Here is a 57,458-nt window from a genome sequence, read left to right on the forward strand (position 1 = left end):
CCTGCTGATGCACTTCACCCATGCCGATGCGTACCGCGAGAACGCGCTGACCGTGTTCGACCGCGGCGAAGGCTGCTGGCTCGTCGATCGCAACGGCAAGCGCTATTTCGACGGGCTGGCCGGGCTGTACTGCGTGCAGGTCGGCTACAGCCACGGCGCGGAGATCGGCGATGCGATCCGCGAGCAGATGGTGCGGCTGCCGTTCGCGACCAATTGGGGCTACGGCCACGAGCCGGCGATCCGGCTCGCGCACAAGCTCGCGGCGCTTGCACCGGAGGGCCTGAACCGCGTGTTCTTCACGTCGAGCGGCTCGGAGTCGAACGAGTCGGCGATCAAGCTCGTGCGCCAGTATCACCAGTCGCGCGGCGAGCCGCAGCGGCGCAAGTTCATCGCGCGGCGCGTCGCGTATCACGGCACGTCGTTCGGCGCGCTCGCGCTGAACGGGATGACGAACTTCCGCAAGCATTTCGAGCCGCTGATGTCGGGCGTGCGGCATGTGGGCAATACGAAGCGCTACGGCCGACCGGTGGGCGAGACGGACGCGCAGTTCACGCGCCACCTGCTCGACGAGATCGAGTCGCTGATCGTTCAGGAAGGGCCGGATACGGTGGCCGCGATCGTCGTCGAGCCGCTGCAGAACGCGGGCGGCAGCCTGACGCCGCCGGCCGGCTACGCGGCCGGGCTGCGCGACATCTGCGACCGGCACGGCGTGCTGCTCGTCGCGGACGAGGTGATCTGCGGATTCGGCCGGCTCGGCGAATATTTCGGCTCGGCGCGCTACGGGCTGAAGCCGGACATCATCACGTTCGCGAAGGGCATCGCGTCGGGCTATGTGCCGCTCGGCGGCGTGATCGCGAGCGATGCGGTGGTCGACACCGTGCTCGACGGGCCGCAGCAGATGTTCCTGCACGGCGCGACATACGGCGGCCACCCGGTCGCGTGTACGGCCGCGCTCGCGAACCTCGCGATCATGGAGCGCGAAGGGGTGCTCGAGAACGTCCGCGCCAACGAAGCGGTGTTCCGCCAGACGCTCGACGGGCTGCTTGAGCTGCCGTGCGTTGGCGACGTGCGCGGCGACGGCTACCACTACTCGCTCGAACTCGTGACCGACAAGGCCGCGCGGCGGTGGGCGGCCGGCATCGGCGCGCAGGCGTTCGTGTCGACGATGCTCGCGCCCGCGATCTTCGACGCGGGGCTGCTGTGCCGCGCGGGCGTCGATCACGAAGGCACGCCGATCGTGCAGTTCTCGCCGCCGCTCGTGATGTCGCGCGACGAGATCGTGTGGTTCGTCGCGCAGATCCGCGACATCCTCGTCGACACCTACGCGCGTGCGACGCGCTGAGCGCGGCGCCCTTTCATTCAGGAGCATTCGATGCGAACGTCACAACAGTCCTATCTCGGCGGCCAGTGGCTCGACCCGGCCGATGCGCGGTCGATCGATGTGATCGACCCGTCCACCGCGCGGCCGTACGCGCAGCTTCGGATCGGCGGCACGGCCGACGTCGACCGTGCGGTCGGCGCGGCGAAGCGGGCTTTCGACACGTATTCGTGCTGGTCCGTGGACGAGCGCGTCGCGTTGCTGAAGCGCGTCCTCGAGATCTACCAGCGCCGCTACGAAGAAGTCGCGCAGACGATCAGCCAGGAGATGGGCGCGCCGATCGCCTTTGCGCGCGCGATGCAGGCCGCGGTCGGCACCGCGCATCTCGAACAGACGATCCGCGCGCTGCAGTCGTTCCGCTTCAGCACGCAGACCGATTCGCTGCTGGTGTCGCACGAACCGATCGGCGTGTGCGCGCTGATCACGCCGTGGAACTGGCCGATCAACCAGATCGTGTGCAAGGTCGCGCCGGCGCTGGCGGCCGGCTGCACGATGGTGCTCAAGCCGAGCGAGATCGCGCCGTTCAGCGCGATCCTGTTCGCGGAGATCCTGCACGAAGCGGGCGTGCCGCCCGGCGTGTTCAACCTCGTGCACGGCTACGGGCACGAAGTGGGCGATGCGCTGTCGCGGCATCCGGATGTCGACATGGTGTCGTTTACCGGCTCGACCCGCGCGGGCGTCGAGGTCGCGAAGGCGGCTGCCGATACCGTGAAGCGCGTGCACCAGGAGCTCGGCAGCAAGAGCCCGAACCTGATCCTGCCCGACGCCGACATCGAGGACGCGGTCACGCGCGGCGCGCGCAGCTGCTTCAGCAACAGCGGCCAGTCGTGCAATGCGCCGACGCGCATGCTCGTGCACGTGGATCATCTGGCGCTGGCCGAGCAGGCGGCGCGGCGCGAGGCGGAGCGCACCGTCGTCGGCGATCCGCGCTCGACGGAAACCGGCATCGGGCCGGTGGTCAGCCGCACGCAGTTCGATCGTATCCAGCACTTCATCCGGCTCGGGATCGAAGAAGGCGCGACGCTCGTCGCGGGCGGCCCCGGCCGGCCGGAAGGGCTCGGCGACGGGTTCTACGTGCGGCCGACGGTGTTCTCGAACGTCACGCCGGCGATGACGATCGCGACCGAGGAAATCTTCGGGCCGGTGCTGTCGATCATGACCTACCGGACCGAGGAGGAAGCTGTCGCGCTCGCGAACGATTCGGTGTACGGGCTCGCGGCCTACGTGCAGTCGAAGGATCTCGAGCGCGCCCGTCGGGTCGCGGCGCGGTTGCGCGCCGGCAACGTCCACATCAACTACCCGGCGTGGAACCCGGCCGCGCCGTTCGGCGGCTACAAGCGTTCGGGCAACGGACGCGAGTACGCGGAGTTCGGCCTCGTCGAGTATCTGGAAACGAAGGGCACGACGGGGTACGCTTGAGCGACATGCGGATGGGCTGGCCGGGCGGCGGCGTCCTGCGGGGCGCCGCGCCCCGATATCGATTGCGGGGAGTTCGACGATGCGGAGGGTGCAGATGAACGAAGTCATGCGCGGTGCGGCCGCGCTCGCGGAGGGCCGCGCGCGATGAAGATCCTGATCGCCCGGATGAACCACGAGACCAACACGTTCTCGCCGGTGCCGACGCCGCTCGCCGCGTTCGGCCGCAACGGCCCCGACTGGGGCGACGACGCGTATCGCGCGAATCGCGGCATGCGCACCGCGATGGCCGCGTTCATCGATGCGGCCGAGCGCGAAGGCGCCGACATCGTGACGCCCGTATCGGCAGCCGCGAACCCGAGCGGGCCTGTCGCGGCCGATGCGTATGCGGCGATTTGCGATGCAATCGTCGCCGCCGCGCCCGGTTGCGACGCGGTGATGCTCGACCTGCACGGCGCGATGGTCGCCGAGCAGAGCGCGGACGGCGAGGGCGACCTGCTCGCGCGCGTGCGCGCGGCGCTGCCCGATGCGCCGATCGCGGTCGCGCTCGACCTGCACGCGAACGTCACGCAGCAGATGATCGATCACGCGGACGTGATCGTCAGTTTCAAGACTTACCCGCACGTCGATATGGCTGAGACGGGCGAGCACGCGGCGCGCGTGCTGTTCGACCGGCTTCACGGCCGCGCCCGGCCCGTGCTCGCATGGCGGCAGCCGCCGCTGATGACGTCGACGCTGCGCAGCGCGAGCGCAGAAGGCGCGATGCGGCGCGCGGTGGAGGCCGCACGCGCGGCCGAGGCGGACGGGATGCTCGCGGTATCGGTGCTGCCCGGGTTCTCGCTCGCGGATATTCCCGCGCCATGCATCAGCGTGGTCGTGGTGGCCGACGGCGACCGCGCCGCGGCCGACGCGGTCGCCGAGCGCATCGCGCGGCAGATCTGGGACGCGCGCGACGATTTCGTGTATCGCAGCGCGCCGCTCGACGAATCGGTCGCGCAGGCCGCGGCGCTCGCGCATGGCGCGGATCGCCCGGTGCTGATGCTCGATCACGGCGACAACTGCATGTCGGGCGGCCCGTGCGACACGATGGACCTGCTCGAGGCCGCGCTCGCGCACGGGCTCGACGGGATCGTCAGCGGGCCGTTGTGCGACCCGGCAGCGGTCGCGGCGCTGATCGACGCGGGCGTGGGCGCGACCGTCACGGTGCCGGTCGGTAACCGGCTGCCGTCGCACGGCGGCGTGCGGCGCGAGCCGTTTCGCGCGACGGGCATCGTGCGCGCGATCACCGACGGCGAATACGTGATCACCGGCCCGACGTATACCGGCCAGCGCGCGTACATGGGCCGCGCGGCCGTGCTCGACATCGGCACGGCCACGCTCGTCGTCACCGAGCGCACGCAGGAGCCGTGGGATCTCGGCGTGTTCGAGAGCGTCGGCGTCGATCCGCGCCGCGCGCGCTTCCTGCTGCTGAAGTCGCGGATGTACTGCCGGCCGGTGTTCGTGCCGATCGCGGCGGCGCTGGTCGAGTGCGACAGCCGCGGCGTGACGGGCTCGGACTACGGGCTGTTCAGCTATGAACGGCTTGCCCGGCCGGTGTATCCGCTCGACGACCTCGACCGGTGGGAGCAGGGCGCTCGATCGACGGGCTGACGGAAGCGGGCGCGAGGCGCCGGGTCGGCGCGCTTTCGGGCATCATGCGGTGGCACCGGCCCGTCGAGCAGCAGGGCCGGGCAATCCATTGCGTCCGCAACCGATCCGGAGAACCGACCGCCATGCATTCGAATCCTTTCCGCCTGCGCAGCGCGCGCCTGCTCGCCGCGCTGACCCTCGCCACGACGGCCGTTGCCGTGCACGCCGCCGACTGGATTGTGTCCGGCAACGACGGCAAGTACCAGCGCGTCGAGGGCCGCGACACCTATCTGCCTTCACCGCCCGCCGACACGCTGACGCTGCTCGACGCCAGCACGTTCCCGCCGAAGGTCGCGCTGCAGGTCGACGTCGAGAACGGCATCCAGGGGCCGCCGCAGGCCGTCGCGATCACGCCCGACGCGAAGCTCGCGCTCGTCGGCGCGCCGACCCGCTACGACACGGCCGCGAAGCAGCTCGTGTACGACACGTTCCTGCAGGTCGTGAATCTCGACAGCGCGCCGCCCGCGATCACGCGCATCGAGCTCGGCACGCATCCGCAGGGGATCGCGATCGACCGCTCGGGCCGGCTCGCGCTCGTCGCCAATGTCGACGGCAGCGTGTCGATCCTGCGCATCGACGGCCCGCACGTGACGCTCGACGGCAACCTGAAGATCGGCAAGAAGCGGCTGGCCGGGATCAGTTTCACGCACGACGGCAAGCATGCGCTCGTGTCGCTGCGCGACGAGCAGGGCGTCGCGGTGCTGAACGTCGACGACGGCAAGGTGACCGACAGCGGCACGCGCCTGAGCACGGGCGTCGCGCCCTACACGATCGACGTGTCGAGCGACAACCGCTGGGCCGTGGTCAGCAACGTCGGGCTGGCCGGGCTGCCGGGCTATACGGGCACGCTCGCGGGCGATGCCGATTCGATCGCGCTGATCGACGTGTCGCACGCGCCATTCCGCACGGTCCAGTACCTGACGGTGCCGTCGCTGCCGGAAGGCGTCGCGATCTCGCCGGACGGGAAGTGGATCGCCGTGCAGGCGATGGACGGCTCGAACCTGACGCCCGACAACCCGGGCCGCCACAAGCTCGGCAAGGTGCTGCTGTTCGCGATCCGCGACGGGCAGGCCGTGAAGGTGAGCGAGTTGCCCGGCGGCGAAGCCGCGCAGGGCATCGTGTTTACCGCCGACAGCCGGCACGTGATCGTGCAGTTCAACGTCGAACGGCAGCTTGCGCTGTATGCGGTCGAAGCCGGCAAGCTGCGCGATACGGGCAAGCGGATCGCGCTGACAGGCGGGCCTTCTTCGCTGAGGACACTGCCGCGCTGACGCCGGCTTCGCCGATTCGTTCGCATCCCTGAGTGCACGTGGCGCCCGGATTCGCCGGGCGTCCGTCGCCGCACGCCCTTGTTCCGCCGCGTTGCAACGCAACAAACACCGGCAATTTGTACCCATAGCCACTTAACGCCCGATTGTTTAGTTAAACAAACTGAAAATTCGGGAAACTTCTTGTGGTGAATAAACAGTCGTTACGGCACTGTAAGCCCCTGGGAAGGTAGCGCAAAACAATCCCGAAACAGGAGGCCTACGTTGACGAACAGTGCACGCTGGATAGTGGCGGCCATCACGGTCGCAATAGGGAGCGCCGGATGCGGCGGCGATTCGATCGACGGCACGCCGGCACCGGCCGTCGCAAGCGTGGCACCGACGACGCAACCGGGCACGCCGGGTACGCCGGCCGCGACGCCGGACGCACCGGCTTCCGCCGCCGTGGTCGCGGACCTGAAGCTGACGCAATACGTCGATCCGATGATCGGCACCGACCAGGTGCCGCCGCTCGTTCCCGAGATCGCGAAGACGGCGCCTGAAGATTTGCTCGGCGGGTTCACGACGCCGGCCGCGACGCTGCCGTCCGGGATGGTCCAGTGGGGGCCGGACACGCCGTCCGTGCCGAACACGTGGAGCCCGCCCGGCTATCACTACAGCCAGACGAGCATCACCGGCTTCAGTCTCACGCACCTGAGCGGCGTGGGCTGCAGCGCGGGCGGCGCGCTGCCGGTGTTCCCGACCGTCGCGGGGCAAGCCGGCCCGGCCGTGTTCAAGCATGCGAACGAAACGGCGCGGCCCGGCTACTACGGCGTGACTTTCGACAACGGCATCCGCACCGAGCTGAGCGCCACGCTGCGTTCCGGCGCGGCGCGCTTCGTGTGGCCGGCCGGCAAGCGCGGGCAGCTCAATCTCGCGGCGAAGACCAACTCGGCGTCGTGGGGCGGCACGATCGCGCAGGATCCGGGCGATCCGCAAGCGCTGTCGGGGTCGATGACGGGCGGAAGCTTCTGCAGCAGCGGGCAGACCTACAAGATCTACTTCTATGCGCGCGTCGACCGGCCGTTCACCGCGAAGCTCGGCAGCGGTACTGCGCAGCTGACGTTCGCGGCGTCGTCCGGCGCGCCGTCGACGGTGAACATGAAGGTCGGGATCTCGTACGTCAGCGTCCAGAACGCGAAGGCCAACCTCGACGGCGAGAGCGGCACGCAGACCTTCGACCAGATCGCGGCGCAGGCCGACGCGACCTGGAACCAGGCGCTCAATGCGATCCAGGTCACGGGCGGCAGCGCCGCCAACCTGAAGAAGTTCTATACCGCGCTGTATCACGTGCTGCTCGCACCGAGCGTGTTCAGCGACGTGAACGACGACTACCTGACCATGGGCGGGAAGACCGCCAATGCAGGCAAGGACCGCATCCACTACACGACGTTCTCGAGCTGGGACACCTACCGTTCGCTGATGCCGCTGATCGCATGGCTGAAGCCGGCCGCCGCGAGCGACATGATGCAGTCGCTCGTCGACGACGCCGGTACGTGCGGCGGCGCGTTCCCGAAATGGGTCGAAGGCAACACGAGCAGCGACGTGATGCCGGGCGACAACGTGCCGATCCTCGTGGCGCAGAGCTACCTGTACGGCGCGACGGGCTTCGACGCGAAGAAGGCGCTGTCGATCATGCTCGACACGGCGTCGGGCGTCGTCACCGCATGCAAGGGTGTCACGGCGCTGCCGGGGCTCGCCCAGTACCAGCAGACCGGCTACCTGCCCGCCGATGCGTTTATCCGGGTCGACAGCAGCCACAGCGGCGGCACGGCGTCGACGACGCTCGAATATGCGGCGACCGACTATGCGATCTCGCGCTTCGCGCAGGCGCTCGGCGATACCGGCAACGCCGCGAAGCTGCTCGCGCGGTCGGCGAACTGGAAGAACGTGATCAACCCGGCCGCGCCGGGCAGCAACGGCGCGACGCTGCCGCGCCTGTCCGATCGCAATAGCGACGGCAGCTGGGTCGCGAATTCGTTCGACGAGATCGAAGGGAACGTCGAGCAGTACACGTGGATGGTGCCGTTCGACATCCCGGGGCTGATGGGCGTGCTGGGCGGCGACGCGGCGGTCGTGCCGCGCCTCGACACGTTCAACGCGTACCTGAATGCCGGCTCGAAGAGCCCGCACCTGTGGATCGGCAACGAGCCGGCCTTCGCGACGCCGTGGCTCTACAACTGGACGAGCCGCCCCGACAAGACGCAGGCGCTCGTGCGCCGGATCCTCGACGAGCAGTTCACGACCGCGGCGTCCGGCCTGCCGGGCAACGACGACGAAGGGGCGACGTCGGGCTGGTTCGTCTGGGCCGCGCTCGGCCTTTACCCGGAAATCCCGGCCGTGCCCGGTTTCACGCTGACGAGCCCGTTGTTCCCGCACGCGCTGCTTCGGCTCGGCAACGGCAAGACGCTGACGATCGATGCGGACAACCCCGGTTCGGTCTACGTGCAGCGCGCGACGCTGAACGGCGCGCCGTTGACGGGCAGCTGGATCGATTTCGCGCAGGTGAGTAACGGCGGCGCGATCACGTTCGGGCTCGGCGATGCGCCGTCGGCATGGGGCAAACCGCCGGCCGCGCGATAGCGCGCGGCGGCTGAAGGAGGAGGCCGGCGACGGTCGCCGCGGCAGCGGCCGGCGCCGGGTAGTCGCAAGCGAAAGTCTGCGCGACGCCGAGTGGGGGGACCAACCGGCGTCGCGCCGCGCAAGGCCGCAAGCCTGGCGGCGCGTCGGAACATCGTCGATGCCGGATGACTCGTTCAATTAACGGTACCAAGCGAAAAATGACACATCCACGACTCTTGATCGTCGCTGCACTGACCTGTGCAGCGCTTGCCGCGTGTGGCGGCGATGACGTGAACAGTACGCCGACCGCCAGCAATGGCGGCGCAGACGGGCCATCGACATCGACGCCGGCGCAGCCGGGGCAGCCGACACAGCCCGGGCAACCGTCCACGCCCACCCGCACCAACATGCAGCTGACGCAGTTCGTCAACCCGCTCATCGGCACGCAGGTCAACGGCGATTCCGGTTACGCGGGCAACGTGAACCCGGGCGCCACGGTACCGTTCGGCATGGTCGACTTCGGTCCGAACACGCCGCGCTACGACTTCAACGGTTCGGGCGGCTACCTGTCGTCGCGCGGCTCGGGCGGCACGATCGATTTCTTCAGCGTCACGCACCTGAGCGGCGTCGGCTGCCCGGGGCAGGGCACGGTCGCGATGCTGCCGACCGACGGGGCGAACGCGATCACGTCGAATGGCGGTCCGACCGGCGTCGCGTACAACTATGCCGACGAAGTGGCCCAGCCCGGCTACTACAAGGTGCGCCTCGCGAACGGCATCGTGACGGAGCTGAGCGCGACCGCGCGCTCCGGCATCGCGCGCTTCACGTATACGGACAAGGACAAGGGCTTTTTCTCGATCGATGCGAAGCTGAACGGCAACAGCGACTCGGGCAGCACCAGCATCACCGCCAACCACGTCGCGCTGGCGATCTCGAGCGACGGCAAGTCGATGAGCGGGCAGGCCGTCGCGCCGGCCTTCTGCACGCCGTACGGCACCCGCTGGAACGCCCCGGTGTATTTCTATGCGACCTTCGACAAGCCGCTGCGCAGGCAAACGGGCACGTCGCCGGTGAATACCGCCAGCAACGGCGCGGCGACACTGCAGTTCGACCTGACCGACGCGGACAAGACCGTCACCGTGAAGGTCGGGATCTCGTCGGTCAACGTGACGAATGCGCAGGCGAACCTGGCCGCCGAGGGCGACAAGCTGGCGTTCGACGATACGCGCACGAAGGCAGCCGCGCTGTGGAACGACCGGCTGAACACGATACAGATCGACCAGGCCAAAGATCCCGCGTCGTTGAACGCGACGCAGAAGGCGAACCTCACGAAGTTCTACACGGCGCTGTATCACGTGTTCAGCGCGCCGACGCTCTATAGCGATGCCAACGGCGATTTCCGCAGCATGCGCCAGCCCAACGATCCGGGCAGCCCGTTCAACTATTCGACGGGCGTCGACAGGACGGGGGCGTTTCCTTCGCGCGCCGCCGCGAACGTGAGCAGTTATGCGTATCGTCGCGCGGACGGATCGTCCGGCCAGTATCGCAATCACTACACCGGCTTTTCGCTGTGGGACACGTACCGCTCGCAGGCGCAGCTGCTCGCGTTGCTCGCGCCGCAGGAATCGAACGACATGATGCAGTCGCTCGTCGTCGACGGGCTGCAGTGCGGCGCTTTCCCGCACTGGGTCGACGGCAGCGACGATTCGACGCCGATGTCGGGCGACAACGCACTGAACGTGATCGCCGGCGCCTACAAGTTCGGGGCGACCGACTTCGACCTGGTGTCGGCCGCGCGCCTGATGAAGCAGTCCGCGTTCGATCCGTCGAGCGCCTGCAACGACCGCCCGAGCGCGCCGGGGCTGCTCAACTTCCTGACTGCCCACTACCTGTCGCCGGCCGACGACGGCCACTCGTCGTCGGCGACCATCGAGCGCGTGCTGAGCGACCGCTCGGCGGCCGCGTTCCTGCAGGCATTGCCCGCCAGCGTGCGCAACGCACCGTCGGTCGGCGTGACGCCCGACAACATCAGCACGCTGTACACGCGCGCGTCGTGGTGGCGCAACATCTTCGACACCACGAACAAGGTGATCGCCGCCCGCAACGCGCCGCCGGCCGGCGCGGCGCCCGGCACGCTGGGCACGCTCGTGCAGGGCTCGTTTCACGAATCGACGGAGCCGAACTACTTCTGGACCTTCGCGCAGGACTGGAGCGCGCTGATCGACGCGATCGGCGGCAAGCAGGCGGCCGTCGCACGGCTCAACAAGCTGTTCTCGATCACGACGCCGTACTCGACCGTGCCGACCTCGGGCGACCTGAACGGCGGCGAATCGTCCAACGGCCTCTACATCGGCAACGAACCGTCGTTCCAGGCGCCGTGGGGCTACAACTGGGCCGGGCAGCCGAGCGGGACGCAGTACATCCTGCCGATCATCATGGCGCAGACGTTCACGACCGGGCGTGACGGCCTGCCGGGCAACGACGACATGGGTGCGACGTCGAGCTGGTACGTGTGGGCGACGCTCGGCATGTTCCCGGTGATTCCGTCGGAAGCCGGCGTGACGCTGGCCACGCCGCAGTTCAGCGGGATCACCGTCTGGTTCGGCAACGGCAAGACGCTGCGGCTCGAAAGCGACAAGCAGGTCGCGGCGGACGATACCGGCCATGCCGCATTCCCGTACATCCAGTCGCTGAAGGTCAACGGCGCGGACTACGCGGGCTCGTGGCTGCCGCTGGGCAAGATCGCCAACGGCGGGACGATGAGCTATGCATTGGCCGCGGCGCCGACGCAATGGGCGGCCGCCGACAACCTGACGCCGCCGTCCGGCCCGAACGCGGACTACACGCAAATGACGGCCGGCGGCCCGTCGGCCGCAATGCGCATGCAGCACCAGGCCGGCACGCGATAAACGCAACCGCGGCGTACCCGTGACAGCGTCCCGGGTGCGCCGGTCGAGACGACGCAATCAGGGAGGATAACTAAATGCAATCGAGAGAACGCCGGAAGTTCCTGTCCTACAGTGCTGCGCTGGTCGGTACGAGCTGGCTGGCCGGCTGCAATGGAGATATCGATTCGCCTGCGGGTGCATCGGGCACGCCGGGCGCGGACGGCCCGGCGACCGTCTCGCCCACCGTCCCCGGCGTGCCGGCCGACCCGGAGCACGGCCTGCTGGCCACGCAGGAGCTCACGCAGAACTGGACGTTCGCGTCCGCGAGCAGCCTGCCGGGCGCGAGCGGTGCGCAACTGTCGGGCGTGGGCGGCATGACGGGCATGGCGCCCGCGACGGTGCCCGGCACCGTACTGAACAGCATGATCGTCAACGGTAAGTATCCCGATCCGTTCTACGGCCGCATCGTCACGGACACCATTCCCGATACGCTGAAGGACACCGACTACTGGTACCGGACGACGTTCGCGGCGCCGGCCCGGCAGCCGGGGCAGCGGCTGTGGCTCAATTTCGACGGCATCAACTATTGCGCCGAGATCTGGTTGAACGGCGCGCTCGTCGGGCGGCTCGAAGGCGCGTTCAAACAAGGCGCGTTCGACATCTCGCGGCTGGTGCCGCAGGCGGGCGGCGCGGCCAGTCTCGCGGTGCGTGTCGTCAAGCTGGATTTCTCCGAAGGGCCGCTGCTGCCGAACTACGCGAGCGGCGTCACGCGCGGCGGCCGCAACGGCGGCCCGACCGGCGTCACGCTGAAGAACGGCCCGACGTTCTTCTGCTCGGCCGGCTGGGACTGGCTGCCGACGATCCCCGACCGCAATCTCGGCATCTGGCAGCCCGTTTCGTGGTTCACGACCGGTTCCGTACGCATCGCGGCATTCAATGTCGCGCACACGTTGTCCGCCGACCTGTCGCGCGCGGAGCTGCGGCTCGATCTCGAACTCGACAACGGCTCGGGCGCGGACCTCGTCGCGACGCTCGTCGGCCGTATCGGCAACGGCGCGACGTTCAGCCATGACATCGCGATTCCCGCATCGAATACCACGACGAAGGTATCGCTCACGTCGTCGGACATCGCGGCGCTGTCGATCGCGCAGCCGCGCCTGTGGTGGCCGAACGGGTATGGCGAGCCGAATCTCTACGCGGTGACGGTGGGCGTCAAGGCCGGACGCATGCTGTCGGACGAGCGCACGCTGAACGTCGGGCTGCGCCGCATCGACTATTCGCGCGACATCGGCATGGGCAAGCAGCTGAGCATCGCCGTCAACGGCCTGCCGATTCTCGTGATGGGCGGCAACTGGGGGCTCGACGAAGCATTGAAGCGCATTCCGCGCGAACGGCTGTTCAACCAGGTGCGGCTGCATCGCGACGCGAACCTCAACCTGATCCGCAACTGGAACGGGCAGAGCACGAGCGACGATTTCTTCGATGCATGCGACCGCTACGGGATCCTCGTCTGGCAGGACTTCTTCTTCTCGACCGAAGGGGACGGGTCGGGCGCCGCCAACGTGCCGCGCGATCTCGACAACATCCGCGACGTGATCGCACGCAACCGTCATCGCCCGTCGATCCTGCTCTGGTGCGGCGGCAACGAAGGCTCGCCGCCGCCGGCGCTCGTCAAGGGGCTCGACGCGCTCGTCGCCGAGCTGGACCCGCAGCGCCTGTGCCTCACGAGCTCGGCGGGCGATACGGGCGCCGGCGCGGTGAACGGCTACTCGTCCGGCGGGCCGTACAACTGGGCGTCGCCGCAGGCGGCGTTCAGCCGCGGCTACGGCACGACGTCGGTCGCGTTCCACAACGAAGTCGGCTCGCACTCGATCCCGACGCTCGAATGCGTCGAGTCGATGCTGCCGCCCGGCTCGTACGAATGCCCGGACGATTTCTGGGCCGACCGCGACATGAACGGCAACGGCGCCGGCTACTGGCAATACGGGATCTCGGCCAGCGGCGGCGCCGGCTACATCGCCGTGACGGCGCTGCGCTACGGCGCGATCCGGAATCTCGCCGACTTCGTGCGCAAGGCGCAGATGATGAACTACGAGTGCATCCGTTCGATCTACGAGGCGAATGCGGCCGTGATGATCGGGCCGGTGGCCGGCAAGATCACGTCACCGGCCACCGGCGTGATCATGTGGATGACGAACCCCGCGCAACCGAGCTTCGTGTGGCAGATGTACAGCCACGATCTCGAGGAACACGCGTCGTTCTTCGCGGTGCAGCACGGGTGCCGTCGCATCAACGCGATCCTCGATGCGAATACCGCCGACGTGACGATCGCGAATCATACGGGCGCGGCCGCCACCGGCAGTGTCGAGATGCGCGTGTACAACCTGGACGGCACGCTCGGCAGCCGGGCCACGGCCGATGCCGGCGGTGTCGCGAAGGCGTCGTATCGCGTGGTGGCGAACCTGAAGGCCGCGATGGCCGCCGCGAAATCCGATGTGTGCATCGTGTCGCTCGCGCTGACCGATCCGGGCGGCAATATGCTCGCGGAGAACGTCTATTGGCGGCAGCGCGACGGCGGAGACACGTCGTACACGTCGCTCGACACGATGCCGGGCGCGGCCGTCTCCGTCAGCGCAACGTCGGCCGAGGCCGACGACGTGACGACGCGCATCACGGTCAATGTCGCCAACGTCGGTGCGGGCGTCGCGCTGATGACGCACCTGCAGGCGTTCGATCCGTCGACCGGCGCGCGCATCCTGCCGGCGTTCTACAGCGACAACTACCTGAACCTGGTGCCGGGTGCGAAGCGGCAGATCACGATCGACCTTCCGCATGCGAGCGGTGCACCGGTGTCGCGTGTCGCGCTGCGGCTCGACGGGTGGCGGCTCGACCGTCCGAACTGCAGGCTCGGGCTCGGCGGCGTGCCGGTCGTCTTCAACGAGCGCGCGCTGGCGGTCGACCAGGCCGTGGCGACGTTCGCGGCGTGCTGAGCCCCCGGACGCGTGATGGGGGCGCGGTGAACGCCGGGGCGAATTGCCCGGCGTTCATTCGCCGCGCGGCTTCGGGTACCGGGTGGGACAGGGGGATGAACCGTGGAGACATTTCAGGCGCTGCGCATCCGGGCGCTGAAGCAGGCGCTGGATGATGAAGTGCACGGCTTGTGGATCAGTCACGAGATGGCGGCAAACATCATCGCGAAACTCGATGAAGCGATGTCGATCGCGCAAGCCGGCGATGCGGATCGCGACGGTGCGTGTGCGGTGCGTTCGACAGCGGGTGGCGCGCAACCGTTCAAAGGCTGAACGGCCGGGCGAACCTGCGAGGCGCGCGCATGAGGATGCGTGCGGAAAGAAAGGCGCGCCCGGTGCGGTCGCGCGTTTACGGGCGCAGCAGGTCGAACCCGCCGAAGACGACGACACCGCTGAGCACGATCATCGCGACGGAGTGCTGGCCGAAGTAGAGAATCGCGGCGGCAAGCCACGTCGTGATGCAGAAGGCGCCGATGCGGGCCATCGTGTGTTCCTCGAATGCGTGATGGAGTGCGTGTGCGCCGCACGGCGCCGATCGTTCGAACGGGCGAGCGGAGCGCAGGCGGATGGAAGGGGCGACCCGCGATGCCGCGATTGCGGCATCGGCATGCGGTTGCATGCCGCGCCCGGAAGGGCGCGAGTCGAGACCGGCGGCGTGGCTCATGCGGGCCCGAAGGCGGCCGCCGCGCGCATCCTGCCGGCGAAACGGCGATTTTACCCGCGCCGCCGTGCCGCCAATCTGGCCCTTTCGCGATGAAAATGCGGCAATCGTCGGGAAATCCGTCTGACCCTGATACTCAAGTTTCATGTGACGAATGCCGTAAACGAGTTGGAAGGCGGTTCCAGCCGCTCCAGGATTCGTTTACCGACACAGGACGGACACCATGCAGATCGATTTCTCCACGACGACGCGATCCCCGCTGGCGGACAGCAACGTGACCGCCAACGCGAACGCGCCCGCCGCGACGTCGTCCACCGGCGGCGCAACGGATGCCACGAGCGCCACGAGCGCCACGGGTGCGACCGGCACCACCGGGACGACGGGCACCACCGGTACGAAGGATTCGACGGGCGCCACCGGCGAAACGCTCGGCGCAGGGGGCGCATCGTCGGACAACCCGGCGGTCTCGCAGCTGAAGGCGCTGATCGAGCGGCTGCAGAAGCAGCTCGCGACGCTGGAGCGCCAGATGGCGGCCGCCGCCCAGCGCGCGAAGGACGACCCGGCCGCCGCCATCGAGCAACAGTCGCTGAGCGCGGAAGCCAGCGCGATTTCGGGGGCGCTCTCGACGGCGATCTCGCAACTCGCGGCGGCGCTCGAGAAATCGGGCGGCTCGTCGTCGGGCGGGCTCGTGTCGACGCAGGCCTGAGCGGTCGCGGCCGCCCGGGCCGCACGCATTACAATCGCAAGCTGGTCTCCCTCGACAGGACGGCTGAACGATGAATGCGGAATTCGACGACGAACTCGTCCGCTTCGATGCGGAAGGCGGCACGCCGCTGCCGGCGGCCGATACGCAAGGATGGCTCGAACACGACGGCGCGCGCATCCGGCACGCGTCGTTTGGCCACGGGCCGCCGGTCGTGCTGCTGCACGGCGGCCTCGGCCACGGCGGCAACTGGGGCAACCAGGTGCCGGCGCTGGTCGCGGCCGGCTATCGCGCGATCGTGATCGACAGCCGCGGCCACGGCCGCAGCACGCGTGACGATCAACCCTATTCATACGAACGCATGGCATCGGACGTGCTCGCGGTGCTCGATGCGCTGCACGTCGGCCGCGCACGCTTCGTCGGCTGGAGCGACGGCGCGTGCATCGCGCTCGTGCTGGCCGCCCGCGCGCCGGAGCGCGCGGCCGGCGTGTTCTTCTTCGCGTGCAACATGGATCCGGGCGGCACGAAGGAGATGGTGCCGAGCCCGCTGATCGACCGCTGCTTCGCGCGGCACCGCAAGGACTATGCGCGACTGTCGGCGACGCCGGACCAGTTCGACGCGTTCGTTGCGGCCGTCAGCGAAATGATGCGCACGCAACCGAATTACACCGCGCAGGATCTCGCGGCGATCGAGGTGCCGGTCGCGATCGTGCAGGGCGAGCACGACGAATTCATCCGGCCCGAGCATGCGGCGTACCTGGCGCGGACGATACCGGGTGCGACGCTGACGATCCTGCCCGGCGTGAGCCATTTCGCGCCGCTGCAGCGGCCCGCGCGGTTCAACGCGGCGATGCTCGCGTTTCTCGACCGGTTGCCGGGGTGACACGCGGGCGGCCTGCGCGGCCCGCTGCCGGGCCCGCGCGCGTCGTTCGCGCTCAGACCATCGCGTTGTCGGCGCCGGGGATCTCGTGCGCCTTGATCTGCTTGCGCTGCATCTTGTAGCGCAGCTTCGCGAGCATGCCGTCCTCGTAGCTGATGCGCGTGATGGTGCGCACGAACGCGTTGTCCGGTGCGATGGCCTGGGCGCCCATGATCCAGCGTACGCCTTCGCGATAGTCGTAGAGCGACTTGTCGCTGATGTCGGCGAGGAAGAACGACAGGGTGGCCATGGCCGCCGGATGCCCGCCGTCTGCATAGCGGCGCAGTTCGTCGAGATAGCGATGGCGCGACGGATGATCCTCGATGTCGCTGATGAGCGACAGCATCGCGTCGAGGCCGTCGGGGTTGTCCATCTCGTGCGCCTTGCGCGCGGCTTCGACGGATTCGATCCGCATGCGCGTGCGCTCGGCCGCGTCGGTGCTTTCCTGCGCGATGAGCGAGTAGGCGAACGCAAGCCGATAGGCGCCCATGTTGCCGCCACCCTCCATCGACTCGCGCAGGAAGTGCGCGGCGCGGTACAGGTCGCGTTCGACGTACATGCCGTCCTTGTAGAAGCATCCGAGCAGATAGCCGCACGAATTGCCGCCGGCCTCGTAGCCGAGCTGGCAGATCGCGACCGCGTCGGCCGGGCGGCGCGTCTCCAGCGTGGCTGCCAGCTCGTTCCACGCGAGCGAGCCCGGCTCGTTCACGCGCGCGGCCTCGAGCCACGCGTCGCTGAGCGCGGCGTCCTGCGCGAAGCCGAACGTGCCGGTACGGTGCCCGTAGCCGCGCAGGATCATCGCCGACGTGCAGGCACGCGCATTCGATGCACGCTCGACCGCGCCGGTGAGCCAGGTGCCTTGCGGATCGAGGTCGAGCATCAACTGCAGGCCCATCGCCATCGCGTGGTTGTCGTTGATCGGTTCGTTGCGCTCGGCTTCCTGCAGCCGCGCATAGGCCGGCTCGTACTCGTTGCGCTTGAAGTGACTGTGCGCGAGCCAGTGCAGCGTTTCCCAGCGGTGATACGGATGCAGCGCGGCTTGTGCGCGTGCGAGCGTCGCGGTCATCGCGCTGCGCGCGTCATCGGCGTCGTTGTCCGAATCGAGCGTATTGCCGAAGTAGTCGTCGCGCCAGATCTCGTGGCGCAGCCGGTCCTTCTCGACCGCATCGAGATGCGCGCACGCGGCGGAATCGACGAACGCGCGGACGTGATCGTGCGAGCCGCCCCAGCGCGGCTGCATGTACCAGATGAACGTGCGCATCGAGAAGAACTGGTTCGGGTGGATATGCAGCGTCGCATCCATCCAGTACCACTTTTCCTTGCGCAGCTTCTTGCCCTGGACGGGGCCGGGCAGCGCTTCCGGGAATTCCGCCGGGCAGGCGACCGGCACGTCGGGATTCAGCCCCGAATGCGCGAGCATGCGCTGCAGTTCGGCGCGCGTGGCTTCGTCTTCGGCGCCGACGTTCAGGTGCAGCTCGGTGACGGGCCAGCGGCGCTCGCGCACGAGCTGCGTGAGCCACTCGGGCTCGCCGAACGACGACACGCTCGTGAAGATCACCTTCGGCGCGCTCCACATCGTCGGCGTGAGCACCAGCGCGCGCAGCGCGGCGACGATCGTCAGCGTCGCGCACGCATGCGCGCCGATCCAGCCGGCTTCGGTCACCGTTTCGGCCCAGCCCGAACCGCGGTATTCGTAGGCCCAGTGGTGCCAGTAATGCGCTTCGCACAGCCACGCGTGCGCGGAGCGCGGGTTCGCGGCCTGCCATGCGCGCAGGCGCGCCAGGCCTTCGGCGCCCGCGTCGATGCACGGCTGCACGTCGGCCGGCAACGCGTCGACGTATAGCGCTTCGGCGGTGCGGTCGGTGAAGCTGGCGGCGAGCGCGGCATCGAGCTGCGTGTCGAGCGCGGCAAACTCGCCTGCGCGCAGCAGCGCGTCGACGTCGCAGATGAACCAGCGGGATTTCGCGGGCGGAATCAGGTCGGCGGGAGCGGAGGGCATGTCGGTATCGGCGGTCATGACGAAACGGGTTGGGGATCGAAGATGCGGTAGCGCTTCCACGGCAGCGAAAGCCAGTTGCCGGACGGGTTGCGCAGGTGTTCGCGCACTTCCTGCGTGGCGCGCGACGAGGCAGGGCCGTCCTGGCCGCTGCCGCGCAGCCAGTGCTGGCGTGCGCGCGCATACGCGAGCCCGAAGTCTTCCCAGCTGTCGAAGCTGTCCTGTGCGCGCTGCGCGTTGAGCAGCAGCACGATCCACGCGTGCTGCTCGGACGTCCAGCCGAGCAGGGCGATGCAGCGCACGAGGAACGCGGTGCGGGCGCAGTCGAATGCCAGCGCGTCGCGCACGCGCCCCTCGGCCGCGAGCTGCTCGTAGAAACCTTCGTGCGAGCGGCCGACGCCGCGGATCCAGCGCGTGAGGATCGACGGCACGCGCTGCACGATCTGCCACTCGGGCAGGTCGGCCGGCAGGTCGAGTTCGCGCCGCACCTGGCGCGCGAGCTGGTCGCGCTGCGTGTCGGGCAGCGCATAGACGAGATCGTCGCAATCGCAGCGCAGCCCGTTGCGGATCAGCAGGATGTCGGCCAGCGCGAGCGACCAGCGACGGCGGTTCGGCGGCGCCTGGTCGGCCAGCGATTGCGCGAGCTTGACCGCCGCGGTTTGCCGGACCGGCACTGCGGTGTCGGCCCCCGCGGCCTGGTCGGCGTCGACTTCGCGCACCATGCGCGCGGCGGCCCGGAACGAGCGCCACACGTACCACACGAGCCACAGCACGGCCGCGCCGATCAGCAGCTTCAGCATGACGGACTCCCGTCGGCGGGTGCCGGCAGTGCGAACGCCGCGCACAGCGCGGGATCGATCGCGATGCCTTCGATCTCGAAAGCGGTCGCGGCCGGCGGCGCTTCCGGTTCGCGTGCGGCCGGCAGCGCATCGGCCGGCAACGCGTGGCGCGCGGCCGCCGCGACGGCCGGGTCGATCTGACGGAGCCGGCCGAGCGCATGGGGCGCGTTGCGCAGCAGCAGCCATTGCAGCGCGGCCGGCGGCTGCGGGAAATGCTCGATCAGGTGGAAGTTCTCGCTCATCACGCTAAGCAGGTGGTCGGGCGAGCGCACGTCGGTGACGAAGGTCCAGGCACCGGCGGCCGCGCCCGGCGCGTCCGGTTCGAACACGAGGCCCATGCCCTCGCAATCGGGATGACGCTCGCCGCGCGGCGCGAGCGCGCGCAGGAACTGGCGGACGTCGTCCGCGTAGCGGCGCACCGGATGGCGGTTCTGCTTGCCCTTGATCTGGTCGATGCGCAGGCCGTCGCCGGTCACCTGCAGGCTGATCGTCACGTGCGGCTGGTTGCCCGCGCCGCGCAGCGTGAACAGGCGCAGCCGGCCGTCCTGCGCGGCCTGCACATACTGCTCGCCGTAGCCGCCGCGCAACCGGCGGCGATCCGCGAACTGGCCGAGGCAGTGCTGCATGGCGTACGACTCGTACGCGAGTTCCTCGCGCAGCGCCGCATGATCGCCGGCGAATTCGAAGACGATTCCGTTCGGCGTGCGCAGCACCTCGCGCAGCGCGAGGCCGCTGCTCGGCACCCAGCCCTTGTCGCGACGCGCCTGCATCCGCTGGTGCTCGCGCTCCCACATGTCGAGCGCCATCGCGCACGTGATGCGTTGCAGCTTCTGGGCGAGCCGCGTGCCGGCGCGCGAGCGCAGGAATTCGACCAGCGTGCGTTCGCGGTCGACCAGCAGCATGTGCTCGGGATCGATGAAGTAGAGCGGCTTCGGCGCGACGGCGAGCGCGGGCGCCGGATCGGCCGCCGTGCCGGATGCCGGTTGCGCGCGGAGCCGGCGCACGAGCCAGTCGGGCGCCGGCCGGTCGGCGCCCGCGAGCGCACGGTAATCGGCGAGCGTATCGAGCGGCTGCGCCTGCTCGAACGCACCGACGACCCAGCGGAAGAAGTGGTTGCCGAGCCACGCGAGGATGTCGGCCGGATCGCCGCGCTCGGCGCTGCGGCGGGCGATGGCCGCCTTGATGTCGGGCGCATTGACGACGTCGCGCGGCCGATAGGCGGACGCGGCCACGGTTTCGGTCAAGGGGTCACTCTCCGGTCGGGCAGGGCATGCACGGGCAGCGCGTGCGGGACCCTGGCGGTTCTTTCGGCTCGCGGGCGAAACGGCGAACGGGCGCGCGGCAAAGCGCGGCGGCGTTGCGGGTTCCGGTTCAGGTCGGTCGATGCGTGAACATCACGCGACCGCGCGGTAGCCCGTGACGCGGGATGGAATGATCGGCGAATGGCGATTCATTGTTTCTCTCAGGATGGATTCTATTTTTTTGCTTCCGCGAGTCTACTGCGATCCACGCGGGCGAATCAATCGCGCGGTGTGCCGGCATGTGCCGATCTGACAAGACTTATTCCTTTTTTCGTCGATTTTCGATGCGGCGTCATTCGGCTGCGGGATTCGATACTGTCAAAACTGACAGGCTTTCGCGGCATACCGGCAGGCGATCTCGCGAGTACGGCAATGCAAGCCGGTGCGCGACCTGTCCCATAAGTTTTTCTTTTGGCTTGTGCAACATATCGTCGATTGTTGGCCGCCGGCCGGTAGCGGATAGTCCTGCTTCGACAGGCCGGCCGTCGCAGCTTCCATGCGGTGCGGCCGGATCCGTTGTTCATGCAACCATCAGAAATCAAAGGAACCGCAACCATGCGATTCAACGCGACACGCTTCGCCGCGACCCTGTTCGTCGCTGCATGCGTCACCGCGACGGCCGGCCGCGCGGCCGCCGCTACGCAGGACGATCTTCACGACACCGTGACCCGCCACATCGCGCCGCTGATGAAGCAGTACGCGATTCCCGGCATGGCGGTCGGCATCGTCGCCGACGGCAAGCCCTACGTGTTCGACTACGGCGTGATGTCGAAGCAGACCGGCAAGCCCGTCACCGGCGATACGCTGTTCGAGATCGGCTCGGTCAGCAAGACGCTGACCGCGACGCTGGCGGCCGACGCGCAGGAAGGCGGCGAACTGTCGCTCGCGGACCCGGCGGGCAAATACCTGCCCGCGCTGCAGGGCAAGCCGTTCGGCGTCGTCACGCTGCTCAATCTCGGCACGCATACGCCGGGCGGCATGCCGCTGCAGGTGCCGGACAGCATCCGCAACGACGCGGACCTGATGCGTTATCTCGAAGCATGGCGGCCCGCGTATGCGCCAGGCACGTACCGCACCTATTCGAACGTCGCGATCGGGATGCTCGGCTATCTCACCGCGAAGGCGATGCACAAGGATTTCGCGGTGCTGATGGAGCAACGGCTCTTTCCCGCGCTCGGGATGATGCATACGTACATCAACGTGCCGCCCGCGCGCCAGGCCGACTATGCGCAGGGCTATGCGAAGGATGGCAAACCGATCCGGATGTCGCCCGGCATGCTGTGGCAGCCGGCGTACGGTGTGCGGACCACGGCGGCCGACCTGCTGCGTTTCGTGCAGGCGAACATGGGCCTGATCCAGACGGCGCCGCGGCTGCAGCGCGCGATCGAGCGCACGCATACCGGCTATTTCAGCGCGGGGCCGCTGACGCAGGACCTGATCTGGGAACAGTATCCGTATCCGGTTGCGCTGCCGACGCTGATCGAAGGCAACGCGCCGCCGATGCTGTTCAACGCGACGCCGGCCAGCGCGATCAAGCCGCCGCTCGCACCGAACCCGAATACGTGGATCAACAAGACGGGCTCGACCAACGGCTTCAGCACGTATGTCGCGTTCATCCCCGCGAAGCGGATCGCGATCGTGATGCTCGCGAACGGCAGCGTGCCGATCGAGGACCGCGTGAAGGCCGCGTACCAGATTCTCGGGACGCTCGGCGACGGGCGGTAACGTTTCCACGGCCGGGCCGGAGACGTCGCCCGGCCCGGCACGCCCCAAAAAAACTGATACCTGTATCGGCGCGCTTCTGCAAAACGAAATACGCGCATCGCATCCCCTGAGCAGAATCCGGGCAGATCTCCGGGCGTGTCCGGATAGTCCAGTCAGGGGGAAAGATGCGGAAGACCACTCTCGCGCGGCTGCTGTGCGGGCTGACCTTGGTCGGCGCGCTCGGCGCGTGCGGCGGCAACATGGATGGCTCGGGCGGCGCGGCAGGCTCGTCGACGAACGCGGCCGGCGGCACCGACAACGGCAAGGGCAACGGTGGCACGCCGCCGGGCCAGCAGGTCGCGAACCGCGCGCTCGTGATCGAGCTCGACGGCGTGACGTACGCGGCGCTCGCGGCCGGCATCGCCGGCGGCACGCTGCCGAACCTCGCGAAGCTGCATGTCGCGCCGGCCTACAGCGGCGGCGTGAACGGCCTGCTGTCGCAGCAGCCGAACCTCGACACGCCGAGCTGGGCCACGCTGCTCACCGGCGCATGGGGCAACCGCCACCAGGTACTGTCCGACGCGCCGAACCAGGCGCTGCAGGCACCGACCGCCTTCGACACGCTGAAGACCGCGAACGCGGGCCCGCTCGGCGCGGCCGTCGGGTCGCCGGCGCTCGCCGCGCTGCTGACGGCCGGGCGCAACGCGGGCAATCTCGACACGCTCGCGAACTGCGCGGCGGTCGACAGCTGCGTGACCCAGCAGGGCGCCACGATGATCCAGCAGGGTTACTCGCTCGTCGTCGCGCAATACCACTCGGCGCAGGATGCGGCGCTGAACTACGGCCTCGGCGCGACCGCGTACGCGAATACGCTGAAGCAGCTCGATGCGGCTGTCGGCGCGCTCGTCGCCGAAACCGCGAAGCGCAACAAGGAGAACTGGCTGGTCGTCGTCACCGGCGGCCACGGGCTGAACGCGGCCGGCGGCAGCGACGGCCTGCCGCTGCTGCCCGAATCGACGACCTTCATCGCGATGAACCAGGCCGACAACGGCCGCCTGGGCAGTGCCGCGCAGCCCGCGTCGCTGGCCGACCTGCACGCGCGTGCCAGCATCGCGGACATCGCGCCGACCGTGCTCGCGCAGTTCGGCGCGCTGCCCGCGCCGTCAGCGTACGAAATGGACGGCGGCGAGCTGATCGGCGCGCAGCCGGTGTCGCAGCTCTCGGGCGCGGCGAGCGCCGACGGACACAGTGTCGTGCTGACGTGGGCCGCGCCCGCGAGCGGCGCGATCACGGTGTACCGCGCGGGCCAGCAGATCGCGACGCTGCCGGCCGGCACGACGACCTATACCGACAGCAATCTCGGCCTGACCGCGGCCGGCACCTACAGCTTCGACTACGTGGTGACGGCAGGCGGCGCGCCGCTCGGCAGCATCGCGCGGATCGCGTACGTGCCGCCGCCGCCCCCGCCGCCGCCGCTCGCGACGACGCTGAAGAACGGCCTCGCGTCGTACTACCCGTTCGGCGCGCTGCCGGCCGTCGACGCGCTGAACGCGAGCACGATGGGCCCGTTCTCCGCCGCCGCGAACGGCGGCTCGCTCACCGCTGATCCGTTCGGCGGCCAGGCGCTGCAGGTGACGACGCAGACCGTCGACACGAACGGCTACGACGGCTACAAGCTCGTGCAGAATGCCGACATCGCGGCGCAGGCGCAATTCACGATCGGCATGTGGCTGAAGACGCCGTGTACCGACGTGGTCGGTTTCGGCACGCCGGTGTTCGCGAACAAGAACTGGCAGAGCGGCAAGAACGCGGGCATCGCGATCGGTCTGTTCCCGCAGGCGTCGGGTGCGCCGTCGGGCACCTGCAACATCCAGTACAACGCGGGCGACGGCACCAACCGCAACGACCTGAAGACGATGAGCGTGACCGCGAACCAGTGGGTGTACGCGGCGTTCGTGATCGACACGGTCGGCAAGACGATGACGGCCTACACGTTCGACCCGGTGCTCGGCGAGCAGAAGCAGAGCACGCCGCTGACGGTGTCGGCGGCCGCGCTGCCGGGCCTCGGCACGAAGACGTTCGGCGTGAACGAGGACGGCACCGGCCAGTACCACATGCTCGCGTGCGGCTATCCGGCCAGCCACTACAGCGGCGGCTACACGGTCAATGCATGCACGACCGTGAAGCCGAACGTCGAAGGCTTCTCGGATGTCGCGATGTGGAACCGCGTCGTGACCGAAACCGAACTGCAGTCGGTCGCGGGCTCGGGCAAGCCGCTGTCGACGATCCTTCACTGACGGAGTGCCGACATGAACATCGCAAATCTGCGCCGCGTGCGCGTCGCGCTCGCCGCCTGCGTGCTGAGCGCGCTGGTCGCCGGGTGCGGCGGCGACGATTCGACCGGCACGCCGGCCGGCGCCGCGAAGGCGAACGCCGCGCCGGCCGGCGCGGGCGGCGCGAGCGCGCCGGTGCCGATCGTCGCGCTGCCGGGCGCGGGCCCGTGCGCCGCGTCGGGCACGGCCGCGCTGCCGTCGCCGTTGCTGAATTCGCAGCTGCGCTGCGCGCCGTGACGCGCGCGCCTTTCCGGGACGACACTCCTTCTCGACCATGACTTCCATCGACCGCCGTTCGTTTCTCCGTGCCGCCGCTGCCGGCACGGCCTTCTCGATGTTCCCGCCGGCGATCCGGCGCGCGCTCGCGATTCCCGCCAACAACCAGACGGGCACGATCAACGACGTCCAGCACGTCGTGATCTTCATGCAGGAAAACCGCTCGTTCGACCATTACTTCGGCACGATGCCCGGCGTGCGCGGCTTCGGCGATCGCCTGACGATCCCGCAGCCGGGCGACACGCCGGTCTGGCAGCAGAACGACGGCAAGCGCCCGGTGCTGCCGTTCTATCTCGACAGCACGAAGGGCAATGCGCTGCTCGTCGGCGGCGCGCACTCGTGGACCGATTCGCACTCGGCGTGGGACAACGGCCGGATGACCGCGTGGCCCGCGTCGAAGGGCGATGCGTCGATGGGCTACCTGCGCCAGGCCGACCTGCCGTTCCACTTCGCGCTCGCGAATGCGTTCACCGTGTGCGACGCGTACCACTGCTCGCTGCACGGCGGCACGAACTCGAACCGGATCTTCCTGTGGACCGGCACGAACGGCCCGACGGGCTCGAACACGGCCGTCGTGAACAACGACGGCTGGGACGGCCTCGGTGCGTCGAAGACGGGCCTCACGTGGACGACCTACCCGGAGCGCCTGCAGGCGTCGGGCGTGAGCTGGAAGGTCTACCAGAACATGCCGGACAACTACACGGACAACCCGCTCGCGGGCTTCGCGACGTTCCGCAAGGTCAACGAGACCGTGCCCGGCTCGCCGAATGCGCCGTACACGCCGGCGATGGAGGCGCTGTCGCCGCTGTACAAGGGGATCGGCAACACGATGCCCGACGGCGGCTTCCTGCAGTCGCTTGCCGACGACATCGCGGCGAACCGGATGCCGCAGGTGAGCTGGATCGTGTCGCCGACCGCGTACTGCGAGCATCCGGGCGCGTCGACGCCGGGGCAGGGCGCGTACTACCTGCAGCGGCTGCTCGACACGCTCACGGCGAACCCGGACGTGTGGAGCAAGACCGTGCTGTTCGTGAACTACGACGAGAACGACGGCTTCTTCGATCACATGCCGCCGCCGAACCCGCCGTCGCGCAACACGGACGGCACGTATGCGGGCAAGTCGACCGTCACCACGCAGTACGAGTACTTCACGCTGCCGAACCCGCCCGGCGATTCGTCGCCGCTCGCGCCGGACGGCCGCCCGTACGGGCCCGGCCCGCGCGTGCCGATGTTCGTCGTGTCGCCGTGGAGCACGGGCGGCTGGGTCAACTCGGAAGTGTTCGACCATACGTCGGTGCTGCGTTTTCTCGAGCAGCGCTTCGGCGTGCAGGAGCCGAACATCAGCCCGTGGCGCCGCGCGGTGTGCGGCGACATGACGTCGGCGTTCAACTTCAGGAACCCGAACGGCAACCCGGCGACGTCGCTGCCGGCGCCGACCAAGGCCGCGGCCGATGCGCAGCACGTGCAGCAGAGCCTGATGGGCGCGGTGCCCGTACCGTCGGTCAGTGCGCAGCAGATGCCGGTGCAGCCGCAGGGCACGCGGCCGTCGCGCGCGCTGCCGTACGAGCTGCATACGAGCGCGAGCGCCGATGTATCGGGCGGGCAGCTGTGGCTCACGTTCAGCAACACGGGGACGGTCGGTGCGGTATTCCACGTGTACGACAAGCTGCATCTCGATCGCGCACCGCGCCGCTATACGGTCGAGGCCGGCAAGCAGTTGTCGGATGCGTGGACCGTGGTGGCCGACGACGCGGGCAACTACGACCTGTGGGTGCTGGGGCCGAACGGCTTCCTGCGCGAATTCCAGGGCAACGTCGCGAAGGCCGCGAGCGGGCCCGTGCCGGAGATCCGCGTGTGCTACGACCCGGCGAACGACGCCGTGTACCTGACGATCATGAACGTCGGCAATGCGGCGAGCCAGGTCACGGTCACGTCGAACGCGTACCGCACCGACGGCCCGTGGAGCTATGCCGTGCCGGCCGGGATGCAGGTCGAGCCGTACTGGACGCTTGCCGCGTCGAGCGGCTGGTACGACTTCACGCTGGCGGCCGAGAACGGCCTCGTGCGCCGCTTCGCGGGCCGCGTCGAGACCGGCCGGGACAGCATCAGCGATCCGGCGATGGGCGTGTCCAGCTGACGGGCGCCGGCCGTCTGGCCGGCGCCGCATCCCCGGCAGCCGCCGGCGCGCCGACCCGCGCCAGCGGCTTTTGTGCGCGGCTTCGCGTGGGCGAGGCCGCGCGTTTTTCATTCCTTCCTGTTCACACGACGCTTCATTCGATGACGCACCTCGCGCTTTTCGATCTCGACCTCACCCTCATTCCGTTCGACAGCGACCAGGCCTGGGGCCGGTTCATGGTCGAGCACGGCCTCGTCGACGCGGCCGAATTCGACCGCGTCGACGCGGCATTCTCCGCCGGCTATGCGGCCGGAACGCTCGACATCCACGCGCACCTGTGCAACATGCTCGCACCGCTCGCGCGCCTTTCCCGCGAACGGCTCGCGCACTGGCATGCGTGCTTCATGGCCGACGTCGTGCGGCCCGCGATCTCGCCGGCCGCGCTCGACCTCGTGCGCCATCATCGCGCGCGCGGCGACCTGTGCTGCGTCGTCACCGCGACGAACGCATTCATCACGCGGCCGATCGCGCAGGCGTTCGGCATCGACGCGCTGATCGCATGCGAGCTCGAGACCGTCGACGGCCGACCCGGGTCGCGCTATACGGGGCGTCCGTCCGGCGTGCCGAGCTATCGGGAAGGGAAGATCGTGCGTACCGATGCGTGGCTCGCGTCGCTCGGCCTCGCGTGGTCGGACTTCGAACGCAGCTGGTTCTACAGCGATTCGCACAACGACGTACCGCTGCTCGAGAAGGTCACCGATCCGGTCGCCACGAATCCGGACGAACGGTTGCGTGCAGTGGCCGGCGCGCGCGGCTGGCGGATCGTCGAGCTGTTCGAAACCGTGTGAGCGTCGTTACGCCGGTGCGGGCACGGGTGCGTCGCGGCGTTCGGCGCTGGCCATGAACGCGGTGATCAGCCGCGTATCGGCACGCGCGTCGAGGTAGTACAGGTATTCGTGCATCGGCGGCAGATCGTCGACGATCGCGATCGCGCGCAGCTCCGGATGCGCGCCGACTTCGCCGCACGGCATGAGCGTGCAGCCCATATCGTGCCGCACGGCTTCGCGGATCGCTTCGCGGCTGCCGAGCTCGATCGCGTTCGCGGGCAGCTCGATGCCCGCGTGCTTCAGCACGTGTTCCATCAGCGCACGCGTGCGCGAGCCGGCTTCGCGCAGCAGCAGCGTGTCGCCGGCCAGCGCGGCAAGGGCGACGGATTCGCGCGCCGCGAGCCGATGCGAGCGGTGCACGACCAGCACGAGCGGATCGTTCGCGATCGTGTGGCGCACGAAGCGAGGATCGTCGTCGCGCTGCGACGACACGGCGACGTCGACACGAAAATCGACGAGCGCATCGAGCACCTGCTGCGAGTTGCCGATCTCGATGCTGATCTTCACGGCCGGGTACTGGCGCCGGAACGCGGCGATCGCGGGCAGGATGTAGAACGGGCCGGTCGTGCCGACCCGCAGGTTGCCGGTGTGCAGTTCGCGCTCGTTGCGCAGCGCGAAATCGATGTCGTTCTCCATCTGCAGCATCTGGCCGATCATCGGCATCAGCGATGCGCCGGCGTCGCTGAGGTCGAGCCGGTTGCCGCGGCGATGGAACAGCTCGACGCCGTAATGGCGTTCGAGCTGCTGGATGCGCGACGTGATCGTCGGCTGGCTCACGTCGAGGCGCCTCGCGGCCGCGGTCACGCTTCCCTGGCGGGCGGTTTCGTAGAAGGCGGCGAGAAGCAGGGCAAGCATGGCGGCACACGGGACGGGACGACCGGAACTTACCGGGCGCGTGTGTCATTTCCGTGTCATCGCCGTGCAGGTGCGTGGCAAATTGGGGCGCAATGTTGCGTGTGCCCCGTGCCGTCGCCGCTCATTCGGGCGGCTGTTCGTCGTACGCGACGAAGATCTTGCGCGTGCGTTCGACGACTTCCCACGTGCCGCGAAAGCCCGGCGGAATCATGAAGCGGTCGCCGGCGCGCACGGTTTTCGTGTTGCCGTCCGGATCGGCGATCACCGACGTGCCCTCCAGGATCTCGCAGTATTCGGCTTCGGTATAGGCGACGTGCCAGCGCCCCGGCGTGCTTTCCCAGATGCCGGTCGAGAAGCGGCCGCACGGGCTCGTGAAGCCGGGCGTGATGGTTTGCAGCGGGTCGCCGGCGATCAGCTTCGCGGGTGGCACGCGGTACTGCACGGGTTCGCCGTTCGGGGCGAGGGCGTCGGTGATGGCGGAAATGTCGGGCACGGCTGGCATCCTTGGTCGAATGGAAATGAACGCGCCGGCGGCGCGTTCGCATGATTTCATACTGGCGGGGGGCTTCGTCAATTGCCGGTTTTCAGCTGCTGCCACAGGCGGTTCTCGAGTCGCGCGATGTCCGCCGAGCGCGGCTTCGACAGCGTCATCCGGTCGAGCACGTCGGCGCTCGGATATACGGTCGGATCGTGCGCGACGGCCGGCGTCACGTACTGATGGGCCGCCTTGTTCGCGCTCGGATAGTAGATCTCGTTGGTGATGTCCGCGTTGACCTTCGGGTCCTGGATGTAGTTGATCCATTGCAGCGCGGCTTCCGGATGCGGCGCATCCTTCGGAATCGCCATCACGTCGAACCACAGGATGCCGCCTTCCTTCGGGTTCGCGTAGCGGATCTCGTAGCCGCGCTTCGCCGCCGCCGCTTCGCGGCGCGCGACGCTGACGTCGCCCGACCAGCCGAGCACGACGCACACGTCGTTGTTCGCGAGGTCGTTGTTGTAGCCCGACGAGTTGAACTGCGTGATGTAGGGGCGCACCTTCTTCAGCATGTCGAATGCCGTGTGATAGTCGGCCGGGTTCTTGCTGTTCGGATCCTTGCCGAGGTACTGGAGCGCAGCTGCAAACACGTCGTCCGGCGCATCGAGAAACGATACGCCGCAGCTTTTCAGCTTCGACACGTTGGCCGGGTCGAACACCAGCGCCCAGCTATCGAGCGGCGCGGCGTCGCCGAGTGCCTTCTTCACGGCCTGCACGTTGTAGCCGACGCCGTCCGTGCCGTAGGCCCATGGCACGCCGTACTGGTTGCCCGGATCCGATTCGGCGATCTTCTTCATCAGCGCGGGATCGAGGTTCGCGAGATTCGGCAGCTTCGTCTTGTCGAGCTTCTGGTACACGCCGGCCTGGATCTGCTTGGCCATGTAGTTCGACGTCGGCACGACGATGTCGTAGCCGGAGCTGCCGGCCAGCAGTTTCGACTGCAGCGTGTCGTCGCTGTCGTAGACGTCGTAGCGCACATGCACGCCCGTTTGCTTCTGGAAGTCGGGAATCGTCGTTTTCGCAATGTACTCGGACCAGTTGTAGACGTTCAGTTCGGCGTCCGCCGCGTGGGCGGGCGATACCGACAACGACGCGACGCTTGCGGCGGTCGCGATGGCAACGGGGAAGGCGAGACGAATAGCGCGGACGATCATGGTCACTCCCTTTCGGAACGAAGGCGGCGCACTGCGAGGCGCATGCGCGCCGCGGGTCGGTCGGCGAGGCGCGCGGCGGCCCGCTTCGAACCGCGGATGCGCCGACGGGCCCCGCCGGATATCGGGAATGACTCTATTCGGCGGCCAACGGGCTGTCTGTCCATGAAATCCGTACAGCCCGGCCGCGTGACGCACCGGAACCCGGCGCGCGGGAATTGGCAACGCACTTTTGGCGTGGTAACGATAAGCGTCCCCATTCCCCGTGCACCGTATGACCGACCATGACGCCGCCGCGACGATCGATATCCAGCTGGGCCAGCTCGTGTTCATGTCCGACGCGCTGTCGGCGGTGGCCGGCGCGATCGGAGCGCCGGATTTCGTCGCGGTCGTGTTCGGGAACCTGACGCGCATCGTCGATTGCGATTCCATTCATCTGGATTACGAGGACGAATCGTTGCTGGATCGTCGGGTCGGCTGGATCGGCAGCTACGGCACGTATCCGGACCAGATCGAGCGCACGATGACGCGCTATTACCGCGATTTCGCACAGGTCGACACGACGTTCGACTGCATCCGCGGCGAACGCGATACGCAGTTGCTGCAGTTGTCGACGCTGCGGTTGAACCCCGAGATCCGGCGCGCGTTCTACGACACCGAGGACATTCACGACGAATGCGTGGTCACGTATCGCGTGGACGAGCTGACCTATGCGCTGTCGGTGTGCCGCGCGCGCCGGCTGCCGCCGTTTTCGCTGAAGGAGCTGAGCGTCGTCCGGCACGTCGCGCTGATCGTGCTGCCGCTCGCGGTCGCGCACCGGCGCATCGTCGGCGACCGCCCGGCAGAGGCGCAAGCGCATCCGCCGCGCACACCGGAAAGCGGCCCCGCGCAGCGATTGAACGACGTATTCGAGAAGCTGACGTCGCGCGAATCGGAGGTCTGCGCTCGGCTCATTCGCGGCCGGAAAACGCAGGACATCGCGCACGAACTCGGCATCCGGCCGTCGTCGATCGATACCTACGCGCGGCGCGCGTTCGCGAAGCTCGGCATCGAATCGCGCCGCCAGCTGCTGAACCTGCTCGTCGATCATGATGCGCTCGACGCGTCGTCGGCGCGCCGAAGCGATGCGTGAGGGCAGGGTCGCGACCCGCGTTGATAATGCGTGCGCATTGCGGTGACGCGAGCGCCGCGCAAGGAAAAGGAGCAGCCGATTGAGCATCGCATGGGACGGAATCACGGGCGCCGACGTGCTCGGCGACGCGCAGGTCGCGAGCCGGCACGCGCTGGCCGATGCGGCGCGGAACGGCGAATGGTCGACAATGCTGGACCTCGTCGAGCAGCAACACAGCCTGGTCAACGCGACGCGGCCCGGCGGCACGTCGCTGTATGCGCCGCTGCACCAGGCGGCATACGGCGGTGCGCCGCAGGAGATCGTCGCCGGTCTGCTGCAGCTCGGCGCATGGCGCCTGCTGCGCGACGCACGGCGCGAGCGCGCGGTCGATATCGCGGCGCGGCGCGGGCATCGGCATCTGGTCGAGCTGCTGACGCCGCAGCCGCAACGCGTCGTGCCCGACGACACGCTGCGTGCGATCCAGCGCCATTTCCACGACATGATCCTCGGCCGCATTTCGCACCTGCGCGTCGACGCACTGCGCCTGCCCGAACTCGAACCGTTGCTCGAATACGACGCGCAGGCAGCACGCATGTGGTTCGCGGTGCCGGGCATGTACGGGGGCTTCGGCTATGCGCTGCGCACGGACGGCGATGCGGCCGTGCTCGTGTCGGAGAGCTGGAGCCGCGTCGTCGGCGGCTCGGGCCAGCGGCACGAGATCACCGCGAACGGTTGCGTGCTGGTTGAAGAAGGATTCGTCTGACACGCGTTGCGATTATGATTGGCGTGCGTCGGTTCCTGCATACGAGGCGGCGCATATCAAACAGGGTACCTTCTGGCACGGGATAAAAAATGTTCACAGAGCGTAGTCCGTTCACATGTTACCCATCCAATTCAGCGCCGTACGAGCGAGAGTATGAAGGCTGGATCACGAGGGGAATGGAAGATTACTTTCGGGAGATCGGTGTCGAGCTGACGTGCATGGCGGTCGGGCCGACGCAGGAAAAAATGAGTGGAATAGACGAGTTTTGCCGGCTTCCGGGAAAATACTTCGGACTTCAATTCAAGCGGGCAAAGGAAAGAACGGAGAGTGCGATAGGGTGGGATCTGAACGCCGCACAAACAAAGCTGATCAAGGAAAACGGGGCAATGTGGTACGCACTGCCGACCTTCCTAAACCGGAATCTGCGCCGAGTTGCATTACATCATGTAGTTTTCTGGCGTCCCGGTATTCTGGATGGTGAAAGGATTCACGTGACATCAAGCGGTGCGGTTTATGTGCACTCGAAAACGAGTGGCGAAATCCTGCACTCCAATCTTTCAAGCCGGCAGCAGCGCGCGTTGCTGGGGGAAAAGGCAGCGGATTACGGTATGGAGCACGCATATCGATGGGGACGCTTCGCGGAAGGCTTGTTGTCCTGTTCCATTGGTGCGTTGTACCCGACCGAGTGGTGCGAAATCGACCCGGAGATTGTGTTCGATTCTGAACTGGAATCATTCAAGAATCATGTCGCCGAGTATCAACGAAGGTTGGAACGTGGCGAAAGCTTCATGCTCGCTCGGCTACGGACCGCCGACTGAGCCCTCAGGTGAGATGACGTCGCGCCCGGTCGGTCGCGCTCGAAGCGCGCGGCTGGCTGTATGAACCCGGCGCGTCACGGGGAGCGATGCAGTCGGCAGCCGTTGCCGGGGATGGCCCGAGCGAGCAGACGACTCACTCGCACGGATACCCCCGTCATGCCGCTGATCATCCCGTCCGCAGCAATACTCTTTTCGCGATCGGTCTCTTCCGCGACCGGTGCCTGGCATTGATACTGACGCCGACGGTCCCTTCCCGCCCGTTCCGTGTTCGACGCGGGCGTGACTGGCATCGGCGGCCCGCGCTCCTACGAGTACGCGCGAGTCGATTCATTTCCGCGAGGCATTGGCGGCCGCAGCTGTCTCGCCATCGGAGCAGGGCATGAAGGGCATGAAAATATTCGTGACGGGCGCGAGCGGCTACATCGGCGGCTCGGTGGCCGCGCGGCTCGTCTCGGCAGGACACGTCGTCACCGGATTGACGCGCGACGGCGAGAACGCCGCGAAACTCGCGGCGGCGGGCATCATGCCGGTCGTCGGCACGCTCGACGACCTGGCGCTGCTGCATGCGTTCGCGCGCGATGCGGACTGCATGGTCAACGCGGCGAGCAGCGATCACCGCGACGCCGTCGAGGCGATCATCGCGGCGCTGAGCGGCTCGGGCAAGACGTTCGTGCATACGAGCGGCACCAGCGTGATCGCGGACGATGCGCAGGGTGCGCACGGCGACGCTACCGTGTTCGACGAAACGACGCCGGTCGTCCACCCCGCGAAGCCCGAACGGCATGCGATCGACCGGCTCGTGATGTCGGCCGCGACCCTCGGCATCCGCTCGGCCGTGATCTGCAACAGCATGATCTACGGCGACGGCCTCGGCATCCGCCGCGACAGCGCGCAATTGCCGCTGCTCGCGGCCCTCGCGCGCGACGCGGGCGCGGTGCGCGTGATCGGCAAGGGGCTGAACCGCTGGTCGAACGTGCATGTCGCCGATGTTGCCGATCTCTACCTGCGCGCGATCCATGCCGCATCGCCGGGCGCGTTCTACTTCGCCGAGAACGGCGAAGCGTCGTTCGCGGACATCGGCCACGCGCTGGCCGAGCGGCTCGGCTTGCCGTCCGTCGTCGAATGGGATGTCGCCGATGCGGCGCAGGCGCTCGGTCATTCGCGCGCGCATTTCTCGCTCGCGTCGAACAGCCGCGTGAAGGCGCTGCGCGCGCGGCAGGAACTCGGGTGGGCGCCGAAGCACGGCGCGATGCTCGACTGGATTCGCGACGAGATGCCGGTCGCGGCCTGACGCCGCCGTATCGCCTGGTATGACGAAAAACGCGCCCGCCGGGCGCGTTTGCCTGTCCGGCCTCGGGCGCCATTCCGGATTGTTCGGACAATAGTCGCCGTGAATTGTTGAATCGAAATCAACTGTGATTCGCGTGCGCGCCCGCTTATCAAACCGGCGCGGCGGCACTATCGTGACGGTTCCTGAAACCGCCGACACTGCCGACCATGAAGACGACCCTCGACGAAATGCTCGCGTTCGTGACCATCGCCGATACCGGTTCGTTGACGGGTGCGGCGGACAAGCTGCACCAGCCGACCTCGGTGATGAGCCGGATCCTGCGGCGCCTCGAGGAGAAGCTCGACACGACGCTGATCCGCCGCACGACACGCCGCCTCGAAGTGACCGAGGAGGGCAAGCTGTTCCTCGAATATGCGCGCGACATCATTGCGTCGGTCGAATTTGCCGAGGAGCAGATCGTCAGCCAGCGCGAGACGCCGTCCGGGCGCTTGCGGATCAACGCGGCGATGCCGTTCATGCAGCACGTGATCGCGCCGATGATGCCCGGCTTCCGCGACGCGTATCCGGCGATCGCGGCCGAACTCCATACGAGCGACGAGATCATCGACCTGCTGGAGCAGCGTACCGACGTGGCGATCCGGATCGGCGAGCTGCGCGATTCGACGCTGCACGCGCGTCGGCTCGGCAGCAGCCGGCTGCGCATCCTTGCGAGCCCCGCCTACCTGGAGAAAGCCGGCGTACCGACAAGCGTCGCCGATCTCGCGAACCATACGCTGCTCGGCTTCGTGCAGCCGGAAACGCTGAACCACTGGCCGCTGCGCACCGCGGATGGCGACAGCTACCGGATTCAACCCGCCCTCCAGGCATCGAGCGGCGAGACGCTGATGACGCTGGCCGTGAACGGTGCAGGCATCGCCTGCCTCGCCGATTACATGACGGGCACCCATCGTCGCGACGGCGGCCTCGTCGAACTGCTCGTTGACGACATCGTCGAATTTCGTCAACCGATTCATGCGGTCTACTATCGAAATGCCCGGCTGTCGTTGCGCATCTCCAGCTTTCTCGACTATGTCGCCGCACAGTTGAAGAACGGCGGCGATATCGATTGACACGAAGCGTGCGCCGGCCGTGCATCGCCGTCGGTCGCGCGATGCATGCGCATGCGTCGCACGCTTCTACGTTCCCCTCGCAATTCCGGTTCGTCTGCCGGCGCGATGCGCCGAACCAGCCGCAGTGCCGGTCACCTTCGAACGACGCGCGGCCCGAATGCCTGTTCGGGCGATTCGGGCCGGCAATGCGGAGGGACGGGACGAGCGGTTGCGCGTGTCGATGCAACTCAATGACCGCGATAGATCGAGTCGCGGCCGTTGATCATCGTCGCTCGGCCGGATTCGCCGGTGGTGCGGGCTTCGTTGCCGAAACCGGTTTTGTCGGCGGCCGGTGCGGTGCTCGGTGCAGCCTGTGCGACGGCGTTGTCACGTACGCGCTTTTCGGCGGCGAGGATCGCGACCGGATACTGGTTGTGATCCATCGCCGGGGTGTAGCCGACGGCTGCGAGGCGGGCCATTTCGGCCTTCACTTCGGCGCGGGTCAACGGGTGGTCGGCTTGTTGCGCGAACGACAGCGCCGGTGCGGAAAGGATCAGTGCGGCAAGCGTGGTGGAGATCAGCGTTTTCATCATGGGTATCTGTCAGGTTGAGTGAACCGCAACCACGTTGATGTCGTTGCGAGTGCAGTCAATATAGGTATCGCGACGCCCGGGAAAAACGGTCGCCGGCCCAAATGATTTTTGATCTGAAATCACGAATCGGGAGTCGATTCGGTCGGTAGCCTTGCCGGGCTGGCGTCCTGCCGGAACAGGGTGCCGGAGCCGGTCATCGAAACAGGCCTCAAACAGGCCGATTAGACCTCTTGGGACTCAAGTGTGTCGAATTCCGTCTTGGACAGACTTAACCCACGTACCTAGACTGAACTCGCTTTCCCTCATTCCCTGGAGAAAATCATGAGTCTCAAAGACAAGCTGCCTGGTAACAAGATCCTTGGTTTCGGTACTGCCCCGCTCGGCAACATGTTCCGCAACATCCCCGACGCGGAAGCCGCGGCTACCGTCGAAGCGGCATGGCAACACGGCATCCGTTATTTCGATTCGGCCCCGTTCTATGGCGCCGGCCTTGCGGAAATCCGCCTCGGCGACGCGCTGGCGAACCACCCGCGTGACGAATATGTACTGAGCACGAAGGTCGGCCGCGTGATCCTCGACGAAATCGAAGACGTGTCGGCGCGCGATCTCGGCGAAAAGGGCGGCCTGTTCGAACACGGCCGGCCGAACCGCATCGTCAACGACTACACGGCCGACGCGACGCTGCGTTCGATCGAGGACAGCCTGAAGCGCCTGCGTACCGACCGCCTCGACATCGTCTGGGTGCACGACATCGCACAGGACTTCTACGGCGATGAATGGCTCGCGCAATTCGAAGTGGCGCGCAAGGGCGCATTCCGCGTGCTGAGCAAGCTGCGCGAAGAAGGCGTGATCAAGGCATGGGGCCTCGGCGTGAACCGCGTCGAACCGGTCGAACTGGTGCTCGACCTCGCCGAACCGCAACCGGACGGCATGCTGCTGGCCGGCCGCTACACGCTGCTCGATCACGAGCGCGCGCTGCAACGCGTGATGCCGGCGGCTGCCGCGCAGAACGTCGGGATCGTCGTCGGCGGCCCGTACAGCTCGGGCGTGCTCGCAGGCGGGTCGCACTTCGAATACCAGAAGGCTTCGCCGGAAATCCTCGCGAAGGTCGAACGGATCAAGGCGATCGCCACGCGCTACAACGTGCCGATCAAGGCCGCCGCGCTGCAGTTCTCGATGTCGCATCCGGCCACCGTCGCGGTGATCCCGGGCGCGAGCCGTCCGGAGCGGATCGCGGAAGACCAGGCTGCGCTGAACGTGGTGATTCCGGCCGATTTCTGGCGCGAAATGCGTGAACAAGGTCTGATTGCGGCCAATGCGCCGCTGCCGACCGATCGTTAATCCTCAAAGGTGATGACATGGCACAGGCAAATGCAAGCATCGAACTCCCGGCTTCGGCCGAGACCGTCTGGCAACTGATCGGCGGCTTCGGGTCGCTGCCCGACTGGCTGTCGTACATTCCGGCCAGCGAGCTGAGCGAAGGCGGGCGCGTGCGGCGTCTCGCGAACCCGGCCGGCGACGCGATCGTCGAGCGGCTGGTCGCGTTCGACGAAGCGCAACGCAACTACACGTACGCGATCCTCGAAGCGCCGTTCCCGGTCGTGAACTATCGCTCCACGCTGCGCGTGCGCGAGAACGGCCCGAACGCGTCGACCGTCGAGTGGTCGGGCACGTTCACGCCGCACGGCGCGACCGACGACGACACCGTCAAGCTGTTTCGTGGGATCTACGAAGACGGCCTCGCGGAACTGGCGAAGCGGTTCGCGGCGGCCTGACGGCAGCGCATCGCATCGTGCGAGCAGGAGCCTGGCGACATCGGGCTCCGTCAGCGCCTTCGTCGCGGGTTGAGGCCCGCGGCGGAGGCGTTGGCGCATCTGTGCCGCTCGTCGATCAGAGGCCGCGCGCCGTGCGAGGAAGATCGGGGTTGAGATGGCGAGTACGCCAGGCGCCGGGATGCAATGGCGCCCCGCGCTTTCATGGTTTCATTTTCCGGCCGTCACGACGACATCCTCGCCGGTCAGGATCTCGCGGAAGATGCCGACCAGCGGCCGCAGGTTGACCTTGTGCCATGCAGCCCACAGCGGCGTGCGATAGCTGAACCACGGCAGCTCGCGCAGCACGACGCCTTCCGGCACCTGGTGCCGCAGGCTCTGCTGGATCATCGTCACGCCGAGCCCGGCGGCAACGAGGCCGAGCGCCGCGAGCGGCTCGGACGCTTCCACCGAGATGTCCGGCGAGAAACCTGCCTTCGCGCAGGCTGCGACGAACGCACCGTGACGCGGCGCGCTTTCCTGTTGCGTGACGCCGATCCACGCCTGCGCGGCGAGATCGTCGGCGGCGAGCGTCTTCTTCTTCGCGAGCGGGTGCCCGTCGGGCATCGCGAGCAGCATCGGATCGTTCAGCACCATCATCGAATCGAGTTCGGGGTCGTCCGGCGCGGGCGGCTCGGTGACGAGCGCGATGTCGAGGCTGCGCTCGCGCAAGCCTTCGAGCTGCGCGGCAGACTGATAGTTGTACAAAGCGATGTGCACGGACGAACGCTCGGCGCGCAGCGTTTTCAGCGCGCGCGGCAGCACGCCCGAGTGCGTGGCCGTCTCCAGGTAGCCGATGCACAGGCCGCCTTCGTCGCCGCGGCCGAGCCGGCGCGCGAGCGATTCGAGCCGGTTCGCATGGCGCAGGAACGCGTGCGTTTCGCTGAGGAACGTGCGTCCGTCACGCGTCAGGCGAATGCGCTGCTGGCTGCGTTCGAACAGCGTCAGGCCGAGCTTTTCCTCGAGCTGTGCGATCTGGCGGCTGAGCGGCGATTGCGAGATGTGCAGGCGTTCGGCCGCGCGGCCGACGTGTTCTTCTTCCGCGACCGCGATGAAATACTGAAGCTGGCGGATGTCTAGCATATAAGACCTTCTGAGACTCAAGTTTGACAAATTATGTCTTGGACAGACTTATCCGTGCAACCTAGACTGGGTTCACTTTTCTGTCAAACCCGGAGAAACACATGAGTCTCAAGGACACGCTGCCGGCCGGCAACCGGCTCGGTTTCGGCGCGGCGCCGCTCGGCAACATGTTCCGCGACATTCCCGACGCGGAAGCGATCGCGACCGTCGAAGCCGCCTGGGCGCGCGACATCCGCTACTTCGACACCGCGCCGTCGTACGGTGCGGGCCTGGCCGAATCGCGCCTCGGTGAAGCGCTGGCCAGCCATCGACGCGACGACTACTTCATCAGCACGAAGGTCGGCCGCATCGTGCTCGACGAAATGGAGGACGCGAAGACGCGCGACTACGGCGAAAAGAGCGGGATCTTCGCGCATGGCCGCGCGAACCGGCTGGTGAGCGACTACTCGGCCGACGCGACGCTGCGTTCGATCGAGGACAGCCTGAAGCGCCTGCGCACCGATCGCCTCGATATCGTGTGGGTGCACGACATTGCGCAGGACATCTACGGCGACGAATGGCTCGCGCAGTTCGAGGTCGCGCGCAAGGGTGCGTTCCGCGTGCTGGGCAAGCTGCGCGAAGAAGGTGTGATCGGGGCGTGGGGTCTCGGCGTGAACCGCGTCGAGCCGATCGAACTGGTGCTCGACCTCGCCGAACCGCAACCGGACGGGATGCTGCTGGCCGGCCGCTACACGCTGCTCGATCACGAACGCGCGCTGCAACGCGTGATGCCGGCCGCTGCGGCCCGCAACGTCGGGATCGTCGTCGGCGGCCCGTACAGCTCGGGCGTGCTCGTCGGCGGCGCGCACTTCGAATACCAGAAGGCGCCGCCCGAGATCGTCGCGAAGGTCGAGCGGATCAACGCGATTGCCGCGCGCCACGACGTACCGGTCAAGGCCGCTGCGTTGCAGTTCGTGCTCGCGCATCCGGCGACGGCCGCGGTGATTCCGGGCGCGAGCCGTCCGGAGCGGATCGCGGAAGATGCTGCGGCACTGGCGTTCGATATCCCGGCCGATTTCTGGCGCGAGATGCGCGAGCAGCAACTCGTCGCGGCCGATGCGCCGCTGCCGATCGATCGTTGAGCGGCACGCGATTCGACGACGCCGACCGGTGCCGGTCTCGTCGAATCTGCGAAGGTCGATCGAGGCGCAGCTGTCGCAGACGATCGTCGCGTTCGTCGCGAACGGTGCGGGCGTCGCACTGATCGATCCGGTGACGGCCGCGTATGCGGGCCAGCGCGTGGCCGTCAAGCCGTTCGAGCCGGCCGTGCCCGATCACCTCTATCTGGTGACGTCCGCGTCGCAGCCGTTGTCGATGATCGGCGAAGCGTTCTGCGCGAATCTGCGCGATGCGTTCGCGACGATGCGGGGGAAGGGCGCGGGTGAATCGGCGAGAAGGGGAATGTGACAACGACCGCGCCGGGTACCCTGAGGCACCGCGGCGCGCGGTCGTTCAGGCGACTGCCGTATCGGTTGCTTCCACTGCGGCCGGAGCAGCCGTGCCCGCCAGACGCCGATAGCGCGCAAGCGCCCACAGCGGGAAGTACGCGGTATAGCCGTGATACTTCAGATAGAAGATGCGCGGGAAGCCCGGCGCATTGTGCGAGCGGTGCCACCAGAAGCCGTCGTCCTGCTGCACCGACTGCAGATACGCGATGCCGCGCTTCACCGAATCGGATTCGCAGTCGCCGAACGCCATCTGCGCGAGCAGTGCCCACGCGGTGAAGTTCGACGTGCTCTCACCGCCGTTCGTGCCGCCGAGTGTCGGGTCGATATAGCTGTCGTTCGTTTCGCCCCAGCCGCCATCCGCATGCTGCCGGGCGCGCAGCCACTCGATCGCGCGCGCGATGTACGGCTGCGACTTGTCCTCGCCGGCGAGCGCGAGGCCGGCCAGCACGCTCCACGTGCCGTAGATGTAGTTCGTGCCCCAGCGGCCCCACCAGCTGCCGTCGGGCTGCTGCGTGCGCTTCACGTACTCGATGCAGCGCGCGAGCGATGCGCGATCTTCCTCGCGCTTCGTCACGCCGAAGCACAGCAGCACGCGGCCCGACACGTCCTCGGTCGGCGGATCGAGCAGCGCGCCGTGATCGGCGAACGGGATCGCGTTCAGGTACAGGCGGTCGCAATCGGCATCGAATGCCGCGAAGCCGCCGTTGCGCGATTGCAGCCCGCGCATCCAGTCGAGCGCGCGCGCGACGCGCGGTGCATACGGGTTCGTGCCGTCCGCGTTGCGATGCGTGCGGCCGCGGCGGTCGAGCATCGCGGTGACGACCGCGGTGTCGTCGATGTCGGGGTAGTACGGGTTCGCGTACTGGAACGCCCAGCCGCCCGGCTCGACATCGGCCGGCACGTTCTCGATCCAGTCGCCGCGCAGGTCGTTGACCTGGCGCACGGCCAGCCAGTCGTACGCGCGCGCGATGCGTTCATCGAGTTCGCGCGGCGTGACGGCCGCCTCGTCGCCTTCCGGCGCCGCGACGCCGCGTGCCTGTTCGAGCGCCATCGTGCTCCACGCGGTGTCCCACACCGGCGACAGGCACGGCTGGCAATACATGCTGCCGTCCGGCCGCGTGACCAGCAGCTTCTCCAGCGCGTTCTCGCAATCGCGTCGCAGCGGGTGGTCGTCCGGGTAGCCGAGCACCTGCATCATCTGGTAGCTGTAGACGATCGGCGGGAAGATGCCGCCGAGCCCGTCCTCGCCGTTCATGCGCTCCGCGCACCACGCTTGCGCATGCCGGATCGCGCGTTGCCGCAGGCCCTTCGGCATCAGCGGCTCGATATGGCGGACCGTGCGGTCGAGCGCGAGGAACACCCTGCGCATGCCGCGTGCGGGCGGGAAGTACCGGCGTTCCTCGTCCGGTGGCGTGACGAACAACTCGCTGATCGAGATGTTGCGCGGATTGCGCGCGCGCGCCTTCAGCGAACACAGCACCAGCAGCGGCACCATCGTCGTACGCGCCCAGTACGCGACTTTGTACATCGAGATCGGTACCCACTTCGGGAACAGCACGAATTCGATCGGCATGAACGGCGCCGCGCGCCACGGCACCTGGCCGAACGTCGCGAGCAGGATGCGCGTGAACACGTTCGCGCGTGCCGCGCCGCCGAGCGTCAGGATCGCGTCGCGCGCGCGGACCATGTGCGGCGCGTGTTCGCTGTCGCCGGCCGCCTTCAGCGCGAAATACGCCTTCACGCTGCACGACACGTCCGGTGCGCCGTCGACGTACAGCGCCCATGCGCCATGCGTGTCGAGCCGCTGGTTCGCGCGCAGGTAACGCGCCATCTTCTCCTGGCGCACGTCGTCGATCCTGTCCATGAAATGCATCATCAGGATGTATTCCGCGGTGATCGTCGCGTCGGATTCGAGCTCGAAACACCAGCTGCCGTCGGGCTGCTGAAGACGCACGAGCGCGTCGCGTCCACGGGCGATCGCGGTGTCGAGCGCGGACCAGGAAGAGGGGGCCGATTTATTCATGCGGCGGATCATACCATCCGGCCGGAATGTTTATATCGAGACGCCGGGTGCTACCATCCGCACCATGAAAAAACGCCTCGAACCCGCGCCGCACGACGTCTCCGCGCCTGTCGAACCGGCCGGGACGGCCGGTGCACGGGCGCCTGAAGGATCGCCGGCGCCGGCTGCTGCCGCCGCCGGCGTGCGACGCAAAAAAGCGCCCGATCAGGTGCGCGCGCAGTTGCTGGCGGCGGCGTCGGACATCGCGACACATCACGGCGTGGCCGCGCTGACGCTCGACGCGGTGGCCGAGCGCGCCGGCGTGACGAAAGGCGCGCTGCAGTATCACTTCGCGAACAAGCAGGGGCTGCTCGACGCGCTGTTCGGGCAGGCAACCGAGCGGTTCGGCGCGCAGATGGACGCGCGGATGGCGGCCGATTCGCACGGCGACGGCGCGGCGGCGCGCGCCTATCTGCATGCGGTGCTCGATGCGGCCAACCCGGCCGCGAGTACCGACGTGCTGCGCGTGCTGGTCGCGTCGATGATCACCGAGCAGGACACGCGTGCGCGATGGTCGGTGCCGATGCGCGAATGGACGCGGCCCGATCCCGTGCCGCTCGGGCAGGCCGCGACGTTGATGATCTGCCGGCTCGCCGCCGACGGGCTGTGGATTTCGGAACTGCTCGACAGCGTCGAGGTATCGGCGGAACTGCGCGCGGAGATCGTCCGGCAGCTCGATGCGATGAGCAAGGGTGTGTTTCCGAAGTGATGAGCGACACCGGTTCCGCATGATCGGAAGCCGGAATTCAAATAGGGCGGGCGTGGGAGCGGTGCCGGTTGCGCGCTGCAGTCGCCCGATGACGAGGCCGTGAGCCCATTGCCGGAGCGTGCATGCTGCAGGTATTCAGTGGCCGGATTACCGATCCGGAAATCGTTTCGCCGACGGAAATCCTGGAGGCCTGCGAGCAGCACGAGCGGCTGGTCGTTCAGTTCAGCAAGCCCGATGCGTACGGCCCGGAAATCCTGCAATCGCTGAACGAGGCTTGCCGGCTGGCCGGGGATCGGCTTCAGGTCCGTTTCTACGGTCACTACTGGGCGCCGTTCGATGCGGCCGTGCTGCGCCATTTACCCGACGCACGCGACCTGTCGGTCGATTGCCTGACCGAGATCGTGCACGAAGAGGAGATCGGCCGGCTGCCCCGGCTGAAGCGGTTGGGCTTCGGGGTGTTCAAGCTGAACCGGCCTGACTTTCTCGGCACGCTCGACCCGGGCCGGCTCGAGCGGCTGGTGCTGTCGGAAAACGAGAAGCGGAACATCGACCTGTCGCCGCTCGCGAAGTGCGCATCGTTGACCGAACTCTTCGTCCAGGGGCACGCCAAAGGGATCGACGCGATCGCCGGCCTGCCCGGGTTGCGCAAGCTGACGCTCAGTTGTTATGCGAAGAAGTATCCGCTCGGCTTCATCCAGGCGATCCCGGGCCTGCAGGAAATGACGCTGCTCCTGGGCGGTCGCGACAATCTCGACGACCTGTCGAGCACCACCGTCGAACTGCTGCAGATCCTGCGCGTACGCGGGCTGTCCACGCTGGGCGACCTGTCGCGCTTGCCGTCGCTTTCCGCGCTGCGCATCGAGGATCAGTTGCAGCTGTCGACGCTGGACCTGTCCGGCGCGACGCTGGCGCGGCTGTCGCTGTTCAATTGCAGGAAGCTGGCTGAACTGGTAGGGCTGGACGGGCAGGACAGGCTGCGGGAATTTCGCGCGCTGGATGTGGCGCTCGACCTGAATGCGTTGCGCGATCGCGACTGGCCGCCGGCTGCGCGGTCCGTCAGGCTGCTTTCGGGCAACCGGAAGTGGAACGAAGACACCAGGGTCAGGCTGGCTGCGCGCGGGCTGGGCGAGGAGGGTAGCCTCTGGCCGTGATCGACGCGTGCCGCATCGGACCCGCTTGCTCCGGCTCGGGCAGTTGATTATTCTGATGCGCATGAACCGATCGCGTACCCCTTCGATTATTCGCGCCGCACGTGTGCCGGCGGGGTAGCCATCGACTGAAAGCCTGTCATCAAAACCCGCCCGGAAGGCGGGTTTTTGCTTTCCGGGCCATCCACGGAGTGCCTGGAAATGCAGACCGGAAATCTATCCCAAGCGTCGTCATCGAACGACGCGGTGTTGCTCCACATGGTGTGCGGCAAGATCGCATCGGGGAAATCGACGCTGACCGCGAGGCTGGCGAGCGATGCGCGGGCCGTCCTGATCAGCGAAGACGTATGGCTTGCCCGGCTCTATCCGGGCGAGATTCAGTCGATCGGCGATTATGTTCGCTGTGCTACGCGTATCCGGGACGTAATCGCCGATCATGTCCGCGCGTTACTGCAGGCAGGCGTTTCGGTGGTGCTCGATTTTCCGTTCAATACCGTGGCGGCGCGTGCGTGGGGGCATGGGGTTTCGAAGGCCGCCGGCTGCGGTCATCGGCTTCATTTCCTCGATGTCAGCGACGCGGTGTGCAAGGCGCGTCTGCACGCGCGCAACGCGCGAGGGGAGCATCCGTTTCAGGCGTCGGATGCGGAGTTCGAGCAGATTACCCGGTACTTTGTCGTGCCGGGTGCGGAAGAACGGTTGACTATCGTGGTTTATGGCGAAGCGGGGGCCGCGAACGAGCAGGTGTGAGCGCCTTCGACGATCGGGATGCGTTCGGGAGGGCGGCCCGGCTGCATGGAGAGGGCGTGTGCCATCCCCTCCTTTGCGGATGTCATCGAGCGGGATGACGATCGCGTGCGTGCCCGGGTGGCCCGAACCACGTGTTCATCGCATGGTGGAGACCGTCCTGCGTGCCGGTGCCCACCCACGCGACATATCCGTCGGGCCGGATCAACACCGCCGTCGGTGCGTCAACCAGGCCGAGCGCAGGCAGGTTCCATGCACCGTCGTAACCGGCGTGAACCAGCCTGACGCGATCGGACCAGCGCGTGATGTCGACGCTGCCGGGTACGTCGAGATTCAACAGCACCGGCCGTGCATCGCGAAGCAGCGTGAAGACGCGCACGGGACCGTCGGGCGTGATCACGTCGAGGTCCGGCATGCGGCGGCCGATCAGCGGATGTCCTTCGCCGAGATCGTAGCGGATACCCAGCCCGGACATCTCGGCGGCGATTCGCTTGCGCGGCTCGTCCATCCCGAGCAGCTCCGCGGTGATGTCGCGCAATGCTTCGGTGCGGTCGTCCGTGCGCTGCAACGCGACCTGCGCCAGGGTCGTGCGCAGCACGCGGGCCGCGACCGGATGTTGCTCGGCATGATACGTATCGAGCAGGCTGTCCGGCGAGGTGCCTTTCACGACCTGGGCCAGTTTCCAGCCCAGATTCACCGCATCCTGCACGCCGATATTGAGGCCCTTGCCGCCCACCGGCGAGTGCACGTGCGCGGCATCGCCTGCCAGGAGAACCCGGCCCTTGCGGTAGGCCGCCGCCTGCCGCGCCATGTCGGTGAACCGGGAAATCCACGTCAGGCGATGGATGCCGTAATCGGTGCCGAATGCGGCGACGAGTGCTTCCTTGAGATCGTCGAGCGTGGGTTCGGCCGTCGCCCCGACCGTCTTTTCGGTCACCATGACCCCGACGGGGCCTTCGGTCGCGAACACGATCCTGCCGTCGCGAATTTCGTATTCCTCACGGCCAAACGCATGAATGCCCGATGCGGTGCGATGGACGCCCAGCGGCGGCTCCTCGGTCACTTCGCCCTCGGCGAGAATGCTGCTGGTCGTTGCGTCCCAGCCCGGAAACGCGATACCGGCGGTCTTGCGGACGAGGCTGCGGCCGCCGTCGCACCCGACGAGATAGCGCGCCCGCAGCGCCGCTCGCCCGGACAACTCGATCGAGACGCCGGTGTCGTCCTGCGCGAAACCGGTCAACTCGCAGCTGCGGTAGATCCGTACCTTCAGTTCGTCGATCCATCCGGCCAGAATGCGCTCGATATGTTTCTGCCGAAGCCCCAGCACGTAGTGGTGCCGGGTCGGAAAATCGCTGATGTCCAGGCGGATCGAAGCAAATCCCGTGACCTGGGCCTTCTGGCCTTCGGCAAGGAACCGGTCAACGATGCCGCGTTGATCGAAAATCTCGAGTGTCCGTGCAAGCAGGCCGCCCGCGCGCGAACCGGCAAGCGCCTGATCGGGCCGGCGCTCGACGATGGCGACGTCGACGCCAGCCAACGCCAGCTCGGCTGCCAGCATCAGGCCGGTTGGCCCGCCTCCGGCAATGACGACCTCATGTTCCGCCATCTGCATGCCCCACCTCCCGGCTTCAACGTGACGATGCCTGGTTGTCCTTCATCTGGACGAGCTGAATCAGGTTGCCGCAGGTATCGTCGAATACGGCCATGCGGACCATGCCCGCATCCATCGGGTTTGTGACGAACCGGACGTCGAGGGCGCGCAGCCGCTGATATTCGGTGTCCAGATCGTCGACCTGAAATGATGCCGCCGGTATGCCGTCTTCGACGAGCGCCCGCTTGTAGGGCCCCACTGCAGGGTGCTCGCTCGGCTCCAGCAGCAGCTCCGTTCCGTCGGGTGCCTCGCTCGATACGACGGTGAGCCAGCGATGCTCGCCCAGCGGGATGTCATGTTTCACGACGAAGCCAAGGGCCTTCGTGTAGAAGTCCAGCGCCCGGGATTGATCGTCGACAAAGACGGTCGTGACATAGATTCTCATGGCTCTTCTCCTTCCTTCAGATGTCTCTGAAGCCAGATGTCGGCTGCTTTGCGCAGCGGTTGGAGATCAAGGGAATGGATCTTGGTGCGGCCCGACCAGGAGATGCGAACCAGGCCGGCTTTCTCCAGCATGTCGAGATGCTGGGTCACTGCCTGCCGGGAGATGGCTTTTTCACCCGCCGCGACTGCCACGGCACAAATCTGGAAGAGCGACTGGTCGGGCTGCTCGCGCAACCGATCGATGATCCTGCGACGGATCGGGTCGGCAAGCGCCTTGAAAACCTGGTCAAGCTGGTCGTCATTCATGACACATGATATGCAATGATTTTATTGCATGCCAAACGTGCGAGGGGGTTTCGGTTTGTTCGGGGAACGGAGGCGATCGGGTGGAGGTGGTGGCGTTTCGCCGGTCTCTCCGTCGAAAATCCCTGAATTGCCGGATCGCAAGGGCGCAAACGATGAAGTAAAATTCGTCTATCTCAAATAAACATGAATTTCACTCATTCATCATGCTTGATCGCATTCATTTGTCCATCGTGCAAGAGGTGGAAAAGCAGGGCTCGCTGACCGCGGCCGCGGGTGTCCTGCACGTGACGCAGTCGGCGTTGAGCCACAGCATGAAGAAGCTGGAGCAGCAGCTGGGCACCGACATCTGGCTGCGCGAAGGCCGTAGCCTGCGCCTGACCCAGGCCGGCCAATACCTGCTGGCGGTGGCCAACCGGGTGCTGCCGCAGCTGAATCTGGCCGAAGAGCGCTTGCGGCAATTCGCCCAGGGCGAGCGCGGCTCCCTGCGCATCGGCATGGAATGCCACCCGTGTTACCAGTGGCTGCTGAAAGTCGTGTCGCCCTATCTGGCCGCGTGGCCGGATGTGGACGTGGACGTCAAACAGAAATTCCAGTTTGGTGGCATCGGTGCGCTGTTCGGATACGAGATCGACTTGCTGGTCACGCCCGATCCGCTGGACAAGCCAGGCCTCGTATTCGAACCGGTATTCGACTACGAGCAAGTCCTGGTCGTGGCCGGCAACCACAGGCTGGCCAACGAGGAATACGTCACGCCCAAGCAGCTGACCAGTGAGGTACTGGTGACCTACCCGGTGCCGGTCGACCGCCTGGATATCTACAGCATGTTCCTCACGCCGGCCGGAATCACGCCCAAACGCCACAAGGCGATCGAGACCACCGACATCATGCTGCAGATGGTCGCCAGCGGCCGCGGCGTGGCCGCCCTGCCACGCTGGCTGGTGCTGGAATACGCGGACAAGATGAACGTGGTGCCGGTACGGCTGGGCGAGAACGGCATTGCCAAGCACATCTATCTGGGGGCTCGCGAGGCGGACGTGGGTATCGATTACCTGCGTGCGTTCATCGAACAGGCGAAAAGGGCTGACGTGGCCTGATGCTTCGTGGCCGCGGGTTCCATGAATGCGGCTCATGGGAACATGAAAACATATCCATTTTCATTTCGGCGGGTCGGAGGCGACAATTCGAAGTTGCCCGGCCCGACGAGCGCGGGCGTACTTCATCGCACTTCTCATGGCATCCACAATCGAACGCAAGCCATTGGCGTTACCGGGCGGGCACAAGAAAGTGCTGCTGCATTCCTGCTGTGCGCCGTGCTCGGGCGAAGTGATGGAAGCGATGCAGGCGTCCGGCATCGACTTCACGATCTTCTTCTACAACCCGAATATCCATCCGCTGAAGGAATACGAACTGCGCAAACAGGAAAACATCCGGTTTGCAGAGAAGTTCGGTATCCCGTTTGTCGACGCCGACTACGACCGCGACAACTGGTTCGAGCGTGCCAGGGGAATGGAAAACGAGCCGGAGCGCGGCATCCGCTGCACGATGTGCTTCGATATGCGTTTTGAGCGCACGGCATTGTATGCGCATGAGCACGACTTCCCGGTGATCACCAGTTCGTTGGGCATCTCGCGGTGGAAGAACATGCAACAGATCAACGATTGCGGCGTGCGTGCGGCCTCGCACTATCCCGACATGCTGTATTGGGAATACAACTGGCGCAAAGGCGGCGGCTCGGCGCGCATGATCGAGATCAGCAAGCGGGAGAGCTTCTACCAGCAGGAATATTGCGGTTGCGTCTATTCGCTGCGCGACAGCAACCGGCATCGTGTGGACAGCGGCCGGGAGCGCATCCAGCTGGGCGTGAAGTTTTACGGCGACGACGACTCCGCAATCGAATCCTGAGCGTGGCGTCGTTACCCGGATCAACACCGGACGCGGACAAAATTCCGGCACGCGCTGCGTACCGTCCGACGCATGTCCCGGATCGTCATGGCGCAGGCCCCTGGATTCCGCTAAAGCATCGGAATCGGAAGCGGCCCGGAACCAGCGTGCGCCGCTTATCTGCCGCGATTCAGCACAAGACTGAACCGGCTTCCAGTCATTCCCTTCGTCGTTCTTTACCCGCGCGGTGAAGGGCGTCTTTTTCACGCACGCGTCATTTAAAGGTTCGCTGCCGGACTCGATCCGAAGCAGGCGAACCTTCGTGTCACGCACGGCATTCGCCAGGTGCGCTCCATGACATCGCCATCAGGCCTTCTGTCTGGCTGAGTGCCGAGGCGGTCAAACCTCGCAAGCAAAAACCCCCGAAACAGATGTCCCGGACTCGAGAGCGTTGGGACACGAGGCGTCGTATGACCGGGGCGCAACCTGCTCGGGCAGCGAACGTGCGAACGGCGAGGGCAAGTCTCGCCAGCAAGCCAGCATGCCTGTCACACCATGAGCATGGCTAATGGGTCGATGAGATAAATTCACTTTTTTTCATGGATGGCCCGACATAAAATTTGCCCTGAATACCGATGTCGTAAAGATTTCTGAGGAAAAATCAGAAAATAAGATCGGAAGACATTGAAAAATCAAGGATGAATTCGGGTTTTATCTCGGAAATCAGGGCGCCAGATCAAAATGAGTAAAGATTTTACTTTTGCCATCAAAAGCATTTGTTTCGACGAGGACTATCGGCCGTCGGACAGTACGCGCATCACGACCAACTTTGCCAACCTGGCCAGAGGAACGAGTCGTCAGGAGAATTTGCGCAACACATTCAGGATGATCGACAATCGTTTCAATGCTTTGGCGCATTGGGATAATCCCGAGGGCGATCGCTATGCCGTCAAGCTCGAGATCATTTCCGTCGAGATGAGCATTGAGGGCGAAAGCAGCGGCACCGGGCTTCCCCTGATTGAAGTATTGAAAACGAATATTCTCGATCGAAAAACCGGTGAGCGCATCGAGGGTATCGTAGGAAATAATTTTTCCTCCTATGTGCGGGATTATGACTTCAGCGTTCTGCTGATGGAGCACACCCGGAACCAGCCCGAATTCAGCGCGCCGGAGAACTTTGGGGATCTGCACGGGAAACTGTTCAAATGCTTTGTGAATTCAGACGCCTACAAGGCCAATTTCAAAAAGCAGCCCGTGATCTGCCTGAGCGTTTCGAGTAGCAAGACTTATCGTCGGACTGCCAATCAGCATCCGGTGCTGGGCATCGAGTACCAGCAGGACGAATACTCGCTGACCGACGAGTACTTCAGAAAAATGGGGTTGAAGGTTCGTTATTTCATGCCTCCGAATAGTGTTGCGCCTCTGGCTTTTTATTTTTCCGGCGATTTGCTTGGCGATTACAGCGATCTCGAGCTTATCGGTACCATCAGCACGATGGATACGTTCCAGAAAATTTACCGTCCCGAGATTTACAACGCGAATTCCGCGGCAGGGAAATCCTATCAGCCAAGTTTGAAGCACCAGGATTTTTCATTAACTCGAATTGTTTACGATCGAGAAGAACGCAGCCGGCTGGCTATCGAGCAGGGAAGGTTTGTCGAGGAACACTTCATCAAACCGTACCAGGCTGTTCTTGAGCAGTGGTCCGCCAGCTACGCTCTTTGACTAATCAAAAACACCAGGCATCTATTGTGAAGAAACTGTTACCTACGTCGACCGCCGGCAGCTTGCCCAAGCCCTCCTGGCTCGCACAACCCGAGACACTCTGGTCGCCCTGGAAATTGCAGGACGAGGGGTTGATCGAAGGCAAACAGGATGCTTTGCGTTTGTCTTTGCAAGAGCAGCAGCACGCCGGCATCGATATCGTCAGCGACGGCGAGCAAACGCGTCAGCATTTTGTCACGACGTTCATCGAGCACCTCAGCGGCGTCGATTTCGAGAACCGCAAGACCGTCAGAATTCGCGACCGCTATGATGCAAGCGTGCCGACGGTCGTGGGTGCCGTTGCGCGCCAAAAGCCGGTTTTTGTCGACGACGCGAAATTTCTGCGCCAGCAAACCACGCAACCCATCAAATGGGCCCTGCCTGGCCCGATGACCATGATCGATACGCTTTATGACGATCATTACAAGAGTCGCGAAAAACTGGCCTGGGAGTTCGCAAAGATCCTGAATCAGGAAGCCAGGGAACTGGAGGCCGCCGGCGTCGATATCATTCAATTCGACGAGCCCGCATTCAATGTTTTCTTCGACGAGGTGAACGATTGGGGAGTGGCGACCCTGGAAAGGGCAATTGAAGGCCTCAAGTGCGAAACCGCCGTGCATATTTGCTATGGCTACGGCATCAAGGCCAATACGGATTGGAAGAAGACGCTGGGGTCGGAGTGGCGGCAGTACGAAGAAGCCTTCCCCAAGCTGCAAAAATCCAGTATCGGTATGGTTTCGCTGGAATGCCACAACTCCCATGTTCCGATGGATCTGATCGAGCTCATTCGAGGCAAGAAGGTGATGGTGGGGGCCATTGACGTGGCAACCGATACTGTCGAGACGCCCGAGGAAGTCGCCAACACCTTGCGAAAGGCACTTCAGTTCGTGGATGCCGACAAGCTCTATCCGTGCACCAACTGCGGCATGGCTCCGTTGTCCCGCGGCGTAGCGAGGGGCAAGCTGAGCGCTTTGAGCGCAGGCGCGGAAATCGTTCGCAGAGAACTCTCGAACTAGTTCCGGGTTGAAGTCGGAACGGGTGCTCGGGGAATTGAAGGGGGTACGGGTCAGGGGATGTCTCAAAAAGGCTCCCGGCTGCAGGAACGCACCGCCCGGATTCCTCGAGCGCATAGATGGAGCAACGACCGTTGTCGACTCCGGTCCAGCCGACATGCGCAAGCAGGCCGCAGACGTTGTTCCTGATCGAAACGGATCAGGTGGCGTTCAGCGCTTCCTCGACACTTTCGGGCCGCCCCCGGCATTCAGCATCTACCATGTCATTTCCCAGCACGGCCATCGAACCATTGAGCTTCCGCGAAGCGCTCGGGCATTACGCATCCGGTATCACGGTGATTACGTCGCACATCGATGACGAGCCGGTCGGCTTCACTTGCCAGTCGTTCTATAGCGTGTCGATGAACCCTCCGCTGGTGTCGTTCAGCGTCATGTCCGGTTCGGCCAGCTATCCGAAAATTCGTCAGGCGGGTCGCTTCGCAGTCAATATCCTGTCAGGCGAACAAGCCGGGATTTCGAACCAATTCGCGCGACGAGGCGCGGACAAGTGGCACGGAGTCGAATGGCAGGAATCGCCGCTGGGTAATCCGGTCATTGCCGGCAGCCTGCACTGGCTTGATTGCGAAATCTACGCCGAACACGCCGCAGGTGATCATCTGATCGTGATTGGCGAAGTGAAGGCGTTGAACCTGCAGGAATCCGCTGCAACGCAGCCGTTGCTGTATTTCAAAGGGCAATACTGCAATCTTGCCGCACATGGCACGGTTTGAGCGCTGACCTTCGCTGTGCGCTCGTGCAAGCCATTCGATTGAGAGCCCGAGCGTCGCGATCGGCAACAGGAAACCGATCAACAGGCGCGCGCCATTGGGCCGGTTGGTTCGCGGTATGTGCGCTGTTCGGGTCGGGGCTTCCGCACATCCGCCCCTTTGCCCCTTTGCCCCGAAAAAACGGTTCACCGCAGATCGACCGACTACTGCCAACGGACATCGAACCGTTGCGTGATCAGTTCGCGGCTACCGACGCAACTTGTTTGCGGAGACGCCGATGGCACAGCCTATCGCAGCGCCCAAACTCAACCACAGCCCCATGTTTCTGGTTGCTGCTCCAACCGCGGCGCCGATGGCGACGCCAATTGCGAGCCACTTTCCCATTCTTTTCGCTCGTGTGTGTTGACTGAACCGACAACATTAACATGAGGTCGCCGGTGCTACGAAGTGACGGGCGGCATATCGAATTCGAGACCCGTCTCGCGATCTCGCGCTTCGTCCCGTTGCTGGCAATCGAGCGGCTATACGCGAACGTCCACACGGGAGGTCGTGACGTGAGCTTGCCTTGATGCCTTTGCGTCACGCGAACTGACTGAAGTCGACATCTTCCTTCACGAACTTCCCCGTCAACAGAAGTGCTCGTTCGACGTCGGCGACGATGGCCCGGTTGTTGGCTGACGCAGTCACGAACAATCCCCAGACATCGTCGTCGATTTCATATTGCCCGCGCGCATACGTCCAGTAGCTGAAATAGCGATCCTCAGGCAGCGCGAGTGGCGGGGCATCGAGGCCGTCCGGATGCGGCATCCGCACGGAATGCAGCGCATTTTTGAGGATCGCCGCGACGTCGGGAAAGTCGGCTGCACGATGATCTTCGAATATCTCGACCAGCAGATCGGTGCCGTGATACACCGGCCGAACCCGGAATCGAATCAGGTTTGTCATGGTGCGCTGTTCCGTTTCGGAACGGGATGGCCGGCATGCGCACTTGCCGCCGCTTCATGAACGAACGCCGCAATGGCTTCCACCACACCGTCCGCCAGCGGAAGATCCGGGTTCGTGTAAGCGGCCAGGTTTTCGTCCCGATCCTCCGTATGGACAGCCTTGAGCGCATGATTGGCGTTCTCGACAACCGCCAGCCGGGCGCGTGGATTGGCCTCCTTCAGGCGTTGCGCATCCTGCAGGCCAACCTGAATATCCCGCGTGCCTTGCACGATCAACGCCGGTTTCGTGCAGCCCGCCAGGAGCGCGGCCGGGTCGACGGTCAATTCGCTCATCAGAAAACGCTGAACCTGCGGCGCGAAAAGCGGCATCAGTGCTGGATCGATCCCGTCCGCGTCTACCGTCTTTCCCGCATCGAGGGAATCGAGTATCGACATCGCGTTGCCCAGGATCGGCGCATTCGCGGGGTTCGACTGCAGTTGCTCCCTCAATACTTGCCCGAGCGGCCGTCCTGCCGCAGACACCAGAATCAGGCCGCACATGTCGGCGGTTTGCCGCGCAGCGGACAACGCGACCAATCCTCCCTCGCTGTGCCCCAGCACCCATACACAGGAAGCACCGGTCTTCGTCCGGATCGTCGTCACCCACGAATGAACGTCCGCCGCATAGTCGTCGATCGTGACGTCGTTCGCATCCGGTATCGCCGACGCGCTGCCGTACATGCCGCGCTTGTCGATTCGAACCGATGCGATGCCGTGATTCAACAACCCCTCGGCAAGCAGCCGAAACGTGGAAGCCCGGACGCCGTATGGATTGTTGCCATTCCTGTCGGTCGGGCCCGATCCCGGCACGATCAGCACCACGGGAGCGCCGCCTGCCGCGGGAGACAACAGCGTGCCCCTCAGGGGGCCGGCCGGCCCTGGTGCTTCGATGTCTGCCTGCATCATGTGTAAAGGGATTTCCTGAATGAAGGGGGATAGCCATTGCGATACAGGAGTGCGTCGCAATCTCCACGATGCAGCAACTTGCCTGCTGCCGCCGGCATCAATCCGGTTGTTTCCGGCTGGCCTCGAATTGCTCCCGGTTGAACAGCGTGAAGTACAACTCGTCGTTCCATTCGAGCCCCAGCGGGTATTCCGTCGCACGCGTACGCGTGCTGTCGCAGTGATCGTCGAAGCGTAACCCGAAAAAGGCGTCGAGCGGCGCGGCCTGCCGTTCTACCGCGGCGCGTTGCAGGACGCGCGCGGCTTCTGTGGCGTCATCGGGCAGCGCGTCGAACGCGGCACCCACGCGGCGGCAACGGTCGATTTCCGCTTCGACGAGCTTACGCAACGCATCGGCATCGCTCTCGGACATCAGATCGAGTTCGATGGTTTCGAGCAGCAGGTACCGGTCGCGATGCTGTTCAAGAAACGCGAGGGTGTCGTCGAGCCATGCCGGTAAATGGTCGATGGCGACGGGCGTGGCCGCCGGTCCGGATTCCGGCGCAGGTTTCGGCGCCGGCGGAGCGGGCGTCAGGCCGACCCAGCGCCGCATCCGGTCCACGAACGTCGACCCAGGGGCTTCCGCCGCCGGTGCGGCAGGGATGTGCGCCTCCTGCGGCGCAAGCAGAACCATGAGGATTGCTACGAAATGCTTTGTCCGTTCGAATCCGGGTTCGAACGCACTGCTGATCGCATGCAGCGGCATGGTCGTGCCGTCCAGCCCGTCCGAGATGAGCGATGCGCACAGCTGCGGGTCGCCCGACATGAGCAGCCGGTACATGAAAGGCACGTCATACGCCCATTCGGACAGCCCGGAGATCGTTTCCGGGCGGTCCTCGTACGACGTCGGCCGGTTGCCGAGGCTGTAGAGATAGGATCGGTTGGCCATGCGGACTCCCAGGTCGATGAGGCGGTGTGCTGATACGGCGATGCGATGACTGCAGCAAGCGACTCGACCTCGTGTTCCGGTAGCCACGCGGCCGGATATCCGGCGTACGTCGGCGATCGCGGCGCATCGGGCGGATTGCGTCAGCGGCCGTCCAGGGCCAATTGCGGATAGCCGATCTCGGCGAGATCGTCGCCGAGGGAATCGAAATCGAGTTCGGGATTGAGCCGTCGGACGAGCGCGGCGGTAAGCGGTTCGTGACGGTACACCGCCGCAACGTCGCGCGGATCGATGTCGCACTCGTAATAGTCGGCGGCGAATTCGACGTATTGCCCGGGGCGTCCCGCCAGTATGCCGAGCAGGCGGCCAGAGCCGTCGGGATCTTCCGTCGAGGAAGATTCGGTCGGCCCGCAGGACCAGCCTGCGTCATGGGCAAGGCGCCAGATGCAGAAGGTGCTGTCGTGGGGGGTGAACGCCGGTTCTTGCAACAGGTTCGCGTGGAACGGTTCGGGCAGGCTGCCGAAGACGGCGGGCGAAGGCTTTCCGGGCCGGTACGTCGGGGCCTCGCGCATCACGCCATGAAGCGCGGCGCCGGCGGCGGAGAAGATCGCGAACCAGTGATCCCCGGATCCGTCGCGCATCGACGCCATTTGCTCGCCGTCTGCCCATGCCCGATTGAACGAGTAATACCGGTATTCCCATTCCGGCGAGATCACGGCGTCGAGGATCGCAAGCGATTGCGTCAGGCGCATCAGGCCGGGAATATCGGGAAGCGCGGTCAGATTCCTTGTCGAGACGTTCATGTTTTGACCCGTTGGTCCTCTCGTCCAATGCCTTCACCGGATGCTTTCGGACGGATTGTCGGCGATCGGGCGCTGGAAGTCGAATGACGGCACGAGGCGAACTGCTGTTCGATCCATCTACGCTCGTACTTCGCCGAGCACCCATTCCGCGAATGCCCGCACCGGCCCGGTGCTCAATTCGATCGGCTCGGGAAGCACGAGGCAGAAGTTCTTGGTCACCGCTTTGCCGTCGGGCCAGGGCGTGACCAGGCGGCCTTGTTCAAGCTCCGTTCCGATGTAAAGGCGCGGCACCAATGCTACGCCCAGGCCGGCCAGCGCCGCCTCGATCAGCATCGAATGGAGATCGTACCGCGGGCCGACGGCCGAATTGGTCAGCACGATGCCGGTTTCCTGCGCATAGATCTGCCACGCGTCCGGATTCTGCCGCCGGTGCAGGCGCGGCAGGCCATCCAGCGACGGGTTTGCGCCCACGCCGGCGAGGAGCGCCGGACTGCAGACGGGCACCAGCACTTCCTCCAGCAGGCGATGCGGATGCATGCCGGCCCATGCCGGATGCTCGAAATGAATGGCCGCGTCGAAACCGCTGCCGGCGAGGAGGAAGGGTTCCATCCGTTCGGCGATATGCACGGTGATGTTCGGGTGCCGCTCCTGAAAGCGCTTCAGACGGGGAATCAGCCAGCGGGTGGCGAAGGTCGGGATCGCGGCGATGTCGATGCTCGCCCCCTCGACGGGCTGCCCCATCAGATACAGGCTGTCCCGTTCCAGCCGATCCAGAATCTCGCGCACCTGCGCCGCATAGCGCGTGCCGTTGGGCGCAAGCCGTAC

At 66.2% G+C, this 57,458-nt stretch carries 49 protein-coding genes and 2 pseudogenes (2 of these 51 only partly in view); 32 read left to right on the top strand and 19 right to left on the bottom strand.

What is annotated here, in order from left to right; all coding sequences use genetic code 11:
* The 8 genes from AC5LXK_RS32660 to AC5LXK_RS32695 form a co-directional block, all read left to right on the top strand.
* On the top strand, positions 1–1,342 hold the 3' portion of the coding sequence (locus AC5LXK_RS32660) for an aspartate aminotransferase family protein (RefSeq protein ID WP_493394752.1). 56 nt of this gene lie to the left of the window's left edge; 1,342 of the gene's 1,398 nt are visible here — the last part of the coding sequence; its start codon lies beyond the left edge, outside the window; the stop codon is at positions 1,340–1,342.
* Between the two features lie 30 nt (positions 1,343–1,372).
* On the top strand, positions 1,373–2,797 hold the full coding sequence (locus tag AC5LXK_RS32665) for an aldehyde dehydrogenase family protein (protein WP_493394753.1): 1,425 nt from the start codon (positions 1,373–1,375) through the stop codon (positions 2,795–2,797).
* A gap of 144 nt (positions 2,798–2,941) precedes the next feature.
* Positions 2,942–4,444, top strand: a complete 1,503-nt coding sequence (locus AC5LXK_RS32670) for a M81 family metallopeptidase (RefSeq protein WP_493394754.1) — start codon at positions 2,942–2,944, stop codon at positions 4,442–4,444.
* Between the two features lie 122 nt (positions 4,445–4,566).
* Positions 4,567–5,754, top strand: a complete 1,188-nt coding sequence (locus tag AC5LXK_RS32675) for a YncE family protein (RefSeq protein ID WP_493394755.1) — start codon at positions 4,567–4,569, stop codon at positions 5,752–5,754.
* Between the two features lie 261 nt (positions 5,755–6,015).
* On the top strand, positions 6,016–8,373 hold the full coding sequence (locus AC5LXK_RS32680; protein WP_493394756.1) for a GH92 family glycosyl hydrolase: 2,358 nt from the start codon (positions 6,016–6,018) through the stop codon (positions 8,371–8,373).
* A 386-nt stretch (positions 8,374–8,759) separates the two neighbouring features.
* Complete coding sequence (locus AC5LXK_RS32685) at positions 8,760–11,261, top strand: GH92 family glycosyl hydrolase (protein WP_493395083.1); 2,502 nt, start codon at positions 8,760–8,762, stop codon at positions 11,259–11,261.
* 74 nt (positions 11,262–11,335) lie between these two features.
* A complete protein-coding gene (locus AC5LXK_RS32690) occupies positions 11,336–14,230 on the top strand; it encodes a glycoside hydrolase family 2 protein (RefSeq protein WP_493394757.1) in 2,895 nt (964 codons plus the stop codon).
* 102 nt (positions 14,231–14,332) lie between these two features.
* Complete coding sequence (locus tag AC5LXK_RS32695; protein WP_493394758.1) at positions 14,333–14,542, top strand: hypothetical protein; 210 nt, start codon at positions 14,333–14,335, stop codon at positions 14,540–14,542.
* Positions 14,543–14,618: 76 nt separating this feature from the next.
* Here AC5LXK_RS32695 and AC5LXK_RS32700 read toward each other — a convergent pair whose 3' ends face one another.
* Positions 14,619–14,753 (bottom strand): hypothetical protein, encoded by a 135-nt coding sequence (locus tag AC5LXK_RS32700; RefSeq protein WP_006767081.1) that lies wholly within the window; start codon positions 14,751–14,753, stop codon positions 14,619–14,621.
* A 400-nt stretch (positions 14,754–15,153) separates the two neighbouring features.
* On the opposite strand from AC5LXK_RS32700, the gene AC5LXK_RS32705 reads away from it, so the two are divergent.
* Positions 15,154–15,636: a hypothetical protein gene (locus AC5LXK_RS32705; RefSeq protein ID WP_493394759.1), complete on the top strand. Its 483-nt coding sequence runs from the start codon at positions 15,154–15,156 to the stop codon at positions 15,634–15,636.
* 70 nt (positions 15,637–15,706) lie between these two features.
* Positions 15,707–16,516: an alpha/beta fold hydrolase gene (locus AC5LXK_RS32710; RefSeq protein WP_493394760.1), complete on the top strand. Its 810-nt coding sequence runs from the start codon at positions 15,707–15,709 to the stop codon at positions 16,514–16,516.
* Between the two features lie 52 nt (positions 16,517–16,568).
* Here the strand turns inward: AC5LXK_RS32710 and AC5LXK_RS32715 are convergent, their stop codons facing one another.
* From AC5LXK_RS32715 to AC5LXK_RS32725, 3 genes are read right to left on the bottom strand one after another with little or no spacing between them, the layout of a single operon-like run.
* Positions 16,569–18,551 (bottom strand): DUF4034 domain-containing protein, encoded by a 1,983-nt coding sequence (locus tag AC5LXK_RS32715; RefSeq protein ID WP_493394761.1) that lies wholly within the window; start codon positions 18,549–18,551, stop codon positions 16,569–16,571.
* Positions 18,552–18,565: 14 nt separating this feature from the next.
* Positions 18,566–19,348, bottom strand: a complete 783-nt coding sequence (locus AC5LXK_RS32720; RefSeq protein WP_493394762.1) for a DUF1266 domain-containing protein — start codon at positions 19,346–19,348, stop codon at positions 18,566–18,568.
* Complete coding sequence (locus AC5LXK_RS32725; protein ID WP_493394763.1) at positions 19,342–20,631, bottom strand: hypothetical protein; 1,290 nt, start codon at positions 20,629–20,631, stop codon at positions 19,342–19,344. Before AC5LXK_RS32725 ends, AC5LXK_RS32720 begins: the two co-directional genes overlap by 7 nt.
* Positions 20,632–21,243: 612 nt before the next feature.
* Between AC5LXK_RS32725 and ampC the strand changes: the two genes are divergently transcribed.
* The 5 genes from ampC to AC5LXK_RS32750 all read left to right on the top strand — a co-directional run bounded on the left by ampC (position 21,244) and on the right by AC5LXK_RS32750 (position 27,965).
* Positions 21,244–22,413: a class C beta-lactamase gene (gene ampC, locus AC5LXK_RS32730; RefSeq protein ID WP_493394764.1), complete on the top strand. Its 1,170-nt coding sequence runs from the start codon at positions 21,244–21,246 to the stop codon at positions 22,411–22,413.
* Between the two features lie 164 nt (positions 22,414–22,577).
* Positions 22,578–24,689 carry a hypothetical protein gene (locus tag AC5LXK_RS32735; RefSeq protein WP_493394765.1) on the top strand — a complete coding sequence of 704 codons (2,112 nt, stop codon included), beginning with the start codon at positions 22,578–22,580 and terminating at the stop codon, positions 24,687–24,689.
* A 12-nt stretch (positions 24,690–24,701) separates the two neighbouring features.
* On the top strand, positions 24,702–24,962 hold the full coding sequence (locus tag AC5LXK_RS32740; RefSeq protein ID WP_493394766.1) for a hypothetical protein: 261 nt from the start codon (positions 24,702–24,704) through the stop codon (positions 24,960–24,962).
* 37 nt (positions 24,963–24,999) lie between these two features.
* Entirely contained in the window at positions 25,000–27,138 is a 2,139-nt protein-coding gene (locus tag AC5LXK_RS32745; protein WP_493394767.1) for a phosphocholine-specific phospholipase C, read from the top strand.
* Positions 27,139–27,278: 140 nt separating this feature from the next.
* On the top strand, positions 27,279–27,965 hold the full coding sequence (locus tag AC5LXK_RS32750) for a histidinol-phosphatase (RefSeq protein ID WP_493394768.1): 687 nt from the start codon (positions 27,279–27,281) through the stop codon (positions 27,963–27,965).
* A gap of 6 nt (positions 27,966–27,971) precedes the next feature.
* Here the strand turns inward: AC5LXK_RS32750 and AC5LXK_RS32755 are convergent, their stop codons facing one another.
* The 3 genes from AC5LXK_RS32755 to AC5LXK_RS32765 form a co-directional block, all read right to left on the bottom strand.
* Positions 27,972–28,859 carry a LysR substrate-binding domain-containing protein gene (locus tag AC5LXK_RS32755; protein WP_493394769.1) on the bottom strand — a complete coding sequence of 296 codons (888 nt, stop codon included), beginning with the start codon at positions 28,857–28,859 and terminating at the stop codon, positions 27,972–27,974.
* 121 nt (positions 28,860–28,980) lie between these two features.
* The gene (locus AC5LXK_RS32760; RefSeq protein WP_493394770.1) at positions 28,981–29,352 is read right to left on the bottom strand and encodes a cupin domain-containing protein; all 372 of its coding nucleotides are present in this window, start codon (positions 29,350–29,352) and stop codon (positions 28,981–28,983) included.
* 77 nt (positions 29,353–29,429) lie between these two features.
* Entirely contained in the window at positions 29,430–30,548 is a 1,119-nt protein-coding gene (locus AC5LXK_RS32765) for a polyamine ABC transporter substrate-binding protein (RefSeq protein WP_493394771.1), read from the bottom strand.
* Positions 30,549–30,819: 271 nt separating this feature from the next.
* Here AC5LXK_RS32765 and AC5LXK_RS32770 point away from each other — a divergent pair, with 271 nt between their 5' ends.
* The 5 genes from AC5LXK_RS32770 to AC5LXK_RS32790 all read left to right on the top strand — a co-directional run bounded on the left by AC5LXK_RS32770 (position 30,820) and on the right by AC5LXK_RS32790 (position 35,637).
* Complete coding sequence (locus tag AC5LXK_RS32770) at positions 30,820–31,677, top strand: helix-turn-helix transcriptional regulator (RefSeq protein ID WP_493394772.1); 858 nt, start codon at positions 30,820–30,822, stop codon at positions 31,675–31,677.
* A 79-nt stretch (positions 31,678–31,756) separates the two neighbouring features.
* On the top strand, positions 31,757–32,419 hold the full coding sequence (locus AC5LXK_RS32775) for an ankyrin repeat domain-containing protein (RefSeq protein WP_493394773.1): 663 nt from the start codon (positions 31,757–31,759) through the stop codon (positions 32,417–32,419).
* A gap of 176 nt (positions 32,420–32,595) precedes the next feature.
* On the top strand, positions 32,596–33,237 hold the full coding sequence (locus tag AC5LXK_RS32780) for a hypothetical protein (protein WP_493394774.1): 642 nt from the start codon (positions 32,596–32,598) through the stop codon (positions 33,235–33,237).
* 379 nt (positions 33,238–33,616) lie between these two features.
* Complete coding sequence (locus AC5LXK_RS32785) at positions 33,617–34,528, top strand: NAD-dependent epimerase/dehydratase family protein (RefSeq protein ID WP_493394775.1); 912 nt, start codon at positions 33,617–33,619, stop codon at positions 34,526–34,528.
* Positions 34,529–34,734: 206 nt separating this feature from the next.
* Positions 34,735–35,637, top strand: a complete 903-nt coding sequence (locus AC5LXK_RS32790) for a LysR substrate-binding domain-containing protein (RefSeq protein WP_493394776.1) — start codon at positions 34,735–34,737, stop codon at positions 35,635–35,637.
* Between the two features lie 227 nt (positions 35,638–35,864).
* Here the strand turns inward: AC5LXK_RS32790 and AC5LXK_RS32795 are convergent, their stop codons facing one another.
* Positions 35,865–36,209 carry a DUF4148 domain-containing protein gene (locus tag AC5LXK_RS32795; protein ID WP_493394777.1) on the bottom strand — a complete coding sequence of 115 codons (345 nt, stop codon included), beginning with the start codon at positions 36,207–36,209 and terminating at the stop codon, positions 35,865–35,867.
* Positions 36,210–36,530: 321 nt separating this feature from the next.
* Between AC5LXK_RS32795 and AC5LXK_RS32800 the strand changes: the two genes are divergently transcribed.
* Both AC5LXK_RS32800 and AC5LXK_RS32805 read left to right on the top strand, forming a co-directional pair.
* On the top strand, positions 36,531–37,550 hold the full coding sequence (locus AC5LXK_RS32800; RefSeq protein WP_493394778.1) for an aldo/keto reductase: 1,020 nt from the start codon (positions 36,531–36,533) through the stop codon (positions 37,548–37,550).
* Positions 37,551–37,567: 17 nt separating this feature from the next.
* Positions 37,568–37,984: an SRPBCC family protein gene (locus tag AC5LXK_RS32805; RefSeq protein WP_493394779.1), complete on the top strand. Its 417-nt coding sequence runs from the start codon at positions 37,568–37,570 to the stop codon at positions 37,982–37,984.
* A gap of 207 nt (positions 37,985–38,191) precedes the next feature.
* Here the strand turns inward: AC5LXK_RS32805 and AC5LXK_RS32810 are convergent, their stop codons facing one another.
* Positions 38,192–39,103, bottom strand: coding sequence for a LysR family transcriptional regulator (locus tag AC5LXK_RS32810; RefSeq protein WP_493394780.1), 912 nt, complete (start codon positions 39,101–39,103; stop codon positions 38,192–38,194).
* A gap of 101 nt (positions 39,104–39,204) precedes the next feature.
* Here AC5LXK_RS32810 and AC5LXK_RS32815 point away from each other — a divergent pair, with 101 nt between their 5' ends.
* Positions 39,205–40,224, top strand: a complete 1,020-nt coding sequence (locus AC5LXK_RS32815; RefSeq protein ID WP_493394781.1) for an aldo/keto reductase — start codon at positions 39,205–39,207, stop codon at positions 40,222–40,224.
* Positions 40,225–40,252: 28 nt separating this feature from the next.
* Positions 40,253–40,549: pseudogene (locus AC5LXK_RS32820) on the top strand (LysR substrate-binding domain-containing protein); the annotation flags it as partial.
* 45 nt (positions 40,550–40,594) lie between these two features.
* Here the strand turns inward: AC5LXK_RS32820 and shc are convergent.
* Entirely contained in the window at positions 40,595–42,625 is a 2,031-nt protein-coding gene (shc, locus tag AC5LXK_RS32825) for a squalene--hopene cyclase (protein WP_493394782.1), read from the bottom strand.
* Between the two features lie 52 nt (positions 42,626–42,677).
* Here shc and AC5LXK_RS32830 point away from each other — a divergent pair, with 52 nt between their 5' ends.
* From AC5LXK_RS32830 to AC5LXK_RS32840, 3 genes are all read left to right on the top strand, one after another.
* Entirely contained in the window at positions 42,678–43,361 is a 684-nt protein-coding gene (locus AC5LXK_RS32830) for a TetR/AcrR family transcriptional regulator (protein ID WP_493394783.1), read from the top strand.
* Between the two features lie 122 nt (positions 43,362–43,483).
* The gene (locus tag AC5LXK_RS32835) at positions 43,484–44,512 is read left to right on the top strand and encodes a leucine-rich repeat domain-containing protein (RefSeq protein WP_493394784.1); all 1,029 of its coding nucleotides are present in this window, start codon (positions 43,484–43,486) and stop codon (positions 44,510–44,512) included.
* A gap of 198 nt (positions 44,513–44,710) precedes the next feature.
* A complete protein-coding gene (locus tag AC5LXK_RS32840; protein ID WP_493394785.1) occupies positions 44,711–45,256 on the top strand; it encodes a P-loop nucleotide/nucleoside kinase family protein in 546 nt (181 codons plus the stop codon).
* Between the two features lie 82 nt (positions 45,257–45,338).
* On the opposite strand, the gene AC5LXK_RS32845 is transcribed toward AC5LXK_RS32840, so the two are convergent.
* From AC5LXK_RS32845 to AC5LXK_RS32855, 3 genes are read right to left on the bottom strand one after another with little or no spacing between them, the layout of a single operon-like run.
* The gene (locus AC5LXK_RS32845; RefSeq protein ID WP_493394786.1) at positions 45,339–46,865 is read right to left on the bottom strand and encodes an FAD-dependent monooxygenase; all 1,527 of its coding nucleotides are present in this window, start codon (positions 46,863–46,865) and stop codon (positions 45,339–45,341) included.
* A 16-nt stretch (positions 46,866–46,881) separates the two neighbouring features.
* Positions 46,882–47,289: a VOC family protein gene (locus AC5LXK_RS32850; RefSeq protein WP_493394787.1), complete on the bottom strand. Its 408-nt coding sequence runs from the start codon at positions 47,287–47,289 to the stop codon at positions 46,882–46,884.
* Positions 47,286–47,594 carry an ArsR/SmtB family transcription factor gene (locus AC5LXK_RS32855; RefSeq protein ID WP_493394788.1) on the bottom strand — a complete coding sequence of 103 codons (309 nt, stop codon included), beginning with the start codon at positions 47,592–47,594 and terminating at the stop codon, positions 47,286–47,288. The genes AC5LXK_RS32850 and AC5LXK_RS32855 overlap by 4 nt, the downstream gene beginning before the upstream one ends.
* A 203-nt stretch (positions 47,595–47,797) precedes the next feature.
* Between AC5LXK_RS32855 and AC5LXK_RS32860 the strand changes: the two genes are divergently transcribed.
* The 5 genes from AC5LXK_RS32860 (at position 47,798) to AC5LXK_RS32880 (ending at position 53,022) form a co-directional block, all read left to right on the top strand.
* Entirely contained in the window at positions 47,798–48,688 is an 891-nt protein-coding gene (locus AC5LXK_RS32860) for a LysR family transcriptional regulator (RefSeq protein ID WP_493394789.1), read from the top strand.
* Positions 48,689–48,824: 136 nt separating this feature from the next.
* Positions 48,825–49,496, top strand: a complete 672-nt coding sequence (locus AC5LXK_RS32865) for an epoxyqueuosine reductase QueH (protein WP_493394790.1) — start codon at positions 48,825–48,827, stop codon at positions 49,494–49,496.
* Positions 49,497–50,216: 720 nt separating this feature from the next.
* Positions 50,217–51,200, top strand: coding sequence for a DUF1852 domain-containing protein (locus AC5LXK_RS32870; protein ID WP_493394791.1), 984 nt, complete (start codon positions 50,217–50,219; stop codon positions 51,198–51,200).
* Between the two features lie 26 nt (positions 51,201–51,226).
* Complete coding sequence (locus AC5LXK_RS32875; RefSeq protein WP_493394792.1) at positions 51,227–52,255, top strand: methionine synthase; 1,029 nt, start codon at positions 51,227–51,229, stop codon at positions 52,253–52,255.
* 176 nt (positions 52,256–52,431) lie between these two features.
* Positions 52,432–53,022, top strand: a complete 591-nt coding sequence (locus AC5LXK_RS32880) for a flavin reductase family protein (protein ID WP_493394793.1) — start codon at positions 52,432–52,434, stop codon at positions 53,020–53,022.
* 243 nt (positions 53,023–53,265) lie between these two features.
* On the opposite strand, the pseudogene AC5LXK_RS32885 reads toward AC5LXK_RS32880, so the two are convergent.
* From AC5LXK_RS32885 to AC5LXK_RS32910, 6 genes and pseudogenes are all read right to left on the bottom strand, one after another.
* Positions 53,266–53,406: pseudogene (locus AC5LXK_RS32885) on the bottom strand (glycine zipper domain-containing protein); the annotation flags it as partial.
* A 192-nt stretch (positions 53,407–53,598) separates the two neighbouring features.
* A complete protein-coding gene (locus AC5LXK_RS32890; RefSeq protein ID WP_493394794.1) occupies positions 53,599–53,964 on the bottom strand; it encodes a hypothetical protein in 366 nt (121 codons plus the stop codon).
* The gene (locus AC5LXK_RS32895) at positions 53,961–54,908 is read right to left on the bottom strand and encodes an alpha/beta hydrolase (protein ID WP_493394795.1); all 948 of its coding nucleotides are present in this window, start codon (positions 54,906–54,908) and stop codon (positions 53,961–53,963) included. Before AC5LXK_RS32895 ends, AC5LXK_RS32890 begins: the two co-directional genes overlap by 4 nt.
* Before the next feature lie 97 nt (positions 54,909–55,005).
* Complete coding sequence (locus AC5LXK_RS32900) at positions 55,006–55,833, bottom strand: DUF7822 domain-containing protein (RefSeq protein WP_493394796.1); 828 nt, start codon at positions 55,831–55,833, stop codon at positions 55,006–55,008.
* Between the two features lie 140 nt (positions 55,834–55,973).
* On the bottom strand, positions 55,974–56,633 hold the full coding sequence (locus AC5LXK_RS32905) for a hypothetical protein (RefSeq protein ID WP_493394797.1): 660 nt from the start codon (positions 56,631–56,633) through the stop codon (positions 55,974–55,976).
* A 117-nt stretch (positions 56,634–56,750) separates the two neighbouring features.
* Positions 56,751–57,458: the 3' portion of a LysR substrate-binding domain-containing protein gene (locus AC5LXK_RS32910; RefSeq protein WP_493394798.1), read on the bottom strand. It continues 177 nt past the right edge of the window; 708 of the gene's 885 nt are visible here — the last part of the coding sequence; its start codon lies beyond the right edge, outside the window; it ends in the stop codon at positions 56,751–56,753.

It is taken from the genome of Burkholderia pulmonis (assembly GCF_984667975.1).

What these genes read in the sequence shown, in the direction of transcription:
- AC5LXK_RS32810 (WP_493394780.1), bottom strand. Translation starts at nt 39,103, where the DNA reads ATGCTAGACATCCGCCAGCTTCAGTATTTCATCGCGGTCGCGGAAGAA.
- AC5LXK_RS32870 (WP_493394791.1), top strand. Translation starts at nt 50,217, where the DNA reads ATGAGTAAAGATTTTACTTTTGCCATCAAAAGCATTTGTTTCGACGAG.
- AC5LXK_RS32705 (WP_493394759.1), top strand. Translation starts at nt 15,154, where the DNA reads ATGCAGATCGATTTCTCCACGACGACGCGATCCCCGCTGGCGGACAGC.
- AC5LXK_RS32835 (WP_493394784.1), top strand. Translation starts at nt 43,484, where the DNA reads ATGCTGCAGGTATTCAGTGGCCGGATTACCGATCCGGAAATCGTTTCG.
- AC5LXK_RS32840 (WP_493394785.1), top strand. Translation starts at nt 44,711, where the DNA reads ATGCAGACCGGAAATCTATCCCAAGCGTCGTCATCGAACGACGCGGTG.
- AC5LXK_RS32850 (WP_493394787.1), bottom strand. Translation starts at nt 47,289, where the DNA reads ATGAGAATCTATGTCACGACCGTCTTTGTCGACGATCAATCCCGGGCG.
- AC5LXK_RS32795 (WP_493394777.1), bottom strand. Translation starts at nt 36,209, where the DNA reads ATGATGAAAACGCTGATCTCCACCACGCTTGCCGCACTGATCCTTTCC.
- AC5LXK_RS32780 (WP_493394774.1), top strand. Translation starts at nt 32,596, where the DNA reads ATGGAAGATTACTTTCGGGAGATCGGTGTCGAGCTGACGTGCATGGCG.
- ampC (WP_493394764.1), top strand. Translation starts at nt 21,244, where the DNA reads ATGCGATTCAACGCGACACGCTTCGCCGCGACCCTGTTCGTCGCTGCA.
- AC5LXK_RS32750 (WP_493394768.1), top strand. Translation starts at nt 27,279, where the DNA reads ATGACGCACCTCGCGCTTTTCGATCTCGACCTCACCCTCATTCCGTTC.
- AC5LXK_RS32905 (WP_493394797.1), bottom strand. Translation starts at nt 56,633, where the DNA reads ATGAACGTCTCGACAAGGAATCTGACCGCGCTTCCCGATATTCCCGGC.
- AC5LXK_RS32740 (WP_493394766.1), top strand. Translation starts at nt 24,702, where the DNA reads ATGAACATCGCAAATCTGCGCCGCGTGCGCGTCGCGCTCGCCGCCTGC.
- AC5LXK_RS32860 (WP_493394789.1), top strand. Translation starts at nt 47,798, where the DNA reads ATGCTTGATCGCATTCATTTGTCCATCGTGCAAGAGGTGGAAAAGCAG.
- AC5LXK_RS32735 (WP_493394765.1), top strand. Translation starts at nt 22,578, where the DNA reads ATGCGGAAGACCACTCTCGCGCGGCTGCTGTGCGGGCTGACCTTGGTC.
- AC5LXK_RS32675 (WP_493394755.1), top strand. Translation starts at nt 4,567, where the DNA reads ATGCATTCGAATCCTTTCCGCCTGCGCAGCGCGCGCCTGCTCGCCGCG.
- AC5LXK_RS32855 (WP_493394788.1), bottom strand. Translation starts at nt 47,594, where the DNA reads ATGAATGACGACCAGCTTGACCAGGTTTTCAAGGCGCTTGCCGACCCG.
- AC5LXK_RS32770 (WP_493394772.1), top strand. Translation starts at nt 30,820, where the DNA reads ATGACCGACCATGACGCCGCCGCGACGATCGATATCCAGCTGGGCCAG.
- shc (WP_493394782.1), bottom strand. Translation starts at nt 42,625, where the DNA reads ATGATCCGCCGCATGAATAAATCGGCCCCCTCTTCCTGGTCCGCGCTC.
- AC5LXK_RS32815 (WP_493394781.1), top strand. Translation starts at nt 39,205, where the DNA reads ATGAGTCTCAAGGACACGCTGCCGGCCGGCAACCGGCTCGGTTTCGGC.
- AC5LXK_RS32830 (WP_493394783.1), top strand. Translation starts at nt 42,678, where the DNA reads ATGAAAAAACGCCTCGAACCCGCGCCGCACGACGTCTCCGCGCCTGTC.
- AC5LXK_RS32690 (WP_493394757.1), top strand. Translation starts at nt 11,336, where the DNA reads ATGCAATCGAGAGAACGCCGGAAGTTCCTGTCCTACAGTGCTGCGCTG.
- AC5LXK_RS32685 (WP_493395083.1), top strand. Translation starts at nt 8,760, where the DNA reads ATGCAGCTGACGCAGTTCGTCAACCCGCTCATCGGCACGCAGGTCAAC.
- AC5LXK_RS32785 (WP_493394775.1), top strand. Translation starts at nt 33,617, where the DNA reads ATGAAGGGCATGAAAATATTCGTGACGGGCGCGAGCGGCTACATCGGC.
- AC5LXK_RS32865 (WP_493394790.1), top strand. Translation starts at nt 48,825, where the DNA reads ATGGCATCCACAATCGAACGCAAGCCATTGGCGTTACCGGGCGGGCAC.
- AC5LXK_RS32845 (WP_493394786.1), bottom strand. Translation starts at nt 46,865, where the DNA reads ATGCAGATGGCGGAACATGAGGTCGTCATTGCCGGAGGCGGGCCAACC.
- AC5LXK_RS32720 (WP_493394762.1), bottom strand. Translation starts at nt 19,348, where the DNA reads ATGCTGAAGCTGCTGATCGGCGCGGCCGTGCTGTGGCTCGTGTGGTAC.
- AC5LXK_RS32790 (WP_493394776.1), top strand. Translation starts at nt 34,735, where the DNA reads ATGAAGACGACCCTCGACGAAATGCTCGCGTTCGTGACCATCGCCGAT.
- AC5LXK_RS32755 (WP_493394769.1), bottom strand. Translation starts at nt 28,859, where the DNA reads ATGCTTGCCCTGCTTCTCGCCGCCTTCTACGAAACCGCCCGCCAGGGA.
- AC5LXK_RS32670 (WP_493394754.1), top strand. Translation starts at nt 2,942, where the DNA reads ATGAAGATCCTGATCGCCCGGATGAACCACGAGACCAACACGTTCTCG.
- AC5LXK_RS32710 (WP_493394760.1), top strand. Translation starts at nt 15,707, where the DNA reads ATGAATGCGGAATTCGACGACGAACTCGTCCGCTTCGATGCGGAAGGC.
- AC5LXK_RS32765 (WP_493394771.1), bottom strand. Translation starts at nt 30,548, where the DNA reads ATGATCGTCCGCGCTATTCGTCTCGCCTTCCCCGTTGCCATCGCGACC.
- AC5LXK_RS32800 (WP_493394778.1), top strand. Translation starts at nt 36,531, where the DNA reads ATGAGTCTCAAAGACAAGCTGCCTGGTAACAAGATCCTTGGTTTCGGT.
- AC5LXK_RS32700 (WP_006767081.1), bottom strand. Translation starts at nt 14,753, where the DNA reads ATGGCCCGCATCGGCGCCTTCTGCATCACGACGTGGCTTGCCGCCGCG.
- AC5LXK_RS32805 (WP_493394779.1), top strand. Translation starts at nt 37,568, where the DNA reads ATGGCACAGGCAAATGCAAGCATCGAACTCCCGGCTTCGGCCGAGACC.
- AC5LXK_RS32715 (WP_493394761.1), bottom strand. Translation starts at nt 18,551, where the DNA reads ATGCCCTCCGCTCCCGCCGACCTGATTCCGCCCGCGAAATCCCGCTGG.
- AC5LXK_RS32895 (WP_493394795.1), bottom strand. Translation starts at nt 54,908, where the DNA reads ATGATGCAGGCAGACATCGAAGCACCAGGGCCGGCCGGCCCCCTGAGG.
- AC5LXK_RS32745 (WP_493394767.1), top strand. Translation starts at nt 25,000, where the DNA reads ATGACTTCCATCGACCGCCGTTCGTTTCTCCGTGCCGCCGCTGCCGGC.
- AC5LXK_RS32900 (WP_493394796.1), bottom strand. Translation starts at nt 55,833, where the DNA reads ATGGCCAACCGATCCTATCTCTACAGCCTCGGCAACCGGCCGACGTCG.
- AC5LXK_RS32890 (WP_493394794.1), bottom strand. Translation starts at nt 53,964, where the DNA reads ATGACAAACCTGATTCGATTCCGGGTTCGGCCGGTGTATCACGGCACC.
- AC5LXK_RS32665 (WP_493394753.1), top strand. Translation starts at nt 1,373, where the DNA reads ATGCGAACGTCACAACAGTCCTATCTCGGCGGCCAGTGGCTCGACCCG.